Here is a 57,671-nt window from a genome sequence, read left to right on the forward strand (position 1 = left end):
AGGGAGGGTGGCTAGCGGGTAAAATGGCAAGGAATAAATCCTGTACCATTTTTCATACCACTCAGCGGGTGTACGAGGGTGTATGCGGGGAGTTACCTAACGCTGGAATCCCCTCTGCGGAGCATGAGCCATACTCCAGCTATACCGCACATAGTTCCTTACCGGTTGCTCCGTTGGGGTGGGGAGGTATTGCTCCACAGGGAAACGACAAGCATTTGTGGGGATAAGTTGCATTTTTCCGCCCGAATGACTCAAGGCAACAGGCTATTACGGGGACTGGGTACCGTTTTCAGGCCTTAGTGAAATTAATCTGCTGGTAAGGGTTGAAAGCCACCGGCAAGACCTTATATTGGTAATGTATCGTTATAATGTAACGAAGCGGCTCGATGTAGAGTCCAACCGAGTATCCAGGAGGTACCATGAAACCAAATATTCATCCTAACTATCGGCCAGTGCTTTTCCATGACACCACGGCAGATCATTACTTCCTGATCGGCTCTACAGCACAGACTGATCGTACCCAGGAATTTGAAGGCAAGACCTATCCCTATGTGGCATTGGACGTGTCCAGTGCTTCGCATCCAATCTATACCGGTGAGCAGCGCCAGTTGAAAAGCGAGGGTCGCGTCTCTAGCTTCAACAAGCGTTTCGCAGGGTTTCCGGGCGGAAGCAAGTCTTCCTAGTAATCCGGCCTCTAAAAAAAGCCCTCATGATTTTGAGGGCTTTTTTATGTCTGAATGAAGGAATGGCTGGCGGTAAGCGGGGTCCTCTTTTAATCAGCTTGAAAAAGCAAAAGGGGATACCTGATGAAAGCACGCAATCTAGATAGCGCCATTGTGGTCATTACTGGCGCTTCCAGCGGAATTGGTCGGGCCACCGCTCAGGCGTTTGCACAACAGGGGGCTTGCCTGGTATTGGCTGCTCGAGATAAGGCGGCATTAGACGATACGGTTTCCGAGTGTCTTCTCCTGGGAGGCCGGGCGATTGGTGTGCCTACGGATGTCACGTTGATGGAGTCAGTCTCGCAATTGGCCGAGCGTGCGCTGGAATTTGGACGCGGACGGATTGATATCTGGGTCAACAATGCGGGTATCGGTGCGGTAGGCAAGTTTGATGAGACGCCTTTTGAGGCGCATGAACGCGTCGTGCAGACCGACCTTCTAGGCTATCTGCGTGGCGCCTACGCCGTTGTGCCGGTTTTCAAACGGCAAGGGTCAGGGGTTTTGATCAATACCTTATCGGTAGGCAGCTGGGTACCGCTTCCCTATGCAGTGGCCTATTCGGCTGCCAAGTCAGGCCTGAGAGGGTTTACCGAAGCCTTGAGAGGCGAGCTTACGCGCTGGTCCGATATTCATGTCTGCGATGTTTACCCTGCGTTCATCGATACGCCAGGGCTGCGAGACGGCGGTAATTACAGTGGAAGGACAATAAAGCCTACGCCACCTGTTTATGATGCTCGAAAGGTCGCCAGAGCCATCCTCTCCATGGCGCGTTATCCACGCAAGTCTACGACAGTAGGGCAGGCCGCCACGGTACTTCGTGCAGCCCATGCGCTGGTGCCTGGTTATGCTCGGCTGTCCCGGATCTTTATGGATCGCGCCTTGAGTCGAATGGAGCCGGTAGAGCACTCCTCGGGCAATCTGTTCAGCCCTCCCAGTGGCAATCGCAGTGTCGATGGAGGATGGCGTCGTCCTGATGAGCGCATGGTCGTGGCAGCAACCAGTGCTGCGGCGCTAGTGTTTGGGGCGTACCTGTACCGGCGACTGACGGAGCGGTCAGATTGATCCCTAACGTGCCGCACTGACGCCTTCAAGCGTAGCGAAGGATGTGTCCTTGGCTGTTAGTAAAAAGTCCTGCATGAAGGGAGCTTCCAGCATGTCCTCTCGAATACCGGCATACAGTGTGGCATACAAGCCTTTCTCACCCAGACGCTTCGCGGTCACATAGCCACGCGAGCTGTACTCATGGAGCGCCCAGTTAGGAAGACAACATACGCCCCGGCCGGATGCTACCAACTGCAGCATCATGACCGTCAGCTCTGCCGTACGTATGCCAGCAGGCTCGACGCCGGCCGGGTCGAGAAATTGCCTGAAGATATCCAGACGCTCACGGTCGACCGGATAGGTGATCTGCGTTTCTTCAGCCAGATCCTCAGGCACGATGTAAGGCTTGCCAGCTAAGGGATGCTGGTTGGCCATGGCTAGCTGCGCTTCATAAGTAAAAAGCGGAATGTAAGTGATGCCGGTGAGATCAATCGGGTCTGACGTGACGACAAGGTCAAGATCGCCACGTGCCAGGGCTGGTAGCGGGGCGAATGAAAAGCCCGAGGCGAGATCCATCTCCACTTCAGCCCAGGAATCACGAAACTGATCAATGGTAGGCATCAGCCACTGAAAGCAGCTATGGCATTCAATGGCAATGTTGAGGCGCCCGGCAGTGCCGCCAGCAAAGCGTGACAGGTCACGTTCCGCACTGCGAAGCTGAGGTAATACCGCATCGGCCAATTGCAGGAGGCGCAGGCCGGCACTGGTAAAGCGCACTGGCTTGGTCTTGCGGACGAACAGGCTCAGACCAAGGCGCTCTTCAAGCTCTTTGAACTGATGAGACAGTGCAGATTGGGTCAGATGAAGACGTTCGGCAGCTTCGACAAGGCTGTCAGCCTCACGCAGTGCGTGTAACGTTTTCAAGTGACGAAGTTCGAGCATGGCCTGGATCCTGATGAGTGCAGCAGGTATCCATTATGAATGATTTCCAAGCCAAGGAGGGCATGAATGAAACTGGCTCATGATTCGGCCAGTTTCATTCACGTATCCATTACGCTGCTGCGTGACTGGCCTTGCGGATATCCAGACTGCCTAGATAGGTTTCCAGCTTGGTCTTGTCACCAGGGGTAAACTCAAGGCCCAGCTTGGTCCGGCGCCAGAGTATGTCGTCTGCCGCGTTGGCCCATTCGTAAGCATGGAGATAATCCACTTCACGCGCATACAGGTCCGCCCCCAGGCATTCGCCTAGGTCGGCCATTTGCGTAACGCCTTCCAATAGCTTGCGCGTGCGGTTGCCATAGGTGGTTGACCAGCGCTGGGCAAGTGCTGCTGGCAAATCCTTGACCTGTGCCTGTAACTGTTTGGCCAGTGCTTCAGGCGTCGTCATGTCTTCTCCGCCCGGTAGCGTAGCCTTGGCTGTCCAAGGCTGTCCCATCGTCTTGAAGAACGGCTGCAACTGCTGCATGGCCGACTCGGCCAGCTTGCGGTACGTGGTCAGTTTTCCACCAAAGACCGACAGCAAAGGCGCATCGTTTTCAGGAGCCGACAGTGACAGGGTGTAGTCACGAGTAATGGCTGAAGGATTGTCTGACTCGTCATCACACAGGGGACGTACGCCCGAGAACGTATGCAGGACGTCACTGCGGGTCAGCTTGTGGCGGAAGTGTGCGTTTGCCACACCCAGGATGTAGTCAGTTTCCTGCTCGGTAATCTGTACGTTGGCTGGATCACCTTTGTACTCACGATCCGTGGTACCAATCATGGTGTAACGACCCAGGTACGGAATCGCAAAGACAATCCGACGATCTTCGTTCTGCATGATGTAGGCATGATCGCCTTCATATAGCTTGGGCACGACGATGTGGCTGCCTTGAATCAGTCGAATACCATAGGGCGAGCGCTCTTTGATGTTTTCGCGAACGATCTGGGCAACCCATGGACCTGCCGCATTGACCAGGGCTTTTGCCTTAATCGAGAAGGTACTGCCGTCTTCACGCTGAAGGGTCAGGTGCCACAGTTTGTTGGCGCGATGGGCGCTTGTGCAGGTGGTGCGGGTATGAATATGGGCGCCACGCTCGCGGGCAGCCATGGCGTTGAGTACAACGAGGCGTGCATCGTCTACCCAGCAGTCCGAATACTCGAAACCCTGGTTGATATCACTGACCAGAGGGCTATCGGAACCGAACCGAAGACCACGGGAGGCGGGGAGCTTTTCACGCTTGCCCAGGTGGTCATAAAGGAAGAGACCTGCGCGAATCATCCAGGCCGGACGCAGATGTGGCCGGTGCGGCAGGACGAAGCGCATGGGCTTGACGATATGCGGAGCCTTGGCCAGCAGTACCTCGCGTTCGGCCAACGCTTCGCGTACCAGTCGAAATTCATAATGTTCGAGATAACGCAGGCCACCATGAATCAGCTTGCTGCTGGCCGAGGAGGTATGTCTCGCCAGGTCGTCACGTTCGCAGAGAAAGACGGACAAGTTACGGCCTGCGGCATCGGCTGCAATACCAACACCATTGATACCACCGCCGATCACGGCGATGTCGTAGATCTCGGAAAGGGGCGGCGTCCCGAGCAAAGTGGACTGAGGCATGGGCGTCTCCTGTTATAAACGAACATCAATGTTCGTATTCGAACAATCGTAGACAAAAGAGTTGCCTTGCGCCAGTCGTAAACCGATAAAAAAACTCTAAAAGGAAAATAAACGAACTTAAATGAATTAAATGTGAAAGGCCTGACACTCTGGTCAGGCGATTTCAAGACGGACTTTGAATTGAGAGAGCAGCCGGGTAAAGGCTTCGTCTGGTTGAGACTCGGTAAAGAGCACATCGATCTGCTCAAGCGAGCCCAGGCGAATCATGGCGCTGCGTCCGAATTTACTGGAGTCGGCTGCCAGAAAGACCTTGCGCGCGTTTTCGAAAATGGCCTGTGAAACGCGAACCTCCTGATAATTGAAATCCAGCAGAGTGCCGTCTTCATCGATGCCGCTGATGCCAACCAGCGCGTAGTCCACTTTGAATTGCTTGATGAAGTCAGCCGTCGCCTGGCCTACCACGCCGCCGTCACTGCGCACGCTGCCACCTGCAATCAGGACTTCGAAGTCCTCTTTCGCGCTAAGGATGTTCGCAACATGGAGGTTGTTCGTAATGATCTTCAGGCTACGGTGATTGAGCAGCGCGTGAGCGATCGCTTCGGTCGTCGTACCGATGTTAATGAACAATGAGGCATGATCCGGGACCTGTGCTGCAACGGCCTCCGCGATACGACGCTTCTCATCACGCATTTGTCCAGCGCGCATGGTGTAAGCCGTGTTTTCCACGCTGGAGTCATGGGCGGCACCACCGTGATAACGACGCAGCAAACCGCTTTCGGCCAGCTGGTTGATGTCTCGACGAATCGTCTGGGGGGTTACGGTGAAATGCTGGGCAAGCTCCTCGATGCTGACATAGCCACGCTCGCGGACAAGGTCCAGGATGTTCTGCTGACGGGGCGCCAGGCTCATGCAATCTTCCTTCAACGGTGGTTTGACAGGAAGAATGCCGTAGCGAGGCGCCGGGCGCCAGTTCAGTGCATCAACTTCATCGTCCTGATGTGAAAAGGGCGACTTCCCAGTCGCCCCGTCCAATGACATCAGTCCTGCGCCCAGCCGCGAGTACGCTCGACAGCTTTCTTCCAGCCCTTGTAAAGCTCCTCTCGATGGTCGCCATCACAGGTGGGCTCGAACACGCGCTCGATGGTGCTCTTGTTGCGTAGTTCGTCCAGGCTGCTCCAGAAGCCGGTGGCCAAGCCAGCCAGATACGCTGCACCAAGGGCAGTAGTTTCCTTCATTTCGGGGCGCTCTACGCAGGTGCCCAGAAGGTCGGCCTGGAACTGCATGAGGAAGTTGTTTGCGACGGCACCGCCATCCACACGTAGCGAGCGTAGACGCTCGCCGGCATCCTGCTGCATGGCATCCAGTACGCCGCGAGTCTGATAGGCAATCGACTCCAGGGCTGCACGAATCAGATGCTCAACCTTGACGCCGCGGGTCAGGCCAAACATGGCTCCGCGGGCATAGGGATCCCAGTAGGGAGCGCCCAGGCCTGTAAAGGCCGGTACCAGATAGATACCATTGCTGTCCTTCACCTTGGTGGCGAAGTACTCGGAATCCAAGGATTCGTTAATGACCTTGAGCTCATCGCGCAGCCACTGAACGGTAGAGCCACCATTAAAGATGGCACCTTCCAGTGCATAATTCACCTCCCCGCGTGGACCGCAGGCAATAGTGGTTAGCAAGCCATGCTGGGACTGCACCGCTTTCTCACCAGTGTTCATCAGCAGGAAGCAGCCGGTGCCATAGGTATTCTTGGCTTGGCCCGGCTCTACACACATCTGGCCAAACAGGGCGGCTTGCTGGTCACCTGCAATCCCTGCGATCGGAATGCCGGTTTCCTGGCTGCTGCCCAGAGTGGCATAGCCGTAGACTTCGGAGGAGGAGCGAACCTCCGGCAGCATTTCGCGGGGGATATCCAGTGCTTCAAGCATCACGGGATCCCAGTCACGCTTATGGATATCGAAAATCAGGGTGCGTGAGGCATTGGTGTAGTCGGTGACATGGACCTTGCCCTGGGTCATCTTCCAGATCAGCCACGTATCGACAGTACCGAACAGCAGCTCGCCACGGCGGGCGCGCTCACGGCTGCCCTCCACGTGGTCCAGGATCCACTTAATCTTGGTACCGGAAAAGTAGGGGTCGATGACCAGTCCGGTCGTGCGGCGGATATGTTCTTCCATGCCGTCACGCTTGAGCTGATTGCAGATCTCTGTGCTTTGGCGGCTCTGCCATACGATGGCATTGTAAATCGGGCGGCCTGTGGTCTTGTCCCAGACGATGGCGGTTTCGCGCTGGTTGGTAATACCGATGGCGGCTACATCGTCATGGCTAATGCCTGCATGAGCCAGGGCCTCCACAAAGGTAGCGCTCTGGGTGGCCCAGATTTCCATCGGGTCATGCTCGACCCAGCCGGCTTGCGGATAGATCTGTGCGAATTCACGCTGAGCAATGCTCACCACATTGGCGTTACGATCCAGCACGATGGCGCGGGAGCTGGTGGTGCCCTGGTCCAGGGCCACGATGTAATGCTTGTTATTAGACATGATGGAAATCCTTATTATTGAGCCTGTGACGCGCTGATCTTGGGCTGAGCGGCGGCGTCTTTCTTATTCGTTTCAACTGAGGTTTCTTTGACTGGAATGTCGCACGCTGCTGAGCCAAGACTGGGCAGGTGACGGCAGATGAGTGCCTTGTAAGCAGCGGCACCCAGGCAGGCACCCAGGATGGGCGCGAAGATCGGTACCAGGAAGTAGGGTATATCGCGGCCACCGGTCAGGGCTACATCACCCCAGCCAGCCAGGAAGGTCATAAGTTTAGGACCCAGGTCACGAGCCGGGTTCATGGCGAAGCCTGTCAGCGGGCCCATGGATCCACCGATCACAGCAACAAGCAAACCAATTAGAAGCGGGGCCAGTGGGCCGCGTGGAAGACCATTGCCATCGTCGGTCAAGGCCATGATCACGGCCAGCAGGATGGCGGTAATGACCATCTCGACCAGGAACGCCTGACCAACAGACAGGGCTGCGTTCGGATAGGTGGAGAACACACCCGCAAGCTCAAGGCTGGCTACGCTACCGCGTACCATATTGTGAGCCTGTTCGTATTCGAAAAAGAGGCTGTTATACAGGCCGTATACCAGCGCGGCGCCACAAAAAGCGCCTGCGATCTGCGAAATGATGTAGAGCGGGACTTTTCTACGCTCGAAGCCGCCAAACAGCCAAAGCGCAATGGTAACGGCAGGGCTCAGATGTGCACCCGACACGCCAGCGCTCAAGTAAACCCCCATGCTGACCGCAATGCCCCATATGATGCTGATTTCCCAGAGCCCTAGAGTGGCTCCGCCAACCTTCATGGCAGCGACGCAACCGGTTCCGAAGAAAATGAATAATCCTGTTCCCAAAAACTCGGCAATGCATTGCCCACGTAGGGTGGGCATTAGTGGAGTACTCATACGAGGAGCCTCTTGATTGTTGTATTTATTGCGGTAGTAGAAAAAAAGTGAAACTACATCCTTTCGGAAACGAAAAGTTAGTTTCAAAATCGAACGTTGTCAAAGGTTCTTCTTTCATCCCCATAGAAAATTGTGATGAGCGAAGCAGGATATTTTATGACAGGCAAAACACTTGTTTGAAAGGGAACTTTATAAGGCGTGTTTCAGGTCACGCTTGCGGGACGCCCCAAGTAAGGCATTACCAGGCTTTACACGCTACAAAGGCAGAGACAAACTGAATCATAAAGCCACAAGGATAATGGCATGACACCAGCGATAAACCTGCTTAAAAAGTACAAGATAGAGCATCGCGTGCTCAGTTATGTACACGATCCCAAAGCCGCTTCGTATGGACTTGAGGCGGCAGACAAGCTTGGACTTGAACCCGTCCGGGTGTTCAAAACATTGTTGGCTGCTACCGAGAAGGAAGAGTTGCTGGTGGCTATCGTTCCGGTAGGTGGCAGTCTTGACCTGAAAGCCTTGGCTCATGCGGCGTCTGTCAAAAAGGCAGACATGGCGAATCCTCAGGTAGCCCAACGTGCTACCGGCTACCTGGTAGGCGGAATCAGCCCGTTGGGGCAGAAGAAACGCTTGAGAACGTTCATTGACAGCAGTGCCGAGCGGTTTCCTACCATTTATGTCAGTGCAGGCAGACGTGGCCTTGAAGTGGAGCTGTCTGCCCAGGCGCTGGCTAGCCTGACCGCAGGGCAGTTTGCCGAGATTGCACGGGAGTAATGTGCAGGTTCTCTGCTCGTACGGGTAGCGGGCAAATGAAGTCCTTTCAACTGAGTTGACCAATCGATTCACTGCGCTATGGTCAATTATTGCCGCTCTGGTGTTTTCCCTTGATCGCTATCTGGCTGCTCGCTATTACAGCGGGCTTTGAGTGTGCCCGTAGCGGTTGGTGACAAGAGTGCCGATGATCCGAGAGATCCTACGCAGAGCGAGTTGCCGGACCAGTTTAACTGTCATAGCTGGTGAACTGTACATTGTGACGTAGGCACGTTTCGCTCATGCTGTACGAAGAACTCAAAAGAAAAGATGGAGCAAACCATGCAACTCGACTTTCACCAAATCGATGCCTTCGCTGATCGTCCGTTCGCGGGTAATCCAGCGATGGTCTACCGTCTCGATGCATGGTTGCCGGACGATCTGATGCAGAAGATTGCCGCTGAGCATAATCTGGCGGAAACGGCCTTTATCCGTCGGGAGGGTGATGTCTGGCGCATTCGGTGGTTTACCCCAAAGGTTGAAATACCGTTGTGTGGCCATGCGACGCTGGCAGCGGCTCATGTACTGTTTACTGTTTATGAGGAAGCGGGAGAAAAGATCGAATTCATTTCCCGCTCCGGCACCTTGCGTGCCTATAAGGAAGAGGATGGGCTTCTGGCGCTGGATTTTCCCGCACAAATTCCAAGTGAGATCGGTTCCACACCAGAGCTGGAGCGTGCATTAGGCGTTAGTCCGGTCGATGTACTGGGCGCAGATAAGCTACTGGTTCTCTTGGAGTCGGAGGAGGCGGTGCACAACTGCAAGCCTGACTTTGCGGCTCTGGCGCGCCTGCGTTGGCCGGGTGTTATTATCACCGCTCGAGGTGAGCGGTATGATTTCGTGTCCCGTTTCTTTGCGCCTGGTATTGGCATCAATGAGGACCCGGTGACTGGCTCGGCTCATTGTAGCCTTATTCCCTATTGGTCTCGTCGCCTGGCGAAGCGGATGCTGCGGGCCTACCAGTGCTCGGAGCGGGGCGGGGAACTCTGGTGCCGTCTGGATGGCGAGCGCGTGAGCATCGCGGGTCACGCTCGTCGCGTCGCCAGTGGTCGTCTATTGCTGGATTGACGTTATGTGGCGCTGAAGGTTGTCAGCGCCGTTCTCTTGAGCGCAATTCCGATCTGTTCACCGATGCTGTGCTCAATAAAACCTGGGAAGGACGCTTCGAGGCGTGCTCCTGACGCAAGCGCTAGTTGATAGCGGGTGCTTGCACCTAGAAATACCTGGTTGACCACCTGCGCAGTCAACGTGCTCGCGGGGCTATAGAGGATGTCGTCAGGCCGAAGGAGAACGCGAAGCTCATCGCCTTCCTCGAACGCTTTGTTCCTGGCCCTGACAACCCCAAGTTCCGTTCTGATCGATTCTGAGTCGACGGCACGACCCGGAATGAAAAATCCCTGGCCTACAAACGTTGCCACAAAGGGCGTGGCAGGGGTCTGATAGAGGTGCCCAGGTGTATCCCATTGCTCAAGATGGCCATGCTGAAAAACCCCCACCTTGTCACTTACCGCAAACGCTTCTTCCTGGTCATGAGTCACCAGGATGGCGCTGGTGCCTCGAGCTTTTAGAATATCCCGGACTTCGCTGCTGAGCGATCGACGAAGCTCTACGTCCAGGTTGGAAAAAGGTTCATCCATCAATAACAGGCGAGGCGACGGTGCCAAGGCGCGAGCCAAGGCAACACGCTGCTGTTGACCACCTGACAGCTCATGAGGATAGCGTTTAGCCAGCTGCTCCAGTTTGACCAGGGCCATCAGCTCACCCACGATGCGCTCGCGCTCGGGATGCTTGCGAATACCAAAGGCGATGTTGTCACCTACGTTCAGGTGAGGAAAAAGAGCATAGTCCTGAAAGACCATGCCGATCTCGCGCCGCTCTGGCGCCAGGGTAAACCCCGCTCGGGAAATGACCCGATCGGCGAGACGGATTTCGCCCTGCATGACAGGCTCGAATCCGGCGATGGCGCGCAGCGTCGTGGTTTTCCCGCATCCCGATGGACCAAGCAGACAGCCAATCTCTCCTGACTCAAGAGACAGGCTCAGGTCGCTTACGATCGTACTGCCACCGTAGCCGCAGGCCAGATGGCTGAGCGTGAGAATGCTCATGCGTTGCGTGTATGTGGGATCAGAAACTCCATCAATGCCTTTTGCGCATGCAGGCGGTTTTCTGCTTCATCCCATACGACCGAGCGTGGATCTTCCAGCAGGTCGTGACTGATCTCTTCTCCGCGGTGGGCTGGAAGGCAGTGCATGAAAACGACGTCCCGGCTGGCTTTGTCCAAGAGCTCACGCGAGACCTGATACGCCTTGAACGTTTCCAGACGGATTTTCGATTCCTCTTCCTGGCCCATGGATGTCCAAACGTCAGTGCTGACCAGATGAGCGCCTTCTACGGCCTCCGTTGGATCACGAACAATCTGAATGCGGGCACCGGCGCGCTCAACGAAGCGGGCGTTTGGCTCAAAGCCTTCAGGGCAGGCCACGCGCAAGGTGAAGTCCAGTTGTTCGGCAGCTTCTATATAGCTGTTGCACATGTTGTTCCCGTCGCCGATCCAGGCCACAACCTTGCCCTGAATGCTGCCGCGGTGTTCGAAGAATGTCTGCATATCAGCCAGCAGCTGACAGGGATGAAGGTCATCAGACAGTCCATTGATAACCGGAACGTTGGAGTTTGCCGCAAAGGTCGTCAGGGTGCTGTGGGCATAGGTACGGATCATGACACCATCGAGCATACGGGACATGACGCGGGCACAGTCATCTACCGGCTCACCGCGGCCTAACTGAGTGTCGCGCGGGGACAGGAAAATGGCTTGGCCACCTAGCTGGATCATGCCTGCCTCGAAGGACAGACGCGTACGGGTCGAGGCCTTTTCGAAAATCATGCCAAGAACACGATTTTTCAACGGTTCGTGGCTGACGCCTCGACTACGCAGTTCTTTCAGCTCGATGCCACGGCGGATCAGCTGCAACAGCTCATCGGGTGTGCAATCCATGAACGAAAGAAAATGCCGAGCGCTCATCATCAATACCTATGAATACAGGCCAGGGGTGCCGGCCGGCTTCAGGAAAAACAGGCTACACCCAAAGCTACTGCCGCACCTATGCGGAGGAAAGGGAAGGGCCGGATCTTATAAGTAATTTATATATTTGCGCAAATCCCTGGCGAGGCTGCAGAAAAGATGAGATTGCAACCGGTTATTACGCAAAAGGTAAAACTTCACAAAGATTGGAAAATTGTTCCGCTACGGTTGTTACATTTTTGTTAAATGACTACTATGCCGCCCGCCTTTCGAGGCGACGTTATTACCCCGCAACGGGGTTATTGGAAAATTGTATGCAAAGGAGTATTGCATGAAACGCGTAGTGTATGCCGCTGCCTTCTCTACTTTGGCCCTGCTCACTGGCTGTGCCAGCCAGAACGTAAGTCAGCCAGCTCTACCTCTGGGTGGCGCGGTTGATACCGGTTTGAAAGCGGATGTCAAAGTAGGTGAAACCATCACAGGTCAGTCTTCCGTAAACGTTCTGTTCGGTATGCTGAAGCTGGGTGGTGATAGCAAGTTTGCAGACGGCGTTACCTATGGTGGTGGCGAAGGTGGTTTTGCTCTGGGACTGGATCCAGTCTCCTCGGCCAAAGCTGCTGCAGCTTACAAGGCTGTCAAGGCTTCGGGTGCTGACGTAATCGTTGCTCCGCGTTATGAAGTCGATGTTCAGGACTACCTGGTGTACAAGGCCGTCAACGTCAAAGTGACTGGCCAGAAAGGCACCATCAGCTCTATCCATTAAGGATGAGCTCGAACCGGCGGACATGGAGTTCGCCGGTTCGAAGAGAAACGACTGCCGCGTTCTTTCTTCCTCCCGCCAATTTCTCCTCCTGCGTCAAGTCACGCCGTTATCAGGCTTGTAAATTGTTCCTGTTGTCCTTATCTGTATGGACGGGTGGCCAGAGGCAAAACCGAGCGTTTCACTGGGTTTTCCGTTACACTGGTCAGCACTGAAATTCAGCGAGGTGCACCGTGGATATCATCGAAACGATCAAAGAACAGATCGCCAATAACCCTGTTCTTCTTTACATGAAAGGCTCCCCCAATGCTCCGCAGTGCGGTTTCTCTGCCCGTGCCTCGCAAGCGTTGATGGCGTGTGGTGAGAAGTTCGCCTATGTGGACATCCTGCAAAATCCTGAGATCCGGGCCAATCTGCCTAAGTATGCCAATTGGCCAACGTTCCCCCAGTTGTGGGTAAACGGTGAGCTGGTAGGCGGTAGCGATATCCTGCTGGAGCTGCACGAAAAAGGTGAGCTTCAGCAGCTGGTCAAAGGCGCTGCGGGTAAAACCGAGGCCTGATCGGATGGCCAGATGAACTTCTGGTAACCGCTTCGGCTCTGACTGCCTGGGTTGTCCGGTAGTCAACCGGATTCAACAAAGCCCCGCTTCGGCGGGGCTTTGTTTTGCTGGAGTGGTTATGTCTGAGAAGACATTGACAGGCTCTGCGCGTTGGGCTTGCGCTTATTTCTTTGCTATCAATGGACTGGTGCACGGCAGTCTGATGGCGCGGATACCGGCTTTGAAAATGCAGGCCGGACTTGACGAAGGTACGCTTGGACAGGCGTTGCTGTGCCTGGGGCTGGGTAGCCGCCGGATTGTAATTGGTGGAGGGCTATTGCTCCTGCTTGCCTTTCCCTTAGTCGGGCTGGCCCATCAATGGATCAGCTTTGCCTTGGCGATGTACCTCATTGGTTTGGCCAGTGGCGCAATGGATGTTGCGGTCAACACGCAGTCTGTAGAAGTCGAACGAGCCCTTCGGCGTCCGACGCTTTCGCTTCTTCACGGGATGTACAGTCTTGGCGGCCTGGTCGGTGCGCTAGGGGCGGCTGCGCTGGTGGCATTGTCACCCGTCTGGCATTTCCTCTTACTGGCAGTGATTGCTCTTATCTTTCTGCTGCCTGGCGGTAAACGGCTTTTGCCTGATGAGCACATGCCTGCGCGCACCCATAAAGGTTCGGGGCTGCGTTTGCCGCCCATGGCAGTCGTAGGGCTGGGTCTCATGGCGTTGTGTTCGTTTGTGTCCGAAGGCGCTATCGCTGACTGGAGCGTCTTGCTTCTGCATGATGTGAAAAGTGCCAGCGAAGGGTTATCCGCCTTGGGATATGCCGCTTTTTCCGCCACGATGGTATTTGGCCGACTCTTTGGCGATCGCCTGCGTGTTCGCTTTCAGGATTACTCACTGGTTCGTGCGCTTGGAGGGTTGGCAACACTGGGAATGGTTGTAGCGCTGCTGGCGCCTCATGCGATCATTTCGATCATTGGGTTTGCTCTGGCCGGTCTGGGACTGTCGATCATTGTGCCGATCCTTTTCAGTGCTGCAGGCAATCGCCCGGGCATTGATCCGGGCGTTGGCGTCGCCGCTGTTGCCACTCTGGGATATGGCGGGCTGCTCATGGGGCCTCCGCTGATCGGTCTGTTGGCCCAGGCAGTAGGACTCAAGCTGGCCTTGCTGTCCATTGTGATGTTATGTGCCGCGCTGTGTCTGCGCGCGGGCATCGTTCGAAGGGCATAGCGAGCCAGCTGCCTGATATTGTCCAAGTGGATGCAAGGAACTTCCTGACGCCTTCGTGAGCCTATCGGTCATCACTCGACGATAATAAGCACGTGCGTATTCCCTGGCAGGTCTTCCTTGCGCCGAGCCCGTTGGCGCTCAAGTTTGCGGTCAAGACGCTTTTTGCGGCGTGTCTGGCCCTATGGCTTGCGTTTCGATTCGATCTTGAACAGCCCACATGGTCGATGATGACGGTCTTTATAGTCTCGCAGCCGTTGTCCGGCATGGTGGTAGCCAAGGGTCTGTTTCGTCTGATCGGGACCGTAGCTGGGACGATCATGTCTGTGGTGTTGATTGGCCTGTTTGCACAGACGCCCTGGGCTTTTCTTCTGGCCATGGCGCTCTGGCTCGGGTTGTGCACCGCTGCGTCGACCTTGCTGCGCAATCATGTGTCCTATGCCTTCGTTCTGGCCGGCTACACCGTAGCGATCATCGGCCTGCCAGCCATTGCTCAGCCGCTCGGCGTCTTTGATCAGGCAGTCGCTCGCTGTACGGAAATCTGTATGGGCATCATTGTGGCGTCTATCGTCAGCTCGGTGATCTGGCCGCAACGTGTAGAGCAGAACCTGAGTCAACAGGCCAGCAAGGTGTGGCAGGCGGGTCTGCAGGCAGCACGCGCTGAGGTGGCTGAAGATGAAACCGCTGCGACCGGACTGCTTGGGGTGTTTGGCCAGATCGTGGCTGTCGATGCGCAGCGCGACCACACATGGTTCGAGGGCCATCGAGGACGTCAGCGTGCCCGTGCGTTGCGACTGTTCTGTCGAGATCTGCTGAGCCTGTTGCGTACCTCGCGGGGCGTGGTTCGCCAGTGGCGTAACCTTGAAGCAGGTGAACGAGAGGCGGTCGCGCCCTGGCGTGAGGAGGTTATCCAACATCTGGACCCGTTCGAGCCAGCGGCCATTGATGCATTGCTCAACCGGCTCCGTGACGAGCTCAATGACCCACGTTACAACAATGACCAGCGCTACTTTCTAGCTCGCCTGGGCATTCTGCTCGGCAAGGCGCTAACGGCTGAACAGGCCGAACGGGCGGTTGCCCGTGGCGTGGCTGATGACAGTGCTCCTTCGGCACTGTCCTGGCACCGTGACATCCAGACGGCGCTGTTGTATGGAATGCGCAGCGCGTTGGCATTGCTCGGACTTGCGATCTTCTGGTTGAACACCGCTTGGCCTGCCGCAACCGGTGCCATGCTGTTGGGTGCTGTTTTATGCAGCCTGTTCGCCAACCGCGATAACGCCGTTCAGATCGGCCTAAGTTTTCTTCGTGGTATTGCCTACGCCATCGTGGTGGCTATTGTTGTCAGCCAGGCCGTATTGCCGTCATGGTCCGGCTTCCCGTTATTGTGCCTGGGTATGGGGGTTCCGCTGTTTTTTGCCGCGCTTGGAATGGCGGGGCCGCCAGCGGTGGTAGGTACGGCTACTGCGTTTGCGTTGCACTTCATTGTGCTGGTTTCGCCAAACAACCATACCCGCATGGACATGGCTAACCTGCTCAATCAGGCCCAGGCGCTGGTCATTGGAGTTGGCTTTGCCGTCGTGATCTTTCGTTTGATTACGCTGCGTCACCCGCGGCGGCTGATCCGAAGAGTTCTTTCAGCCACGACCTATGACCTGCAGCGTCTGACAGAGCGCCCTCTTGGTATTGCTGAAACCTGGTTTGGAGGGCGGATGGCCGATCGATTGCTGCAACTGGCACGCAATATCAACCTCATGCCGCTTCATGAACGTCGTCGCTGGCACGATGGCCTGCTGGCATTGGATCTGGGTAACGAGCTGTTGCACCTGCGCGCCTGCCTTGACGGGGCGACCGGCTCACTGGCGGCGGAGCGCGATCGTTTCCTACAGGCGTTTTCGGCAGCCCTGGCAAATGGTCTGGAGCACGTACGGCCGGAGCAGCTGGATGAACCCGCGAACCGATTACGCTCTGTATTAGAAGCCGTACCAGAGCCGGATGAGCCCAAGCGCCTGGCTCATGGAGCGGTTCGCCAGTTGCAGCGAACCTGGACGATGTGGTGCCAATCGCTTGAGGATCACCATGGACCTGCATGAATGGGCTATCGGCGGCGTTTACCTGAGCCCGCTGTTTCTTTATGCGGTAGCGGCTTTATTACTGACAGGTGTGATTCGGCTGGTCATGCATAAATTTCATGCGAGTCGCTGGATCTGGCATGAGGCGCTATTTGGGTGCGCACTGTTTCTGCTGCTGCTCGCAGCCATTACCTGGGTTGCCGCAACGTGACGTGGTCAAGGTGAATATGAACGCTTGGATGAGGAGGGCATGATGCGCAAGGTGGCCCGTGTAGCGATTACAGTGGTCGTGGTGATAGTGGCCGTGCTGGCTGGCCTATGGCTGTGGCGGTTTTACATGCTCTCGCCCTGGACGCGTGATGCACGTGTTCGAGCCGATGTCGTAGTCGTCTCGCCCGATGTGGCCGGTTGGGTGACTCGCTTGCCTGTCAAGGATAATCAGCTGGTCAAGAAAGGTGATCTGATCATGCAGATCGACCGGGAGCGATACCAGGCTACGCTCAACCACGCCCGTGCCGTTGCCGATACACGCAAACAGCAGCTGCGCCTGCGTGAGAGCGAGGCTGAGCGCCGTAATCGTCTGGGTGTCAGCGCCATTAGTGCCGAAGACAGGGAAAATGCGCAGATTAACGCTGCCGTGGCACGGAGTCAGTATCAGGAAGCGCTGACGGATATCCGGCTGGCGGAGCTTAACCTGGCGCGTAGCCAAGTGCTGGCGCCTCGCGAAGGGCGCATCACGAACCTGCGATTTGCCGAAGGTAACTACGTACGTACCGGTGAAGCTGTCATGGCGCTGGTTGATACGCGCTCTTTCTACGTCATGGCCTATTTCGAGGAAACCAAGATCCCGCATATTGCAGTAGGGGATGCCGTCAATATCCGCCTGATGAGCCACAAGGGGATTCTCAAGGGGCGTGTGGCCAGCATCAGTAGCGGAATCACCGACCGCAACGCAAGCCCGGACGAGCAGCTATTGGCGGAAGTTCAGCCCACGTTCAATTGGGTACGACTGGCGCAACGTATTCCGGTCCGCGTAGAGCTCTTGGATGTGCCGCCGGAGGTGCAATTGAGTGCCGGAATGACCGCTAGCGTCTCGGTGCTCGATGCCGAAGGGCATCATCCGCTGGAGGGGTGGCGCAGTCTGTGGGATTACTAGCGGGCCCGCCGACAACTCTCGAGACACATGCCGTCACACAAATAGCTATGGTTGATCAGGTCGGATAGCCCACGTTGCTGTTGCCGCCGTAAGCGTATTCGGCATCCGAGCCATATGCCGACCGCTCCAGTCCCGCCGCGTCAGCGGGGCTGTAGGGTCGCACTTTTAAGCCTCTACCCTTTATCTCGCGAAACAGTCCCTTTATCCCGGTTACGACTAAAGTCGTCTGGCTGTCAGGTGCCGGTAGCCTAGAGTACAAATCGACGATCCCCGTCACGCTGTGAGGACAACAATAATGAACGACAGCATCTACCGGCGGATAGAACAAAATCCGCAATTCAAAGAACTGGTTGCCAAGCGTGAGCGTTTTGCCTGGCTGCTTTCCCTAATCATGTTAGGACTCTACGTCGCCTTCATCCTGCTTATCGCCTTTGCGCCACATGTATTAGGTGCTCGGATCAACCCGGATAGTCCGATTACCTGGGGAATTCCGATCGGTGTCGGTCTGATTCTTTCCGCTTTTATCCTGACAGGTGTCTATGTTCGCCGTGCCAATGGTGAATTCGACCAGCTTAACCGTGCCATTTTGAAGGAGGTTCAATAATGAAAGCGCCTCTCTCTGCAGTAATGGGACTGGCTCTGTTCGCTCCGGCTGCCTGGGCTGCCGATGCGTTGACCGGTGCCGTTCAACGGCAACCTTTGAACGTGGCCGCTATCGTAATGTTCGTTGCTTTCGTGGCGGGGACATTGGGGATCACTTATTGGGCTTCCAAACGCAACCGTTCAGCGGCAGATTACTACGCTGCTGGCGGTCGCATCACGGGCTTTCAGAATGGTTTGGCAATCGCAGGCGACTATATGTCTGCCGCCTCCTTTCTGGGTATTTCCGCGCTGGTATTTACGTCGGGTTATGACGGCCTGATCTACTCCATCGGCTTTCTGGTCGGATGGCCGATCATTCTGTTCCTGATTGCCGAGCGCTTGCGTAACCTGGGCAAATACACCTTTGCCGACGTTGCCTCCTACCGTCTCAAGCAGAAGGAAATCCGTACCCTGTCTGCCTGTGGTTCGTTGGTGGTGGTGGCGTTGTACCTGATCGCTCAGATGGTGGGTGCGGGCAAGCTGATTCAGCTGCTATTCGGCCTTGACTACCACGTGGCGGTGATCCTGGTCGGCATCCTCATGGTGATGTACGTATTGTTTGGTGGCATGCTAGCAACCACCTGGGTACAGATCATCAAGGCGGTGCTGCTGCTTTCGGGCGCAAGCTTCATGGCCGTCATGGTAATGAAGTCCGTCAACTTCGACTTCAGTGCGCTGTTCTCCCAGGCTATCGCGGTCCATCCGAAAGGCGAGGCCATCATGAGTCCTGGTGGTCAGGTAAAAGACCCGATCTCAGCCTTTTCTCTGGGTCTGGCGTTGATGTTTGGTACAGCAGGTCTGCCGCACATTCTTATGCGCTTCTTCACGGTGAGTGATGCCAAGGAAGCCCGCAAGAGCGTGTTCTACGCTACCGGTTTCATCGGTTATTTCTACATCCTGACCTTTATCATCGGTTTCGGCGCGATCCTGCTCGTCAGCACCAATCCTGCGTTCAAGGATGCTGCCGGTGGCCTGATTGGTGGCAACAACATGGCGGCGGTGCATTTGGCCAACGCGGTGGGTGGCAGCATCTTCCTGGGGTTCATCTCGGCGGTAGCGTTTGCAACCATCCTGGCGGTGGTAGCAGGTCTGACCCTGGCGGGTGCCTCGGCGGTGTCCCATGACCTCTATGCCAGCGTGATCAAGAAAGGCAATGCCAACGAAAAGGATGAGCTGCGTGTCTCCAAGATCACCACTGTGACGCTGGGCGTGGTTGCGATCGGCTTGGGTATTCTGTTCGAGAAACAGAACATTGCCTTCATGGTGGGTCTGGCTTTCTCGATCGCGGCCAGCTGTAACTTCCCGGTACTGCTGCTCTCCATGTACTGGAAGAAACTGACCACGCGAGGTGCCATGATTGGTGGCTGGTTGGGGCTGATCACAGCGGTAGCTCTGATGATTCTGGGCCCGACCATCTGGGTCACTATCCTGGGTCATGAAAAGGCGATCTACCCTTATGAGTATCCAGCACTGTTCTCCATGCTCGTAGCGTTCATCGGGATCTGGTTCTTCTCGATTACGGACAAATCTACCGCAGCCGATGAAGAGCGTGCTCGATTCTTCCCGCAGTTCGTTCGCTCTCAGACGGGTCTTGGCGCTTCCGGCGCAGTGGCTCACTAAGTCGTACTGAATCGGCAGGCTCGTCAGGGCCTGCCGTTTTCATTTCAGGCGAATTCGCGTCATGCCGGATAATTTCAACTTCGAGGCAGCCCCGTTCGATACACTCAGTGAGTATGAACGTAACCTGCTTCGCTCGGCGCTATCGGTCGGATACTACGTGCCTGGCGAGATACTGATCGAGCCGGGTAGCGTCACGCTTGCACTCTATATCGTGCTGAAGGGTGTCATTGAGGAGCGTGGCAAGGACGACCAGCTATTTGCACACTATGGGCCGGACGATCTCTTTGATGTGCGGGGGCTTTTTGATGGACAGACCCGGCATGCCTATCGAGCTGTTGAGGAAAGCATCGTCTACGAACTCAACGCCAAGATGTTTCATGAACTGTGCGAGCGAAATACCTCGTTTGCTTCTTATTTCCAGGCAAGCCTTGCCACCAAGCGGCAACTGGCACGCCGGGACGGGCAGAATCTGGCGGAATTCATTCTGACTCGCATTGCCCGTGAGCATCTGATGCCTGCGGTGGAAGTCGGTGCCGATCTGTCATTGGGCGAGGCCGCCCGTACGCAGCTAAAGGTCGGCGCCGATGCGTTGCTGGTCCGGCTGGAAGACGGCTTTGAAGGGCTGGGTATTGTGACCAGAACGGACCTGATGGTTGCCCATTTTCAACAGGGGCTGGGTGACGAGACACCTGTCGGGACGCTGGCGCATCAGCCGTTGGCTTCTGTAGAGCTGGGCGACTTTCTATTCGATGCCATGATTCTTATGACCCGCCAACGCATCGAGCGGGTCGTGGTCAGGCAAGGTAATCAGGCAGTCGGCCTACTGCATCTGACCCAAGTGCTGAGTCTCTTTTCCACCCACTCTCATGTTCTGGCGCTGCGGATCGCTCGCGCCGAAACGCTAGATGAGTTGCAGCGAGCCGCCGAAACCCTGGATATACTGATTGCTACTCTGGAGGGTAACGGCATTCGGCTGCGCTTTATCATGCAACTTGTTAGCGCACTGAATGAGCAGTTGCTGGCGCGCGTCTTCGAGCAGTGTGTTCCTGTAGCGTATCGCTCCCGTTGTTGCCTGGTGGTCATGGGAAGTGAGGGGCGAGGAGAGCAACTGCTCAAGACCGATCAGGATAATGCGCTGATTCATGCGGACGACATTGCAAACGAGGAAGCTCTGGCCTGGATGGCCCGCTTCAACGAGGCACTCATGGGGTTTGGTTATCCTCAATGCCCAGGAAGGGTAATGGCCTCGAATGCGGTGTGGTGCAAGCCTGTTAGCGAGTGGCGGCATGAGCTTCTGAAGGCCGCCCGCGAGGGGCATCCTGAGCAGCTGCTGCGTCTGTCCATTCTGATGGATGCCCACCCTGTAGCCGGAAATGAGCATTGGTTTATGGCTGTGCAGGCTCAGCTGAGCGTGTGGTCTAGCCCGGGGGAGCGCTGGCTGAGCGATATGGCGCTGGCTGCCTTACAGTTCGATACGCCATTGACCTTGTTTGGTGGGCTCAAAACATCTGGCGAACGCCTGGACATCAAGCGTGGAGGTCTTTTCCCGATCGTTCATGGGACCCGAATACTCGCTCTGCGAGACGGTTTGATGGTGCGTGGCACCTTGGGCAGACTGCAGATGCTAGGCGAGCGAGGCATTCTGGATCGAAACATGGCCGATAACCTCGCTGAGGCTTTCGAGCTGTTCATGCAGCTACGGCTGTCACAGCAGTTGGCAGGCGACAGGAGTGGATTAACGCAAGGTATCGATGTGTCGATCCTGAGCCGGGCCGAGCGAGACCTGCTGCGCTTCAGCCTCCATGTAGTTAAAAAATTCAAGCAAACCCTGGGACGTCTGTTTCATCTGGATACGCGTTGATGGCTGCCTACATCTCAAGACCTGATTTGCATTGGCCCCTTTGGCGGCAACGCCTGCATTGGTGGTGGCATGACCCGATGGACGCCGATGAGATCGTTTCGCTGGATTTGGAAACGACCAGCCTTGATCCGCGTCGGGCCGATATTCTCAGTGTGGGTGCCATACTCATTCGACAGGGGAAGATGCAGGTAGGGGAACGTCTTGAGCTGTACGTCGAGCCGCCACCCAGTCTGGACGCCGAATCGATCCGCATTCACAAGCTACGTCGGATGGATCTGGAGGGGCAGCTCAATATCCGGGATGCCCTGAGACAACTGCAAGACTTCATCGGAAATCGCCCGCTGCTGGGTTATTACGTATCCTTTGATATCGCAGTGCTCAGTCGTCATTTCCGCCGTTACGGGATGCCCAGGCTGACGAATCCCCGGATCGAAGTGTCGGCCCTCTATCATCGCAAGGTCAGCCGCTTGTTTCCCGATGTGCACCTGGATTTGCGCTTTGACACCTTGTCGCGGGCATTGGACATACCGGTGACGGGGCGGCATACCGCGCTTGGAGATGCACAAACGGTTTCGCTGATGTTTCTTAAATTATTGAAGGGGCCTGTGCCCAAGCCGTACTAAACAGAAAACAGTGTGCTTCTCGTCAACAAGCGAAGCGGTTGCAGGACTTTTCCGCAGGGGTAGCAGTCCGATAGTACAGGTACGCTTTTTTCTTATTCCCCGAGCTTTTCCGGTCTCGGTGATGGGAAGTGACCTGTGCCGTGGATTCCCGTAGCGGTTATAAGGAGATGCATCATGTCGCTGACTACCATATTGGTTCTGGTCCTGCTTGTTCTGTTGATTGGTGGATTGCCCGTGTTTCCGCACTCGCGCAGCTGGGGATATGGCCCGTCCGGAATCGTGGGCGTGTTGCTGGTCGTACTGCTCGTGCTGGTGTTGCTGGGAATGATCTAGCATCGACGACTTAAAGATTAAAAGTCTTTTATAATCAATTGCTTAAGAATCGATTGAGACAGGCTATTCCCTGCTTTTTGCCCCTGTTTGGTGCGTAGGAGAAAATTCTTGCCCAAAGAGGTGCAAGAGAGTAGGGTTCTCTTCACCGGCCTGCCTTGCCGATGTCAGTTGTGAGACAAAACCAGAGCCAAGCGTTGCTTGCTCTGGTTTTGTCTTTTCTGCGCTACCTCTTCTTATTTCACTCGTCTCAGTGCCTTGCATCACGGAGCGATCATTCAGGTGTTGCGCGGCGTTTAATCGGCCAGGCGGCTGTGATAAAAGCCCAAGGAGTAGCAAAGAGGGAGTGTTCCGTGGATTCGGAATCCATAGTGTATGGCTGCATCAAGGATTGGCCGACGAGCGACTCCATGGAGCGCCGGATGCGCCGGGCTTTGAATCGTCGTGTCCTGGCCAATCTCCCTCATGATTCCTGGGCATTTCTGGGGCGGGAGATGTTCAGCCAGTGCGAGCAGGCCGGCGCAGGTCTTTATAAAACCCAGGTCATTCACTTTGGCGCCAGTTATGAAGGCGTCGAGTATGAGTGGAAATTATGGGTCGAAGAGTTCGAGGCCCTGCTCAAACGCCTCTATTGGGCTAGCGCCGTGGTGCATCTGGAAACCGGCTTGAGCGGTACTCATACGTTCCGTTGGGAATCTGAGAAAGGCTTCCATAGCCCACAGGAAGATGACTTACGGGCACGGTGTGCCTGGGAGCGGGAGGGCTGAAGCCCTCCCGTAGCCGCTGTTCTCAGCGAGCAGCAGTGCTGTCCTGCTTGGTACGGTTGTACAGATCCACCATAACCTGATCCAGTACGCTGGACGCACCCCAGGGACGGCTGCTGTTCAGAATCGCAACCACCGCCCACGTCCTGCCATTGGCATCCCGGCTGAAGCCGGCCAGAGCGCGTACGTTATTGAGCGTTCCCGTCTTCATGTGGGCCTGTCCGAGCAGGGGTGTATTCTTCAGGCGCTTGCGCAGCGTGCCATCCATGCCTGCAATGGGCAGGGAAGAGATGTATTCGTAGGCATAGGGGCTTCGCCAGGCTGCCTGAAGAATCAGGCCCATTTCCCGCGCGCTGATGCGCTCATCGCGGGACAGTCCCGAGCCGTTTTCCATGACCAGGTGCGTGGCGGTGATACCTTTGCGGGCCAGCCACTGACGAATCACACGCTGCGCCGCTACGCCATCATTCGCGTCCGCGCTGGTGCGGTATTGGGCACCAATGGACAGGAACAGCTGTCGCGCCATGGTGTTGTTACTGTATTTGTTGATATCGCGAATGATCTCGACCAGATCAGGCGAAAAGGAGCGAGCCAGCAGCTCTGCGCTCTTGGGTACCGTACCCTCCCGGTCCTTGCCCATGATGGTGCCGCCCAGTTCCTTCCAGATGGCGCGTACGGCACCTGCGGTATAGCTTGGGTGATCCAGCAGTGACAGGTAGCTCTGAGCGCTACAACCGCTAGGCAGGTTGCCCGTCACGATAAGGGCAGTGCCGTCCGCTTCCGTGACTGGGTTGAACCGTATTTCAGGCCACGCCGGGCATTTGCCCTTGCCTACGGCCTTGACCTGATTTTCGATCCGCACGTTGGTCAAGGGTGGGTCCATCGAGACGCTGGCCTTGCCGTCATCGGCACGAATGACCATGCGGACCGACTTCAGATTGACCATCAAGGCATCCGGGCCAACCAGGAACGGCTTGTTCTCATCGTTGCCGTCATCGTTGAAAACAGGAAGTTCAGGTTTGATGAAGCGGCCGCGATCCAGAACCAGATCCCCGTTGACCTGGGTGACGCCATTGGCGCGCAGATCACGCATCATCAGCCACAGTTTTTCCATGTTCAGCTTTGGATCGCCACCGCCTTTGAGATAAAGGTTGCCGTTGAGCACTCCGTTGTGGAGCTGGCCATCGGTGTAGAACTCCGTTTTCCACTGATAGGTAGGACCTAGCAGTTCCAACGCCGCAAATGTCGTAATGAGCTTCATGGTAGAAGCAGGGTTTACGGAAACATCGGCATTGTAAAAGTCAGCGCTTCCGGCAGCATCCAGCGGAATCATGACCAGGGACAACTCGTCATTGGCCAGTTTGTTCTTTTGCATGAGCTGCTGCACTTTAGGTGGCAGCACGGTAGTGTCGGCGTAGGTCAGAGCGGGTAAGCCCAGAGGCAGAAGGCCTAGCGCAAGTGAAACGGAGCGGAAGAATTTCAGCATTAACAAACCCCAAAAGAAGGCTGGGCCGAGATGAAAAGGTGATAGCCGAGCGATCTGTTACAAGAAACAGACATTATGCAGCAAACCGGTTTATAGCCAATACAGCCTGTGAAATGACTAGCACGCGTTGTCAGCTTTCCGCCTGGAGGAATTAAACAGCCATTTATCTGGCGGATCTCCATAATGTGACAAATATCGCAAAAGATAATGATCGATTGTGCATTAGGTATTAAAATGATAGCAAATTGCCATACAGACGATTGCTATCATGAGCGAGCGGGACATCCGGGACTACATTAACAGCCTTAATGAAGAAAACCTGAACCGGCAGTCTGGGGCATCGGCTCAAGCAGGGGATACGCTGGGGTGGGCACTTCTCGATGCCATTGCCTCGCCTGTTGATCAGCCATTACCTGTTATCCACTCTTCTTCTGCGGTCTCTACCGAGGCCATTCCAGCGGTGACGAGCAATCCCTTACAAGAGGCGCGTGAGCCCTCGTCAGGCATCGTTCCTCCGGTGGGTGTCCAGGCCAAGCCTGTCTCAGCCGCTCATACGTTTGGCAATATCTTCAAGATTAAACCGGCAGTGGACGAGGTAGACCTTCAACCTCAGGACTCTCTGAAAGCGCTGCTTAAGAGTATTGCCACATGCCGTTAATCTGTGTTGCCTCTCCCAAGGGTGGTGTAGGCAAGACGACCGTGACGGCCAGCCTGGGGTATGCACTTCAGCGTCTGGGGCGACCAGTAGTGTTGGTTGACTTCGACGTGCAGAACGCTTTGCGCCTGCATTTTGGGTTGCCGCTCGGGCTGAGTCAGGGATTTGTTGAAAGCGCTCTGGCGGGCGCAGACTGGCGGCAGCTAAAGATAACCTCTCCAAGCAATATTCAGGTGCTGCCATACGGACGGGTTAGCGCAACGACGCGTCTGGTGTTCGAGCACCGCCTGCTCAATGATCCTTCTTTTCTGAAGGAAGGGCTGGCAGATCTGCTCACGATTCCCAATATGATTGTATTGGCAGATACGCCGCCTGGCCCAAGCGCTGCTCTGAGCGCACTTATCCATCAGGCGGATCTCTGCATAGCGGTACTGTTGGCCGATGCAGGCTCGGTTGCATTGCTGCCGGACATCGAATCCGGTGAGTTCTTTGGCAGTGCTGGAACGGAAACCGTGCGCTATGTAGTCAATCAGGTGGATCGGCGGCGGCGCCTCAATCGAGACGTCTCGGTGTTTCTGCAGGCGCGCTGCGGTGGCGCATTGCTGGGCATGATCCATCGTGACGAGTCACTGCCTGAGGCGCTGGCAAGTCAGCAATCGGTTTTCGCATTCGATTCGGCATCGGCCGCCGCCCATGACCTCGATATGCTTGCGCAGCGATTGCTGGCCGCGCTTGAGCAGCAGACCACACCTGTATCTGATACGCGTCAACGGCAGTATTCCTGAGGAATCAAGGATGAATTCTGGAGTCGGAAAGCTCGCAGCCAGCGGGCTTGTTGTTCTGGCGTTGCCCATCCTTGCACTGATCATCATGGTGCCGATGAGTATCGAGATGCAGCTGCTGCTGAGCGTGGCTGCCATCCTGTTTACGATGGTGCTCAAGCGCAACCCTTCTTCCCGAATCACTTTGACGCTGGTGGTCATTTCGATCACGCTTTCGACACGCTATCTCTACTGGCGTACCACTGAGACGCTGCATTTCAGCAATGGCGTGGAGTGGGTTCTGGGCATCGGTCTGTACCTGGCCGAGGTCTATGCCTGGATCATCCTGCTGTTGGGCTATTTCCAGAGTGCCTGGCCGCTTGAGCGCAGGCCCAGCCGTCTGCCAGCCGATACCTCGGTGTGGCCAAGCGTGGATGTCTACATTCCGACCTATAACGAGAGCCTGAGCGTAGTACAGGATACGATCCTGGCTGCCCAGAATCTGAATTACCCGGGCGACAAGCTCAGGATCTATGTGCTCGATGATGGTCGTCGACCCGAATTTGGTGCATATGCCGCTGCCGCAGGCGTGGGGTATATCGTTCGGCCGGACAACAATCATGCGAAGGCCGGTAATCTCAACCATGCGATGACCAAGACCCACGGCGACCTGATCTGCATCTTCGACTGCGATCACGTCACGACCCGGGTTTTCCTGCAGGCCACGGTCGGGCAGTTCCTCGATGACCCCAAACTCGCCTTGGTGCAGACGCCACATCACTTCTATTCGCCAGACCCGTTTGCCCGAAACCTCAGTACCCAGGGCAAGGTTCCCAGTGAGGATGAGCTGTTCTATGGCCCGATCCAGAAGGGCAACGACCTGTGGAATGCCACGTTCTTTTGCGGTTCTTGCGCTATCATCCGCCGCAAGGCCTTAGAAGATACGAACGGATTTGCCGTCGAGACCGTAACCGAAGATGCGCATACGGCGCTCAAGCTGCAGCGCAAGGGATGGAACACAGCCTTTATCAGCGTCCCCATGGCGGCAGGCCTTTCAACAGAGCGCCTGGCCTTGCATGTCGGTCAGCGTATGCGCTGGGCGCGAGGCATGACGCAGATCTTCCGGCTGGATAACCCGCTGCTCGGGCGGGGCCTGGCATTGCCTCAGCGGCTCTGCTATCTGAACGCCATGCTGCATTTCCAGTTTGCCCTGCCGCGCTTTGTCTTCCTGACATCGCCACTGGCCTTCCTGCTGCTGGGACAGAACATCATCGCTGCCTCGGCGCAGACCATTTTTGCCTATGCCTTGCCGCATCTGGTGCTGTCGATCCTGACGAATGCCCGTATCCAGGGTAAACACCGCCATTCCTTCTGGGGGGAAATCTACGAGACGGTGCTGGCCTTTCACCTGATCAAGCCCACGCTCTATACGCTGTTCAACCCCAGGAAGGGCAAGTTCAACGTGACGGACAAGGGCGATCTGCTGGACCGGGGCTTCTTCGATTTTCCTGTGGTGAAGCCGCACCTGATTACGGTGGGCTTTTTGTGTGCCGGCATCCTGTTTGGTATTGCCAAGTATTTCTGGATCGAAGCAATTCGGCCGGATCTGTTTACGCTGATGCTCAACATTGGCTGGACAGTCTTCAACATGTTGATCCTGTTGGCGGCCATTGCGGCGGCACTCGAAACCCGGCAGGTACGTCAGACCGTGCGGCTCGCTGTCAATCTGCCGATTCTCATGTACCTGGCCGATGGCCGTGTGGTGCGCAGCGAGTCGGTGGATATTTCCATGGGTGGTGCGCGGCTTCGTTATAAGGGCGGTGAGTTGTCCGCGCCAGTCGAGGAGATCGAGATCCAGTATGGCGAGTCGCCTCTGATCCTGGGCACAGACATGGTCAATGCCCGCGATGGTTATGTGCAGTTGCGTTACAAGCCCCTCTCGATTGCCCAACGCCGCGATTTGGTGGCTATCGTCATGGGGCGGCCAGATGCCTGGCTCAAGACGCACCCGACACAGGAAGATAACCCGCTGCGCTCATTGTGGAATGTGATCCGATCGGGCGCGCTACTGGTCAGGCGGCCGACCAGACGCTCGCCTGGCAACGCAACCAATGCTCGCAAGCCACGGGGATTTGCCAGGGCGCTGATGCCTGCCGCCGCCCTGGTGGTCGTTGCTGTGCTATGCATTATTTCCTTGCCGTCCAAGGCTGATGAGCAGCCCCTTCCGCCGCTTCCGGCCTTGCCGCCACCCGTCAATACAATAACCTCTGCTGGCATGCCTGCTATGCCCGGCAGGGTTGAATCGATCAGCCTTAGCCGGTTGGGCGTGTCCGACGCACTGATGCTGAAGGGGCGGCGAGGGGAGGCGGGCGTAGCTTTTTCCATCAACCGCCAGCAGGTGGTTACAGGCGCGACGCTGCACCTGCGCCTCAGCTATTCCGACAAGCTTTTAACCGGGAGCAGCGTCCTGCAGGTATCGGTCAACGATGAGCTGATTCAGAACATTCCATTGGTACCTGCTACCGCCTCGGGACTGGACGTCGATCTGCCCATCAATCCGCTACTCCTGCTGCCTTATAACCGGTTGAACCTGCGCCTCGATGCGCATTATTCACAGCAATGTGAGAACCCGTTACATCCTGCGCTGTGGGCTAGAATAGACCCTGCCTCCACGTTGGAGCTGGCTCTGGAGCGGCTGCCTATTACGCGCGATCTGGCGCTGCTGCCGGCACCATTTTTCGATGAAGCGGATATGAGCCGCCTGCGCCTGCCTGTAGTACTGCCCGATCAACCTGAAGCGGGTGAGATAGAAGGCGCTGCGATGGTCGCCTCCTGGTTTGGTATGCAGTCCCGCTTTCGTGGCGCTGAATTTCCGGTCAGCTTCAATGAGCTGCCGATGGGGAATGCCGTTCTCATTGGCACGGCACGCGAATCCTTTACAGGTTTGACCCTGCCAGCGATTGAGGGTCCTATGCTGGCCGTGGTCGATAACCCCCGTGATTCCCTGGGCAAGCTCCTGCTGGTGCTGGGGCGTGATGCATCGGAAGTCCGCGTCGCCGCTCAGAATCTGGTACTAAGGTCGGATCGTCTGAAAGGGGAAGCTGCTAATTTAGCGCCGTTTTCGATCCCGGCCCGCCGGCCGTACGATGCGCCGCGCTGGATCTCCAATCAGGTTACCCGCTTCGCTGATCTGGCAAAGCCTGAGGCGCTGACCAGCGACAATCTCTTTCCAGGCGTCATCAAGGTAGGTTTTCGCGCTGCACCCGATAACTTTCTCTGGGAAGGCGACAATGTGCCGATGCGCATACGGTTTCGCTTCCCCGAAGGGGATTGGTACGACGCCGCACGCTCCCGACTGGATGTCTCACTTAACGGGCAATACCTGAGTTCAGTATCGGTGCTCAAGCCGGGCCTGTATGAAAAGGTAAAGTCACTGCTGGGCTACCCCAGCCGCCAGGAAGATGCGGTGATCGAAGTGCCACCGTATCTGATCTATGGCGATAACCAGCTAGGGTTCTACTACAACCAGCAGGTCACCAGCACCGAAGACTGCAACCTTGTGCTGCCGGAGTCAGCGCATAGCTACATCGACGGTGACTCAGTGATTGACCTGAGTGGAGCCAAGCACTTTTCACAGCTGCCCAACCTGTCTTTCTTCGTTGGCGCCGGCTTTCCCTTTACACGTATGGCCGATCTTTCCCAGACGGCGCTCATTCTGCCTCATTCACCCCGCGCCAGTGAGATTGAGGCCTTATTGACGCTGATGGGGCGTTTCGGTGATGCCACGGGCTATCCTGCCCTTAACGCAACCGTGCTCTTGGGAACCACACGTCTGCCTGAAGTCGCGGACCGCGACTGGCTGGTGGTCGGCCAGATCAGTGATCGGCTGGATTTCAAGACGCTGTTCCAGGGCTCGTCCTTCACACTCACCCAGAACCGGCTTCGTATCGAGCCGCTCACGCCAACCGGCATGCTTGAAACAGTATTGCTGGGCGACTGGGATCGCCAGATGGATGCAGCCGACCACACGCTGGCGGGCTATAGGGATTTTCAGGGGTTTGTCAGCCGCCAGTCACCCCTCAACAGCAAGCGCGTCGTTGTGATGGCATTGGCTAGCCAGCCAGAGCGCCTGCCTAATGTAATTACCTATTTGAACAGCCCGGAACACAGCGCCGAGATCAGAGGCGATATCGCCTTATTTGGCCGTGATGGTCAGGTGGAGAGCTTTCGTACCGGGCTGCGCTTTACCTATGGCGAGTTGCCTTGGTTCATGTATGTGCGCTGGCTGTTCAGTGAGCGGCCCCTGGTCCTGATGGGGTTGTTGTTGCTTGCCGCAGTGCTGACGGCATTTGGGCTTCACACATTGCTCAGGCTCCAGGCCCACAAGCGACTGGGCAAAAGGAATTGATCATGCCGAAGTATGCGCTGAAAACCTTATCGGTCGCGGTGCTGTGCGCGCTCAGCGGAATGACCTATGCCAATCTGCCTGATACGGCGATTGCAAATCAGGGGATAGACGTTTTGCTACAGCAAGCCAGCTTTTGGCAGAGCCGCAACCGGCCGGACATGGCTCGTCAGGCGCTCGACCGTGCTCTACAGGTTGACCCGGTATCCGAGGAGGTCCTGTACCGGCAGGCTCAGCTTGCCCTGGGTACTGACAGGGTGGCCTACGAAGGCTGGTTGCAGAAACTCAAACAACTGCACCCGGACAGCGCCCGCATCGAGACCCTGCAAAACCAGGCGCAGGCCAAGACGCTTGATCGCAGCGAGTTGCCGCAAATACGTCAGCTGGCAAGCCAAGGTAAAGCTGACGAGGCTGCCCTGCGCTACAGAACGCTCTTCAACGGCAATCCTCCGCCAGATGACTTGGCGCTTGAGTACTACCAGACGCTTGCAGGCACAAAAAACGGTTGGGTGCAGGGACGCGATGGGTTGGAGCAGCAGGTTCGCCGCAATCCAGCCGACCTCAAGGCGCGTCTGGCGCTTGCCGAGGCGCTGACCTACCGGGACGAGACGCGGCGGGAAGGAATCCATCAGCTGGCCGAACTGTCAGGCTCGGTGCCTGAGGCGCGGCAATCCTGGCGACAGGCGCTGCTGTGGTTGGGTGCGGAATCTTCTGATCAGGCGCTGTATGAGCGCTACGCCCAGATCAATCCGAATGATGCCGAGGTCGTTCAGCACTTCATGACGGTGGTCAACGCTCAGGCCGAGAACGCCCAAGGGCAGGCAAGGGCAGCAGCCTTCAAGGATTTGAACGCAGGTCGGCTCGATGTGGCCGCCCGTAAATTCCAGCAGGCGCTTCAGGAAGATCCACAGGATGCCGAGGCCTGGGGCGGCCTGGGGATCATCCAATTGCGCGCCCAGGATTACGAAGCGGCCAAGCGCAGCCTTGAGCGGGCCAGTCAGCTTGATCCGACGCAACGTGCTCGTTGGGCGGAGGCCATAGGTAATGCCGATTTTTACGGCCAACTCACCGCCGTGCGCGCTTTACGTGACCGGGGCCGCCTGATGGAGGCCGAGCAGCAGGCCCGGGCGCTGGCGCAGGCAACAGGTGAGCAGGGGCGCTCGGGCAAGCTGCTTTATGGCGATATTCTGCTGCGTAATAGCAAAGCAGCCGAGGCGGAAGCCGTTTATAAACCTCTATTGAGCGCGCGCCCGGATGACACTGCCGCGGGGTTGGGGCTGTACAACAGCTATCTCATGCAACAACGCAGTGCCGAGGCGTTGGCGTTACTCAAGGCGCACCCTGCCATGGCCAAACAGGCAGCAGGCAGCCTTGAGCAGGTAGAAGCGCAGGCCTTGAGCGAGCGTGCCCGCAAGGCATCCGTGGCCGGTAATAATGAACAAGCGCTGAAACTCTATGCGCAGGCCCTGGCCATTGCGCCAAACAGTCCCTGGATCCGCCTGGCCTATGCACGGCTGTTGCACGGTTCCGACCCGGTACAGGCCCAGGCGCTTATGGAGCCGGATACGCGCCGCAACGATCCGGAAGCCTTGCACGCCGCCGCCGTATTCGCCATTGAGCAGGTGCGCTGGGAGGATGCCCAGCGCTATATCGAGCGTGTCCCTTTGCCGGCTCGTACCCCGGACATGCTTCAGTTGATCGCGCGCACCGAAATAAACAGCCGTATCGCCCGTGCGCGTCGGATCGTTGCGGGTGGTAATGCAGTCCAGGCGCGCCAGGCGCTGCGTGAACTTTATGATAATGCGCCTTCGGACCTTGGCGGGCGCGGCGCTGTGGCCCAGGCGCTGGTCGATATGGGGCAAACGGCCTGGGCATTGTCGCTGGTCAGGGAATTCCAGCGTGACGATGGCCAGCAGCCTGTTACCCATTATGTGCCTGTCGTTTCAGTGTTGAGTCAGGCCGGTCAAACGACCGAAGCCGATCTGCTGCTGCACCAGCTGGAGCGTCGCGGACGGTTATCGGCAGTGGATGAGGCCAGCCTGGTCGGCTTGCGCCGGGGAATTGCTGTCAATCAGGCGGACTGGATGCGCAAGCGCGGCGACAACGCCGGAGCGTATGACCTGTTAATGGCTGCATTGGCACAGTCGCCGCGGGACCCGGACCTGCTGTTGGCGATGGGACGGCTCTATGATGGCGGACACATGCCCAAGGAGGCGCTGGGTGTGTACGAATACGTACTGGCGCAGACCCCTGCCAACGAAGATGCCGTAAAGGGGGGCGTCAGTGCCGCCCTGGCATTGAACGATCCGGCACGCGCATCGGCCATTCTCAAGAAAGCCGGGCGTACCGACGATGCCACCTCGCTTTACCTCTCAGCCCGGATCGCTCAGGCTCAGGGTAAGACAGACACCGCCATCGAACTTCTGAAAGCGGCTCAGCGCAAGCAACACGGCGTGGTGCCTCAGGCGTCTGGTTCGTCTGCCGAGTTGGCCACCTTGGGGCAAGGCAATCCATTCCGCAAGGAGTATGCGGTGGCTGGCTCGCCTTTGATACTGGCCGATGCAGGCGCTGATTCTGCTGTTCCAGGCTATCTGCACACGCAGCGAGCCTCTTCAGGTCTACCAGCCGATCCATTGATGACCGATATTCAGCGAACCCTGGCGGATCTTCAACAGGCGCGGATGCCCTTCATCCAAGGGGGCATGAACATTCGTGCACGGGATGGCGATACCGGCCTGAGCAGGCTGACTGAGGTCAATGCGCCGTTGACGGTCTCACTGGTGCCGTTCGGTAATACCCGGCTGGAGCTTACCGCCACGCCTGTTTCCATCAGCGCAGGGTCGGTGGAGGGCGACAGCGCCAACCGGTTTGGCTCCGGTAGTCTCTATCGGCAGATGGCGTTCAACTTCGAGCAGAAGGTTACGACGCATTTTCTGGAAAGCGTCAATTACAGCCGAACCAATATGACGGCGGCTGATCGACAGGCCGCTGCGCAAAGTGTGCGTAACGAACTGTTGAGTGCGGACACCGGCAATGCGTTGGGTGGAAAAGGCCGCGCCCTGCTCGAAAGTCTTGTCAATAACCGCGCCAGCGCCGTGATGGCACCTTACGAGCCGGGTTCGCAGTCCGACTCCGGGGTAGCGCTTAGCGCCGCAATCAGGCATGAACAATTCCAGGCAGATGTCGGCACGACCCCGCTCGGGTTTGAGAAGCAAAACCTGGTGGGAGGGTTTAAATGGACGCCCAAGATCGGGGATAACGGCAAGTTGTCCCTGGCCGTCGAACGGCGCGCAGTAACAGACAGCGTCTTGTCCTATGCAGGAGCCAAGGACCCGCTGACGGGCAAGCGCTGGGGTGGCGTCACCAAGACCGGTATAGCGGCTGAGTACAGTTACGACGATGGCGATGTGGGGGCTTACTATGGTGGCGACTACTTTATCTATCGTGGAGAAGGCGTTGCCGATAACCAGGCCCTGGGAGTCCATGCCGGTGCCTACGTTCGCCCCATCCATGAGGCTGACCGTGAGCTCAAGACAGGGATTCACCTCGGCTGGAACAGCTTTGACAAGAATCTGAGCGGCTATACCGTCGGGCATGGCGGGTATTTCAGCCCACAAAATTACGTAGGCGTCTCGTTCCCGATCGAATACACCGCCAAGTACAACGACAAATGGGACATGAAATTCAACGTGGCGCCCGGCTTTCAGGCGTTCAATCAGAAGAGTGAAGACTACTTCCCGACCGACAAGGCCTTGCAGTCGAGCATGGAGTTCCTTGCAGGGCAGGGCTATGTCAGCAGCGCCCGATACAAGGGCAGCAGTGACAGCGGGCTTGCGCTCAATGCGGGCGCTAAACTCGAATATAGCCTGGGCAAGCAGACCAAGGTAGGCGGCGCGCTGAGTTACGATACCTTTGGTGATTACTCCGAAACCACAGGACAACTCTACTTGAAACACAACCTGGAGAACCTGCCGTAATGCAGTCCAAGGATATTGAACAGGCGACGCTTGCCTATTTGTCCACGCGAGAAGAGCGGGGGCGGTGGGGCAGCCTTATTCTGACGCTGATCAACCAGATGTATGAGTCGGCTGGCAGTGCCGATGCGCTGGGTTTTCTGCGACTGGTAGGGGCTCGCCTGGGCGAATCCATGGCGTTAAGCGAGCAGCCTACACTTGAGGCATTGGAGAGGGTTGTCAACGAGCGCTGGAAGGCCATGGATTGGGGCTGGGTACGCTTTGGCGTGCAGGGCAAGGCCATCGAGATCGTGCACGGTGGCTATCCAATACTTGAGTCTTCCGAGCGCTGGACCCGGAGCCTGGCTGCCGTATTGGAGGGTCTGTATGAGTACATATTCCAGGCGCAGGGAGAGGAGCATCGGCTGCAGGTTCGTCTGCTGGAATCGCCCGAAGGCGCGCTGGTGTTTCGCTGTGCAGGTTAGAACATGGCGATGTGCGCTCCTGGCTGTGCTTTGTCTGGCCTCGGCCCTTGCGTCAGGTGAGCCCTTGAGCTGCCAGCAGGGTTGGGACATCTATCAGCAGCGGTTCGTGACGGCGCAAGGACGTGTTACCGATACGGGTAACCAGGGCATCAGCCATTCCGAGGGCCAGGGCTACGCGATGCTGATTGCGGAGGCCAATGGTGATCGCAGGGCGTTTGACCGTCTTTGGAGCTGGACGAAGCAGACCCTGCAGCGTGAGGACCGATTGTTCTCGTGGAGGTACGACCCAAAGGCAAATCCTGCCGTCACCGATCGCAATAATGCATCCGATGGGGACCTGCTTATTGCCTGGGCCTTGCAGCAAGCAGGTGAGCGTTGGCAGAACCCTGCCTATGCAAAGGCTTCGAAACAGATTCGTGACGCCATTGCAGCGCATCTGATCCAGCGCGAGCAGGGCTATACGCTGCTGTTGCCAGGTCTGGAAGGGTTCAAGCGTCCAGACGGAACCGTTATCAACCTGTCGTACTGGATCTTTCCTGCCTTGCAAGCCTTTGCGCGGATCGAACCGGAAGGTCCCTGGACGGCGCTTTTCCAGAGCGGCACGCAATTGCTTCAAGCCGCGCAGTTTGGTGAGGCCAAATTACCATCTGACTGGATCGCCCTGGGAGCTGACGGCACCCTGAAGCCTGCCGAAGGCTGGCCGTCACGCTTTGGATTCGATGCCGTCCGCGTGCCGCTGTATGGCGCCTGGGCAGGACTTGGCAAGCGCGGTGAGTGGCGCGCAGTCAGTACGTTCTGGCACAGCAAGGATCCGGCTTCACCGCCTGCCTGGATCGATCTGGTCTCTGGTGAGGTTGCACCCTATGCGGCCTCCTGGGGAGTGCTGGGTATTCGCGCGCTGCTCGATGGTCAGCCGCAATCCTTGCAGGCGGAAGTGTTGAAGCAGGAGGATTATTATTCCTCGTCCCTGCTGATGCTCAGCCAGATAGCGCAGGGTAACTGCGGCAAGGCTCGCTGAACTCTTCAGCCGCTCGTTTTCATGATCGGCTGAAGAGCATGGTCAAACAGGGCTTGAGCGTCCTGTCATCTCGCGAGCCATTTCGGTGGCGTAGCTGTCCGTCATGCCGGCGATAAAGTCGATTACCCTCATGAACGAGCGGTGCAGCGGCCAGTTCGGGTCCGGCGCGCTGTTGCCTAACAGGTCCAGAATGCGCCGGTGCTTGAAGGATGGCTCACGGCCGCGATGCTGTTCAAGCGCTGCGCCACAAAACGCATTGAGCAGAATTTCAAGCGTGGTATAGGCACCGATTTCATGCAGTGTCTTGCGCTTGTCCTGGAAGATCTTTTCCCGGGCCATGGCTTTGGCGCGCTGCACGCACAGCTTGGCGGGACCATCCATGTGTTCGACCAGATCGTCCTTCAGGGTACCGGCCAGCAGGGCGTCCTGTTGTTCGACAAAGGCGCGTGCCGTGGCATTGGTCAGGTGTTCGATGGCCTTGCCACGCAAGATGGCCAGCTTGCGCCGACGCGAGTCCTGTGGGCCGAGCTGGCGATAGGTTTCGGGCAGATCATCGCCTACGAGGCCCAGCAGCAGGGCTTCCACTTCGGCATAGGTAAGCAGATCCATTTCCAACCCATCTTCCAGGTCGATCAGCGCATAGCAAATGTCATCGGCCGCTTCCATCAGATAGACCAGCGGATGCCGCGCCCAACGCTCCTCGCCAAGCAGAGGAATACCCAATTTGCTGGCAATCTGTTCAAGCAGCGGCAGCTCGCTCTGGTAGCAGCCAAACTTGTGTTTCTTGTAGCCGGGTGCCTCGGCATAGCGGGACGTCCAGGGGTACTTCAAGTAAGTCCCCAATGTGGCATACGTGAGACGTGTACCTCCATCGAACTGGTGGTACTCCAGCTGTGTCAGGACACGAAAGCCTTGGGCATTGCCTTCGAAGTGCAGGAAATCGTCGCGCTCGATGTCGCTCATGTCATCCAGCCAGCCACGGCCGGCCGCTTGGGCGAACCAGTGGCGAATCGCATCTTCCCCCGAGTGTCCGAAAGGAGGATTGCCGATGTCGTGCGCCAGGCACGCTGACTGCACGATTACCCCCAGATCGCTGGGTTCGCACCAGTCCGGCAACTGATGACGCAGGCTTTCGCCTACGCGCATACCGAGCGAGCGGCCTACACAGGCGACTTCAAGACTGTGGGTCAGTCGGGTATGGATATGGTCGTTGCTGCTGACCGGATGCACCTGCGTCTTGCGTCCCAGGCGGCGAAAGGCGCCTGAGAAAATGATACGGTCGTGATCTTTGTGAAACGGGCTGCGGCCCAGTTCGGCGGTGCTGTGCACAGCCTTGCCGAGGCGCTCGCGGGTTAGAAGTGTTTGCCAGTCCAAGGCCTACCTCGCAACAACGGTTTTCGTGTGGCGTACCCTAGCAGGCTTGTGCCTGTAGGCGATACTGGGGCATTGCTTACACGATAGACCGTTCTCGATCAGGCAGGTTTTCAGATCTGAGGCTCCGTCAAAAGCGAGGCGTCAATGTCGATCAGCAGAAGCCGCTGCCCCTGGGCAATGAACTGGCCTGCCGTCATGCAGTACCGGTTAGTGGTAGCGTCCCGGTAGGTGGTGGAGAGATTCAGGCGGCGCTCATCCACGCCCTCGGCAAGCAGGCTGTAGAAGTACGGGCGCCATGACCAGTTGTGGTTCAGGTAGCGACGATTTTCCTGCCAGAACATGCCGTTCCATTCCAGATTCGGGCTTATCTGGGTGCCATGTCGATCGCACTGATACAGGCGCAGCAGCCAGGGCAGGTCGTGGGGAAGGGGAAGTGCGCTGATCATTGACCTGTTTTCTGCCCAGGGACGCACCTCCTGGATAAAACGGGCCAGTTGGTGGCGCAACATCATGAGCCTTGTACGCTCTCGTAGCTTGCGCTGCACATAACGTGTTCGCAAGGCTGCAAAGCGCTCGACATGGGTCCCGGTTGGTTGAAACTGCTCAGCCGCTTGCGCAAAAAGAAAGCCTTGTATGTAGCGAGCGCCACATTCCAGTGCGAAATCAAGCTCTTCGTCCGTCTCAACCCCTTCGGCAATGATCCAGCAGCCAATCTTCTCAGCCATCAGGGCCATGGCTCTGACGACTTCACCACTGGGTCCACCCCTGGCCGCGGCTTGGAACAGGCGCATGTCGAGCTTGAGAATATCCGGTGCCAGGTCCATGACGCGATCCAGCTGTGAATAGCCTGCACCAAAGTCATCAATGGCGATTCTGGCACCGGCGGTACGGTAGCGATGAACCACGTCCAGTAAGCGTTGTTGATTACCTGCCAACTCGGTGATCTCAAACACGATACGCCGAGGGTCAATCCCCTGGCGTTCGACCTGCTTCAGGCTCGGCAATGGGTGATCCGCACGGGCGTGGCTGATCCAGCGGGGGGAAATATTCAAGCTCAGAAACCAGTCTGGTGGCGCGTCGCGGAAGCGGCTCAGGGCATTATCACGGATGTCTCGATCCAACTGGCGCAGGTCTATGGGTGAAACTGTACGGGACGCGAACAGTGGGCCTACCGACTGACAGCTACCGTCTGCCTGACGCAGGCGGCCCAAGGCTTCTACGCCGGCGATCTGTCCGGTTGCGGTATCGATGAAGGGTTGGAAAAAGGCGAGAGGGTATCCTGTGAGCACGGGGTCCTTCCTGCGGATTAGGTCTGCCGTGAGCTGACCTGAGGTTGAAAAGAGGGTCTCTTTTCTCTCGCAAGAATGCGGCCAATATTCGCTAGGATAGAGCAGGCATATGGCGCATCCGTGCGCCAGTATTCCTAAGGGTAAGGGTGATGAGTACCCTGTTGCGCCGCGTGCTGCGCGTGCTGATTATGACGCACGGTCTGGTAACGCTTGACGAAGGGATACACGGCAAGACCTATTCGCGCCAGGCGTCCAATGGGTCCCAGGCGCTTACCAAACAACGATAGAAGCAGCGTCGCACCAATCACCAACGGCCCCTTGGACTGAGTGACCACGTCCTTGGGACGAACCATCTCCTTCAAGGTCCCGAGCGGATTGTGCAAGGGCTCGGCGTTGTAAACGATCTGCTGACGGTACAGCTCCATGCGCAGCCGTACCATTTCCTTACGCTTCTGACGGCCAACAGCCGCCGTTAGAGGTTGGTTCATGGCAGTAGGCGCTCCCGATTACGGGCCAGCTCTTCAAGCGTGGCATGGAACGGAGGATTTCCCTTTATCAAGCTCATGGCCTTCCAGACACACAGCGCCATCGCGACGGCGTAAGCGGCGGAAAGCAGAAGGGTTGCCAGCAAACGGTGAGTATCCCAGAACGCAATGATGACGGCCGCCGATAGCCCCACCAGGACTAGCAAACCGAAAATCAGGCTCAGGCCGGTCAGCAGGAACAGCTTGAAGGTGCGAACCTTCTCTTCCTGAACCTCGATACCCAGCAGCTCGAGGTGACTCTGGACCAGACCGACTGCCGCACCTGCCATCCGCTTCAGGGACGGCTTGGGTACTTCGTCTGGTATTTCATGGGGATTCGGCGGTGTCATGTCCATTCATCCCACTCCTTTATCAGCGACGGGTGAATAACAGGCCTACTACAAAGCCGATACCGGCTGCGATGCCTACGGACTTCAGCGGGTGCTCGATAACGTATTCTTCAGTGGTCTGAACGGCCGCACGGCTTTGATCGTACACGGAAGCCTGCTGGGCTTTCAGGGTTTCGCGGGCGCGGGCCAGGGTATCAGTCAGGCGGCTGCGGGCTTCATCCATCTGCTCGCCCGAAGACGATGTCGAACCTTTGAGCAGGCGCTCGGCATCTGCAATCAGTGCAGAAAACTCGGCAGTAATCGCATTCTGAACATTACGCAGGTTTTCACGGTGAGTCTGCTTTTGAGTGCTGGAATCGGTCTGGTCTTCCTGCGAGGGTGGAAGAACGCTTTCCATCGTCATATCGATACTCCTTGCAAAGATCGTGAAAGATTGAATTTCATTTGCTTCAGCGGGTTCGAACCTGTCTGGGTCGCAAAGGTTCCGTTTGTCGCTCTTTCATGACATACCGGCCAACAAGCGGGCCTCGGCCTGCTCCAACGCCGCGACCGGCCCTTTGAGCAGCACGGTGTCATGGGCTTTAAGAAGTAGCTCCGGCGTGATGATCAGCTCCGCGTCATTACGGCGGATGGTTTCCAGACTAAGTCCCAGCGACTCCAGCTCCAGAGAGTCCAGGGACCGCCCGACCGCATGGGCATTATCGGGAAGATAGATGGCATGCAGCATGATGCGGCTGTTGCGGTGAGCATCCAGCACATCGGCTTGTGCGCCTTGGTAATAACCTTGCAGCAGGCTGTAGCGCTCCCGGCGGATAGTGTCGATACGCTCCTGGACGTGGCGCTCCGATAACCCCAGGAGAAGTAGCGCCTGAGATCCCAGCATCAGGCTTGACTCAAGCAGTTCGGGAACAACGGCACTGGCACCTGCAGCGCGCAGGTTGGCGTTGAGGCTGCTGTCTCGTGTGCGCACCAGGATAGGTAGATCCGCCCGTTGCTGACGTGCCAGGCGAACGATAGCCAGCGCCCGGGACGGGTCGTCTACCGCAACAACCAATAGGCGGGCATGGGCAATGCCTACGGCCTCCAGGAGCTCGGTACGACTGGAGTCTCCATAATGAACGCTTGCCTCGATAGCCACGGCTTCCTGGACTCGAACAGGATCGTTATCCAGCGCTGTGAACGGTATTTTCTCCAGGCTCAGCAGGCGGGCGATCGACTGCCCGACCCGGCCGAAGCCGCAGATGATGACATGCCCGGCGAGACCCTTGCTGGCACTGGCAATGTCCGAGACGGGTGTTGGGCTGACCAGCCCCAATGATCGGGCCAGCCGCGAAGCATTTCGCAGCAGCACAGGCGCAATGGCCATGGAAATGAAAACTGCCGTCAACAGCGCACCGGAGAACATTTCTTCCACCAGTCCTTCCTGCCTGGCCTGCGCTACCAGTGCAAAGCAGAACTCGCTGCCCTGGGCCAGCGCCACGCCCGTGCGCCAGCCGGTGGCGTTATCGCCAAAGCGGTTTCGAACGACCAGTGCCACGATGATTGCCTTCAGGACGACCAGTGCCAGGACCAGGAGCAGTACGAAACCAGGTTGGCGTATGACGACCTGTATATCGATCAGCATGCCGACACTGATAAAGAACAGGCCTAGAAGCACATCTCGGAAAGGCCGCAAATCCGCTTCGACTTGATGCCGATAATGGCTCTCGCCCAGCAGCATCCCCGCCAGAAATGCGCCAAAGCCCATGGAAAGGCCCATCAGGTGCGTGAGCCAGGCGGTGAGCAGGACGATCAGCAATGCCAGCAGCAGAAACAGCTCGGCGGAGCGGGAGCTGCCGATTTCACGAAACAGGGGAGGCAAGAGCCAGCGGCTGGCCGCCAATAGGGTGATGAACAGGACGGCCGTCTTGCCCAAAGTAAGGGGAAGGGCCCAATACCACACGGTATCGGCATGTCCGCTGAATACCGGAATCAGGGTCAAAAGCAGTACCGCGATCACATCCTGAAAAAGCAGGACGCCTATGGTGTTCTGACCATGGGGCGTCAGCACTTCGCCCAAGGTGGAAAGCTCTCGCGTCACGATGGCGGTTGAAGACAGTGACAGTCCAACCCCTAACAACGCTGCAGTTCCGGGCGAGGCGCCCAGCAGATTCAGAAGCAGTGCCAGCGGAATGCTGCATAGCAGAACTTGGAAACTGCCCAACCCGAAGACAACCCGACGCAACGCCAGCATGCGAGGCAGGGAAAATTCCAGGCCTAGCATGAAAAGCAAAAACACGACGCCCATCTCGGCAATCAGGGGAAGAGACTGATCCGGCTGAACCCAGCCCAAGGCATTGGGGCCCAGGACCAGACCTACGAACAGATAGCCCAGCAAGGGCGGCAGTCCGACTCGGCGTATTAGCGAGATGACCACCAGGGACGCCGCCAACAGCAAGAGAAGATCAATGAACACGTAGGCCTCACAGTCCGGTTACATCACTAAGTCGACCACGCAATGAGGGGTTATCTCCCCCCTCGAATACGCCAAGCCTCCGCGGTAATGAGCAAAAGTCTAAACGAGCCAGCGTAAACTCCATTGAGGTATATCAATGCCTGGCTTGCTCAATCCGTACCATACTGAAAGATGTTGCACGTTTAGGAGGTGGCCATGAGCCCGCATTGTCAGTTGTTGGTTACCGCAGCCTGCTACCTCTGTCATGACGCTGAAAGGGTACTGATGCCCTTCGTCGAGCATGGTCTGCTGGTCGAAGCCGTTGACATCGTGGAATTGGATGGAGGCGTGGAGCGGTACGGCATGCGAATTCCGGTACTGCGTCACCTGGAAAGTGGACGAGAGCTGGATTGGCCGTTCAATTGCGAACAGATCGCTACCTTTTTAATGCAGGATTAGGTCAGTGTTATCACTGCTGATAGAGATAGGAAGGGGGGTTATATGGCTCTGCTTCGTCTTTAAATCGCCTATTTTGCCAGTAGATGGCGCATTGATAGTAGCAGGATCGCGACTTCTATTGCATTTTTTCGTGAATTTCAAGTTTTTGTTGTGAACTCTGGCTTCCAAGTCACTGTCTTTCTCATCGCATTCATAAAACGTAAAACTATTTAATGAATGGGGGAATGATGAATAGCGCAACTGAAAAACTGATGACTGCCTTTCCAACTTACGAATGCTCGGTAACTGAGCCTCGTCCTGACGGAAGCGTTGTGTTCTGCGTACAGGATTTGGGCAGCGATGCGCGAGTCACACGTGTGATTTCCGCTCGCCAGCTAAGCGATGACCGCGCGCTGCAAATCGTGATCGACGATATGCGCAAAGACGTCTCGCTTCGCGCGGGGGCGTTGGCACCGCAATCGTTGGCTACCTTGCGAGCCACGGGCGCTACCGTAATGCGTTACGCTGATTGAGGCATAGGCGTCTGTCTATGACAGCGTGTTATTGCGCTTGCTCAATCGACATCCAGCAGGCTTTGCCTGTTGGATGTCATGCGTGTTGATTTAGAACAAAAAACCCGCCACTGGCGGGTGTTGCTGTTGCGCTAAAAAGTAGGGCTGGCCATTGACGCTAGTACTTACACCCCATCAAGCGACAGCCCTTGCAAGGCAGATCTGCAGGGGCTGTCGTTTCCTCCGGACAGGTGTCCGGTTTTTCAAGACCTGTATCCCAGACTGGAAAACCCAGGCCCTGCGCAGTCAACGCGCGTCGTGCTGCCGAGACAGTACCTTTCAGCGAACCGGGTTCGCTGTATTGCACCTGACGAATGCGTGTTGAGCGGTAGGCAACGCGTCCGTAGAGATCAAGCACGCTAAAGGAAAATGTTCCCTGCAGGTCAGTCAGTGTTGGCCACACTTTGAGCGGGGCCAACGCGTCTGCCAGCTCATCACATGCCAACGCATAGCGTGTCGCCATGATCGCGTCGGTAACGACCGTATTTTCTTTGGACGACAGGTTCGCCGCGTCAGCTAGCGGAATTACCGTATTAAAAGAGGAGGGCGCGCCGATCGACTCAGCTTGATCATAAGTCATCGAGACGCCACCAAGGCCGTTGGGTGAAGACATGCAGCTACTACTTACTCAGCGGGAGATCGAATACGTCTTGTAGGGCGACAGGGAGGCCAACAGCTCCGGTACACCACAGCCACTGTCGATCGCCATGCCCAGGCGAATGCCATCGATGACGCGGTCCAGCTTTTTCGGCGTGTGCAGTTGCTCTTTGGTAATCAGACGACGAGCCTTGGTGCCGGTATCGTCCGAAAGGGTCAGCGTGACGCTTCCATCCATGCGCTCAATACGGAAATTGACGCGGTAATCAGCTTCGAAAGCCGCAGCGATAACTTGAAAAGGATTATCCATATGCCTCACCTGATAGCCACACCAACGTTACGGTTTCATTGACATAGGTCAGGTCCGCAAAGTTCTACGTTTTTTTTCTGTCTGCGACAGATGCGCATGGGTATACAGTTTGGCTGTGATCTCTGCCTGCCGTGGAGGCCGCGGCATTAGTCACTGATGGGCTCAGGAATCAGTAACATACAGAAACATCTATTCAGGCTGACTCTAGGGTCAGTATCTGTTCGACGACTGCCGTCAGGTCAGAACCCTGAACTGTAGGTGGCGCCAATGGGCTGGGTACCTGTTGAGCAGTGCGTGAAACCAGAGCGGTCTTGAAGCCTGCGCGTTGGGCGCCGGCGATGTCCCAAGCATGCACGGCAATCAGCCACAGCCGTTTTGGGTCTGTATTCAGGGTTTTGGCAGCCTGGAGATACGCAGGCGCATCCGGCTTCAGGGTCTGAGCATCTTCTGCCGAAAGCACTTCATCAAAATAGCCACGCAGTCCAGCGGCGGATAATTGGGCATCAACCAGCTCGCGTGCATTATTGGACAGGGCGACTATTCGAGCCCCTGACTTGCGCAACTGCTCAAGCGCTGGCTCGACATCGGGGTGCGCTGGCAGCATACGCATGGCGGTTTTAACGTGGTGGCGATCGGCTTCTGACAGCTGAACCTGTTCAAGCTGCGCCAGCATGGTCAGCGCAGCCTGCCCAGCTTCCTCGAATGAAATGCTAGGGCCGGTAATCGTAGCGGTCATGGCGTTCTGCAGCGTCTGGGCAAACCAGGCACTACGCGCTGTGGATGAGCCAAAGGTCTGGAAGAAGACCGAATCCAACCCTGCCAGATCCAGCAGTGTTTCATTGATATCGAACAGGCAACAGGTCATGGGTGTTCCTTACGTATGGGTCTAAGGTGGACAGCCTGTTGTTACACCTGGTTGCGCAATCGATCGGTAAAAACGAGCTTTCAGCGAACCTGAACAATCGGGGCGAGTCCTCCTTAGAGCTCTTTTTCTCATGGGAGAAACGCCTTGACTCGCTCTACATTGCTATCCCTGGGCAGCATTAATGCAGACTTTCAAATGCGGCTCGATGAGGAGCCAGGTAGTACCGAAACCTTGCTCGCCCATGACCACGTGCGCCTTTCGGGAGGCAAAGCGGCCAACGTAGCCTACTTGGGTGCGGTATTCGGATGTACGTCTCGGCTGCTGGGCTGCGTGGGAGACGATGATCTGGCAAGACAAGCCCTGTCGCCTCTGCAGGCTGCAGGGGTCGATATAGGTTCGGTTTGCACGGCGCGCGGAGCGACTACCGGGGTTTCCATCATCATGGTCCCGCCCCAAGGCAAGAAACAGATCGTTTTGGCAACCAACGCCAACGATCAATGGGATGAGGCATCTGCCCAGGCCATGGTTGAGGCGATCAGGCAGACCGCTCCGCCGGCGTTGCTGACAGTGGACTATGAGATACCTGCCTGGGTAGTGCGTAAGGCTGTCGAGGCGGCAGACCAGCGTACCGTTCCTGTCGTAATGGACTTGTCCTTTCCCGACCGCGTTGAAAAGGCATTGCTGAGCAAGGTTCTGGCGGTATCGCCCAATGCCTCCGAAGCCGAGGGAGTCACCGGCATCACGATCGATTCTCCCGAATCGGCCTTGGAAGCGGCTCGAACGCTTCATAAGTGGGGCGTCTCGATTGTGTGCATCAAGCTGGAAGATGGCGGTTGTGTGCTGGCAACCGAGGAGGGCGCAGCGCTTATCCCGGCAGGAGAGGCTGATGTAGTGGACAGCACGGGGGCCGGTGATGCGTTCACAGGCGTTCTGTCGATTGCCCTGCTGGAAGGCCTCGCACCGCTGGAAGCCGCTTTGCGAGGCGTTGCTGCTGCCAACCTGGCGGTAAGAGGATACGGCTCGCAACCTGCCTATCCTTCGCGCGAGGAGGTGGAGCAGCAGGCGGACCGGCTGAGAGCAGGGGTACGCAATCTCCATGAATGATGCGTTCAACACAACTCGCACCGAGATCATATTCAATGAGTACAAGCCCTCGGACGAACGTCGCCGTGAAGCACTTCTGGCACTGGGCAATGGTGTGCTCAGTATGCGGGCCAGTGCACCGGAACTTAGCGCAAGCCGTCTGAGCCAGGGGGACGACCAGCACTACCCTGGTTTTTATCGTGCGGGTTGGTATGACGATGCGCCACGCAGGGTGAATGGGAAGCGCATCGCCATGTCGGCCTTGGTCAACCTGCCTGATCCGTTCGGACTCACGTTCGCGCTGGATGATGACCTGTGGTTCAACCTAGCCTCTGTCAGGCTTCAGCGTTATCGCCAGGTACTTTCACTGGACCGTGGCACGCTGCGGCGCGACATGACTTTCATGATGGGGCCGACGCGTGAAGTGCGGTTGAGCGAGACGCGTCTGGTCAGCATGGCCGACCCTGATCTGTGTGTACTGCGCTGGGAGGTGTACGTACCCGAGGGAGGCTGCATCCGGGTGCGCTCGACGCTCAACGCCGGGGTCAGAAATGCCGGGGTCAAGCGTGATGCAGCCTATGAGGGGCGACGCCTGCAAACCATTGGATTCCATAGCGAAGCTGACGGTGGCGCCGCTGTGTTGGCATCCCTGCATGACCGGTCCCGCGAGGTAGCAGTTGCGGCACATACCCGGCTAAGTATGCCGGCTGGTCCCTGGCAACAGGCCGTGATGGGCGACTGCCTGTGCCTTGAGGCTACCTGTGATCTGCCTGAAGGCAGAACGCTGATCATCGAGAAATATGTAACGGTCAGGGTCGAGGGTGAAATCCCGCGTCATGAGGACAGTGGGAGAACGCTTTCGATTATGCTCGACCAACTCCGTCGGCGCTCCGATTTTGATAGCGTCCTGCAGCGGCACGCCGCCCATTGGCACGGGTTATGGGGCCGCATGGCCATGCAGATGACCGAGCATCATCTCGCCTTGCCCCTGCGCCTGCATCGTTTCCATGTGCTTCAGGCGCTTTCGCCCAACAGTCTTGGTCAGGACATGGGGTGGCCTGCCAGAGGTTGGCAGGAAGGATATTTTGGGCAGATCTTCTGGGATGAGATTTTTGCCATGCCCTTTCTAGCCACTCACTTTCCAGAGCTTGCTCATACGGTAGTGAACTACCGCTATGCCCGCCTCGACATGGCACGGGCGTTGGCGCGCAAGAGCGGGTATCGCGGAGCGATGTTCCCCTGGAGAAGCGGGCGAACCGGAGGGGAGGAAACCCCTCCTTATCAGTGTAATCCATTGTCCCATCACTGGGTGCCCGACCATACCTATCTGCAACGGCACGTGGGTTCAGCCATTGCCTATGATGTCTGGCAGTTGTATCTCGCCACAGGAGATCGCTCCCTGTTGAGCCACAACGGCGGCGAGCTGATTCTGGAAATTGCTCGCTTCTGGGCCAGCATGGTGCGTTTTGATCCAGGACGTGGGCGCTATGTAATCGAAGGCGTTATTGGTCCCGACGAGTATCACAACGCGTATCCCAATACCGATGTGCCGGGGCTCAATAACAATGCCTATACCAATGTCATGGCGTCCTGGGTGTTGGCCCTGGCTCTGGAATTACTTGATCTACTACCTGACGAGGAAGCCGATGCACTTCAACAGCGGCTTGGTGTTACGCCACAGGAGCGAGTGGATTGGGATCGGATCAGCCGTACGCTGTATATCCCTGTGCAGGGAGATGGCGTGATTAGCCAGTTTGAAGGCTTTGACCGGCTGGAATCACCGCCCCCAAAATTTCGTCAAGATGGGCGGCCGCGCCTGGACTGGATGCTGGAGGCTCAAGGTGACAAGACCGATAATTATCAGCTGACCAAGCAAGCCGATGTGCTGATGCTGCTTTACTTGTTTCCGCCCCAGGAATTGGAGCGGCTTTTTGCGCGCTTGGGCTATATCGAGCATTTGGCTGAGATTCGGCGAACGGCTGACTACTACCTGGCACGTATCACGCATGAATCCAGTCTGTCGAAAGTGGTTTGTGCGGGTGCGTTGGCTCGTCTGGATGCGGAGCGCTCCTGGGACTACTTCAGGCAGAGCTTGCGTACCGATCTGGATGCACCTTCTGATAGCGGCATTCAGGAAGGGATTCATTTGGGCGCTATGGCCGGGTCGCTGGATGTCCTGCAGCGGCATTACCTGGGGATAGTGCCCAGTGTGGCCTGTTTACAGGTGATGCCTGCGCCTCCTGCTGCGCTGGACAATGTTTCGTTGGATATCGAGTACAAAGGGGTGCGGCTGATTGTCGCGTTGAAAGACCGGATATTGTCCTTATCTTCTGATCCACGAAACAGCCACGACGCTTGTATCGAGTACTGGGACAACCGGTTCTCCCTGAAACCCGGCCAAGTCATCCATTTGACATGCCGCTAGGTCAAGAATAAGTCGCTACGAGTATCAAGAAGTAGTCTTTTAAACCGATACCTAACGACAAGAATTAACGGTTGCAGTCATTTGACTGGTTGATAACCGCTCGTCAGGTATTTTGCCCCTATTAGTTAGCTTGCTGCCTTTTGATGTGACCGCTGGATATTAAGCTTGCGTCTTCAGGCAGCTGAATCGATTTTTTAATATCTTGTGTGGAGGTAACGTGAGAACTAAAGAAGGTGCATCGAAACGTCGTCGAGAGGGCGTATCGATCATGGAATGGCTGGTTATTGGCGTCCTCTCGGTTTATATCGTATTCAGTCTCACCGTTTTCGCACAGAAGCAGTGGAATTCACTGACCGAAGTGCAAAAAGAGCAGATCATCGAAGATATCAGCCGTGCTGCCCAAGAAACGCCGCTGCTGACCTGATCACGCTTCTTTCGAGCCCTGTGGCTTTTACCGCATAAGAATAAAAGCAAAACTACTTCATAGGATCCTGTTTAGCGGATCAGAGGTATTTATTTGCCTTTGAAAGAGTATTGAACCGTTATTTTAAATGGATTCAATATTTCCATGCGGTTTGCTCAACAATAAAGTATTTCTGAAACCCTCAAGATAGAGCCTGTCTTGAGGGTTTTATTTATACCAATGTACTTATGTCAATTAAGTTTGATAGTTTGCTCGCGGCTTGCAACATTAATAATGACGCTGGCAAGTTGGCTCAAAGTAAACGGCTTGCTCAATACTGTAAGATTGCCCGCAGAGAGCGCAGCTGAGTCCGCATATCCCGTCATCAGCACAATCCTGAGTTCCGGTTTGATGGCCAGACTTTGCTTGCACAGCTCCATGCCTGTCATGCCGGGCATGGCATAGTCGGTCAGAAGCAGGTCTATCCCGTCTCCATCATGTAACTGCTGTATCGCTTCCTGCCCATTTGCCGCCTCGATGTGTTCATAGCCTAGCTCTGATAGCATGGCAGACGTTGAGTGACGTACCTGCGCGTCGTCATCCACCAGCAGAATCCTTAGCGGGATTGGAGAGGAAAGGTCTACGTTGACCGGCTCGCTCATCGCCTGTACCGGCTCTGAAGTACGGGGCAGGTAAAGAGAGATACACGTGCCGTGACCTGGCTGGCTTTGTATTTCAACGTCTCCCCCAAACTGACGAACCGTGCCATAGACCTGGGCCAGGCCCAATCCTGTCCCCTTGCCCTGTGCTTTGGTGGTGAAAAAGGGCTCGAACACGTGGCTGAGCACCTCCTGAGACATGCCCTCAACGGTGTCGGTAAGGCTGATACGTATGAACTCGCCTCGTCCCAGGGAGGCCGGGCGACTATCCGAGGCGCCTATGTTATGTGTCTGAATGGTCAGGCTTCCGCCGCTGGGCATGGCGTCCCGCGCATTCACCGCCAGGTTTACGATAGCCAATTCAAACTGGTCAGAATCGCTTTGCGCGGGCCAGAGGCCTGCTTGAAGGTTCATCACCAGTTCTACGGTGCCGCCAAGGGTGGCGTGCAACAGGGCCTGCATACCTTGTAGGATCGAGTTGAGGTCAACGGGGCGGGCATTGAGTCGCTGCTTACGCGAGAAGGCAAGCAGCTGCGCGGTCAGCCTGGCGCCTCGATTGGCGGCCTGCTGGGCATTTTTCAGCAAGCGACTCGTATGCTCGTCGTGAGTACGCCGCTCCAGCAAATCCAGCGAGGCGATTACGACGGCAAGCAGGTTGTTGAAGTCGTGAGCCACGCCCGCCGTCAGCTGACCGATCGCATCCATCTTTCGCGACTGGGCCAGCTGCTCCTCGGCTTCCTGGCGCAGGTGTGCCAGCTCAAGGGTAGATTGAACCCTGGCCTTGAGCTCCCGGGCGGAAAAGGGTTTGACAAGGTAGTCATCTGCACCGGCTGCCAGCCCATCCACACTGGCCTCTTCACCGGCACGTGCCGAGAGCATAATGATGGGCAGGGTGTTAAGCAGCGGATCTTCCCGTAGCTTGCGTACCAGGCCGAATCCATCCAGTTGGGGCATCATCACGTCGGTCAGTAACAGGTCTGCCCCGTACTGCTGCAGAACCTCAAGCGCGACGGCTCCGTCTGCGACCGCAACAACGTCATGATCAGGCTCAAGCAGGCGCTGAATGTAGGCGCGCATATCCGCGTTGTCATCGGCTAGCACAATACGGGCACGCCGCTTCATGGGATCCCTTGCTGCGACCATCACCGCTCCAGCCGCCTGGGTTTCCAGCCGCGGAGTCACGGGGTCATCAACCAGCCAGCGCAAGGCCTCCTCTACAAACGGTGCCGCTCCAGGGCTTTCGCTCGCACCGGATGCAGCATCCTGAAGCAATTCGTCCGGGAGATGACGGCTGCCAAAGGGAATTCTCAAGGTGAACGTGGTGCCGTGGTTCAGCTCGCTGTTCACGGATACCGAGCCACCATGCAGTGCAACCAGCTCATTCACCAGGGCCAGGCCAATACCTGAACCTTCATAGGAACGGCTCTTGGTGTCCTCGATTCGGTGGAAGCGCTCAAAAAGACGGGGAAGGTGCTCTGCAGCAATGCCGACCCCGGTGTCAGCTACGGTCAGCTGAGCATGGGTATCGGTCGAGCTCAGTTCCAGTCGGATCTGGCCGCTGAACGTAAACTTGAACGCATTGGATAATAGATTGAGGACCACCTTTTCCCACATCTCCCGGTCGACAAAGACGGGCTCGGGGAGGGTGGGGCAGAAGACATCGAAACGAAGACCCGCCCGCTCGATAGCCGAGCGAAAACTGCTCGCCAGATCCGCTGTAAAAGATGCCAGATCCGTAGGCACAAACCGGGCTTGCGAGCGGCCTGCTTCGACACGGGAGAAGTCCAGCAATGTATTGACCAGCCGCAGTAGGCGCAGGGCATTGCGGTGCGCTATGGTCAGCTCACCCCGAACCTCGGGCGTCAGGGTTTGTGTTCCAAGTAGATCCTCAAGCGGACCCAGCATGAGTGTCAGGGGGGTTCTGAACTCATGGGATACGTTGGAGAAGAACTGAGTCTTGGCACGGTCCAGCTCAGCCAGCATCTCGGCTCTCTGCTGTGCCTGTTCATACGCACGGGCATTGCGCAGAGCCGTCGAAACCTGCCCTGCGACCAGTGTGATGAATGTGGCATAGGCATCGTCCAGCGCACGGCTTGGACTGATCCCCACGATCAGGACCCCTAGCGGCTCGGCGTCACTTTCGCCAGCAATCGGCATGATATGCGCCGAATCGACAGGGTCCTGCCAGAGGCCACCATGAAGCCCCAGCGCATCTGAAAGCCCGGTAATGGTTTGGGCTTGCCCAGCCAAGACCTGTTTGAAGGGCCACAGCGGCTCAGTCGCGGTGCTGCCTACAGACACGGTAGAGGGCACATGAGCCCCCGGGTCTATGGGCGTCGCGGCAACCAGATTCAGCGTCTCTTCAGGACCTTTTAGATAAAGCAGTGCAAAAGGCAGATCCAGCGGATCACTGGCCAATGCGGCTCCTATGTCCCTGCCGGTGGTTTCGACACTTCGAATTTCACCGGCCTGTGTGGAGAGATCGCTCAGCAGCTTCAATCGGCGCTCGCCTACAACCTGTAGAGTGACTTCGCTACACACGGCCAGCATGCCGACAATGCTTCCCTCGTCATTTTCGGCTGGTGCATGGGAGACGCTGAAATAGGCTTCTTCGCGGTAGCCTGCGCGGTCCATCAGCAGAGGAAGGGCTGCGGTCCAGTTCGCCTGTCCACTTTCCATGACCCGTTCGATCATAGGACCAAGGGTATCCCAGTTTTCCGCCATGGTAATGCGGATATCCTCGCCCAGCGCTCGGGGATGTTTATCGCCGATCAGCTTGGCGTAGGCATCATTGTAGATCTGCGTAAATGCAGTACCCCAGGTAAGGATCATGGGGTACTGGGACGAAAGAAGGGTACGGACCGTTGAGCGAAGGCTCTGTGGCCAGGTAGATACGGTGCCTAGTGGTGTTTTCGACCAATCAAGATCCCTTGCCAGGGCGCGTATCTCACCAGGGCCGCGAAATAGGGTTAGAGCAGAAGCGTTTTGTGAGGTCATGTGACAGGATAACAGGCGGCTCCCGGATTATCCGGGACACAAAGTGTATTAAGTCCATGCTTCGCCGATGAACTCAACTGTCCGTTGTTAGGAATCGGTCATTGATCAACAGGTATCCAGCCCAGGCGCTGCTCGATCGCGGTGCGATAAGGCGTTCTGATTTCAAGCGGAAGCTGCCTGACATAGTTGCAGGCATGGTCTCGAATACCCCCTTCAAGCCCATCGAGATAAGCAATGGCTTCATCAACGGAAGGCATACGGCCCTCTTCGTCCCTTGACTTGGGAGGTAACGCCGTCCAGACCACGGCATCCAGCTCCCTGTGGTCAGCCCAGGCTCGAATGCGTTCACCATACGGACCTTCGTATTCGCCTGGAATACTGCCTACGTATTCAGGACGTTCACGGTTGATCTGCTCGCGATCACGTAACAATTCACGGGCGATATCAATGTCCTGAACATTCAACAGTGCCCAGAACGTGGGGCTATCCGGTGCGCTTGAAGACAAGGCAACCGCTAATTCTCCACCGTCACAGGTGCGGCAGAGCTCTACCGGCAACCTTGGACCATCGTTCATCCAGGCAGAAGCCAATGGAAGCGGGCCGGGCTTCCAGATCAGGGAGCCCCAGGCAAGACAAGCAATACGCATGCTGAATACTCGCGGTTGGAATCGGAATGGGATTGGGTTGCGAAGGCAATATACAGATTTGAAGGTAAGAAACCGTTTCGGTTCAGCACAACCGACCGGGGGCAGTCAGGCGAACGATCCGATAGAATAGGTGCGCCTAGAAACTAGCCGAGTAATCGAATGAACGACTCCAAATCCAAAGTACGCCCATTGACCTGGATCGGCCTGGTGCTGTTCGTAGGCGGAGTAGTGGGGCTGATAACGGCTCTGGTGCCGCTGATCGGTCCTGAAAGAGCGCCTCGTGACGCGGGTCACCTGACGCCCCTGGTCCTGTCGGCAGTTGTCCAGTTCATCGGTTATGTACTGCTCAATCGCAACCGTTTCCGTGGACGTAAGCAGCCAGGAAAGCGCTGATTTCCTTGAGCTTATGTAGCCATCTCATCTGTTTCTTGACCTCCATCCTGTCTGAGCCTCCAACCGCTGCGAACGAAATCACAGAAAGCGAGTCGGAAGGAATCGTTACGACTGGGTTGAAGTCCTTTAAGGATGACCGGGCCTTGAGCGTAGCGATGTCAATCAGGGTTCGGCATGGCGTGCAGCCGTGAGTGCTGCCGGGCCGGAAAAGGATGAAGATTCATGCGCAAGACAATCGTGATGCTTTCCCTGGCGCTCCTGGCAGCGTGTACCCATGGGAACAAGAATGACCAGACCGCTCAGGATGTTCAGATTGAGCGGTACATGACCGAGCAGCAACTCGTAGGCTCGATGGGTAAACCGGATCATGTACAGAAGGAAGGGTCGCTGACCGTCCTTGTTTACAGGGACCGGTTGCTCAGCATGTCAGCCGATCGCTCGGATTATTCCTTTATCTTTGACGGGGGCCACCTCGTCGAATACACCCCTGGAAGGGTCAAGGTGCAGACCCAGAACGGCACGCCAAAGATTACAGTGGAGCCTGCTTGACTGTAGGGAGTAGGGCAGCGGAAAGGGAGGTTTCTTTCCGCTGCCTAACTATCAGGCTTCCTTGGCCTGACAGGCCGCTGCCGTAAAGATCACGTCGGTGGAAGAGTTCAGGGCGGTTTCTGCCGAGTCCTGAACCACACCGATAATGAAGCCTACCGCTACCACTTGCATGGCGATTTCACTGGGAATCCCGAACAGGCTGCAGGCCAGTGGGATCAGCAGCAGCGAACCGCCCGCGACGCCTGACGCACCGCAGGCACAAACCGCGGCCACTATGCTGAGCAGAAGAGCCGTCGGAATATCAACGGAAATACCCAGTGTTTCGACTGCAGCCAGTGTTAGCACAGTAATGGTAATGGCTGCGCCAGCCATATTAATCGTGGCGCCTAGCGGAATCGAAACCGAATAGGTGTCCTCATGCAGGCCCAGCCGTTCGCACAAGCCCAGGTTGACCGGTACGTTTGCAGCCGAGCTACGGGTGAAGAACGCTGTGATACCACTCTCACGCAGGCAGGTCAGGACAAGGGGGTAGGGGTTGCGTCGTGTTTTCCAGTACACGATGAGCGGGTTAACCACAAAGGCCACCAGCAGCATGCAACCAATCAATACGACCAAAAGATGCAGGTAACCCGCCAGGGCATCAAACCCGGACGTTGCCAGGGTCGAGGATACAAGACCGAAAATACCGAGCGGCGCAAAGCGAATCACGAAGCGGACAATACTCGAAACGCCATCCGCCAGATCAGTGAACACGGTACGGGTCGTCTCGCTGGCATGACGGAAGGCAATGCCCAGGCCAATGGCCCAGGCCAGAATGCCCATGAAATTAGCATTGATAAGCGCGTTGACCGGGTTATCGACGATGCTCAGCAGCAATGTTTGCAATACGCTGCTGATCCCTTCCGGCGGGCTGATATCGCTGGTATGGGCGACCAGCGTCAAGGTCGATGGGAAGAGAAAGCTGGCTAGTACAGCAATTATCGATGCAGACAGCGTCCCGATTACATATAACCACAGGATGGGTTTGATATGGGTAGGTTGTCCCTGCTTGTGATTGGCAATGGAGGACGCTACCAGAACAAATACCAGGATCGGCGCAACCGCTTTCAGGGCTGTGACGAACACGGAGCCGATGAAACCTGTGGCCTGGGCCGCAGAGGGCGCAACGAGCGCAAGCACGATGCCGGCGATCAGTCCGATGAGAATCTGCATCACCAGACTGGAGCGCATCAGCCAGTTCAGAAAGGGGTTTGTAGCTTGGGTCATGGCAAGATCAACTTATAAGGAAGCGGGGCGATGTTGGCAAAGACGGGGTTCGTGCGTTCCCTTCACGCGAGTTGAATACACGCCGTACAGGATCAGTCTGTCCCGCTAAAGGTTCGTTTTTCACGTACGGCCATTGAGCGAAGCGACGGATTTTAAAGGTATTTGCCTGCTTTTGGACACTAAAAGCGCAAAAGCCGATCGCCAGCAAGGCGTAATGGCCTATTGATACAGGGTCGTTGAATGCGTTTGTGGAGCACAACCCTGACAATCTTGCCTTATACGGGCTTATTCAGGCGCCTCGTGATATGAGTCATGCCCTTCGGGAGAGGGGCATGATTCTTAGTCTCTTGACGCGCATCAATCTTGAGCCTTGATCATCTCTTGAATCTTGCTGGCCAAGGCATCCACATTGAACGGCTTGGTAATGATCTCCATGTTTTCGCCCAGGTAGCCTTCGACCTGGGCGCCTTCGGCATAGCCTGTCGCAAAGAGGATCTTCAGCTCCGGTCGCAGGGTTCTGGCTACATCGGCCAGCTGGCGGCCGTTCATTCCCGGCAGCCCCACGTCGGAGATCATCAGATCGATCTGTTGACCATTTTGTAGCAGAGGAATCGCCTGCTGCGCATCGACCGCCTCAAGCGAGCTATAGCCCAGCTCATCGAGCACTTCGACGATCAGCGAGCGGACAATGGTTTCGTCCTCCACCACCAATACAGTCTCTCCGGAGCCTTTAAGCAATTGTCTTTCGGTATTGATCGCGTGCTCATCCAGCGCGCCACGGTATCGAGGTAGATATAGCCTGACGCTTGTACCTTTGCCCTGTGTGGAGAAGATACGGACCTGTCCCTTGGATTGTTTGGCGTAGCCATAAATCATGGACAAGCCAAGGCCGGTACCCTGACCGATGGGTTTGGTGGTGAAAAACGGATCAAAGGCGCGCTCGATAACCTCTGGACTCATGCCCGTCCCGGTATCGTTTACACACAGCACGACATAGTCACCTGGCGCCAATGTCAGGTGTGGATCGTCAGTGTGCTCATCAAAGTGCGCCGAGGAGGTGGCAATAGTGATCGTTCCGCCCTCCGGCATGGCATCACGGGCATTGATCACAAGATTAAGCAGCGCGCTTTCCAGCTGATTCGTATCGGTAAGCGCCGGCCATAATCCTGCTGCAAGCGTTGTATCGAGGGCTATCTTTTCACCAATGGTGCGTCTGAGCAGCTCCTCCATCGACGCAACCAGGGTGTTCAGGTTGACCGGTTTGAGATCCAAGGCCTGGCGCCGCGAAAAAGCCAGAAGGCGTTGGGTGAGGGCGGCTGCACGCTGCGCCGACGTGACGGCAGCGCTCATATAGCGTTCCAGATCTTGGGCGCGCCCCGACTCATAACGGCGCTGCATCAGGTCCAGCGAGCCGATAATGCCCGTCAGCAGATTGTTGAAGTCATGGGCGATACCGCCGGTGAGCTGGCCGACAGCTTCCATTTTCTGGGATTGACGAAGTTGATCCTCAAGCTGGCGCTGCTCGGTAATATCCCGACCAACCGAATAGATCAATCCTTCCTCGGGTACGGCTGTCCAGGAGGTCAACCTGTAGTTGCCATTCTGATGGAGCAGGCGTACCTCGTAGGAACGGGCCCGCCGTTCCTGATCGATGATGCTGAGCCCATGCGTGACGCGTTCAACATCATCAGGATGAATGAATTCAAGATAGTTTCTGCCAAGCAGATCGTTTTCCGACCAGCCTAGCGTCTCGTACCAGGCCTCGTTCACCGAAGTGAGTCGGCCATCCAGTTGGCAGACCTTCATCAGGTCGTTACTTAAACGCCAGATTCGATCACGCTCGCGCGTGCGTAGCTCAATCTGCTTTTCAAGCTCCTCCCGTGAACGGGAAAGGACCTCGCGAGCATCGATGATGTCCTGAATATCGGTCGATGTACCAAACCAGCCCTCGACCGCACCACGCTCATTACGTACCGGCTGAGCCCGCCCGAGCACCCAGCGGTATTGGCCGGAGCGATGGCGAAGCCGAAACTCTGTACGGTAGGGCTCACCACTTGTGAGGCATTGCTGCCAAGACGCCCAAGTGGTCTCCCGATCATCGGGGTGAACCATCTCAATCCACTTGTCACCATCGGTATGTTCTGGCACCGATCCGGTGAATTCGTACCAGCGCTCGTTGAAGTAGTAATGATGACCATCCGGGCGACTGGCCCAGACCATCTGGTCAATGGAGTTCGTGATGGCCTTGAAGCGTGCTTCGCTTTCCGACAAGGCGGCTTCAGCTTGCTTGCGTGCGGTGACATCCAGAAAGAGCACAACAAAGCGGGTAGGGTCCAGACGCCTTAACCAGGACTCGAACCAACGACCTTCCAACGCCTGCAGCTGCAGTTCAAAATGTACGGGATCGTTATGACGTATGAAGCGTGCATAACTCTCTATCAGCGTGTCATCGATATGAGGTAGTGCTTCGCGGAGGGTCCGGCCTTGCACCTGCTCGGGCGG

The 57,671-nt window shown here is 56.7% G+C and carries 50 protein-coding genes (1 of these 50 running past the window's edge); 29 read left to right on the forward strand and 21 right to left on the reverse strand.

Annotated elements, in window-relative coordinates:
- The first annotated feature begins 419 nt into the window (after positions 1-419).
- Together PLU01S_RS20635 and PLU01S_RS20640 are read left to right on the forward strand one after the other, a co-directional pair.
- Entirely contained in the window at positions 420-683 is a 264-nt protein-coding gene (locus tag PLU01S_RS20635) for a type B 50S ribosomal protein L31 (protein ID WP_074823544.1), read from the forward strand.
- Positions 684-806: 123 nt separating this feature from the next.
- The gene (locus PLU01S_RS20640; RefSeq protein WP_074823549.1) at positions 807-1,784 is read left to right on the forward strand and encodes an SDR family oxidoreductase; all 978 of its coding nucleotides are present in this window, start codon (positions 807-809) and stop codon (positions 1,782-1,784) included.
- Positions 1,785-1,787: 3 nt separating this feature from the next.
- Here the strand turns inward: PLU01S_RS20640 and metR are convergent, their stop codons facing one another.
- From metR to PLU01S_RS20665, 5 genes are all read right to left on the reverse strand, one after another.
- Positions 1,788-2,705 (reverse strand): transcriptional regulator MetR, encoded by a 918-nt coding sequence (metR, locus tag PLU01S_RS20645; protein ID WP_010795096.1) that lies wholly within the window; start codon positions 2,703-2,705, stop codon positions 1,788-1,790.
- A gap of 109 nt (positions 2,706-2,814) precedes the next feature.
- A complete protein-coding gene (gene glpD / locus PLU01S_RS20650; protein ID WP_010795095.1) occupies positions 2,815-4,356 on the reverse strand; it encodes a glycerol-3-phosphate dehydrogenase in 1,542 nt (513 codons plus the stop codon).
- Between the two features lie 153 nt (positions 4,357-4,509).
- Complete coding sequence (locus PLU01S_RS20655; protein WP_010795094.1) at positions 4,510-5,265, reverse strand: DeoR/GlpR family transcriptional regulator; 756 nt, start codon at positions 5,263-5,265, stop codon at positions 4,510-4,512.
- A gap of 128 nt (positions 5,266-5,393) precedes the next feature.
- Positions 5,394-6,899 carry a glycerol kinase GlpK gene (glpK, locus tag PLU01S_RS20660; RefSeq protein WP_074823553.1) on the reverse strand — a complete coding sequence of 502 codons (1,506 nt, stop codon included), beginning with the start codon at positions 6,897-6,899 and terminating at the stop codon, positions 5,394-5,396.
- A 14-nt stretch (positions 6,900-6,913) separates the two neighbouring features.
- The gene (locus tag PLU01S_RS20665) at positions 6,914-7,807 is read right to left on the reverse strand and encodes an MIP/aquaporin family protein (protein ID WP_010795092.1); all 894 of its coding nucleotides are present in this window, start codon (positions 7,805-7,807) and stop codon (positions 6,914-6,916) included.
- A 303-nt stretch (positions 7,808-8,110) separates the two neighbouring features.
- Here PLU01S_RS20665 and ybaK point away from each other — a divergent pair, with 303 nt between their 5' ends.
- Together ybaK and PLU01S_RS20675 are read left to right on the forward strand one after the other, a co-directional pair.
- Entirely contained in the window at positions 8,111-8,581 is a 471-nt protein-coding gene (gene ybaK / locus PLU01S_RS20670) for a Cys-tRNA(Pro) deacylase (RefSeq protein ID WP_010795091.1), read from the forward strand.
- A 318-nt stretch (positions 8,582-8,899) separates the two neighbouring features.
- On the forward strand, positions 8,900-9,685 hold the full coding sequence (locus tag PLU01S_RS20675) for a PhzF family phenazine biosynthesis protein (protein ID WP_074823559.1): 786 nt from the start codon (positions 8,900-8,902) through the stop codon (positions 9,683-9,685).
- 2 nt (positions 9,686-9,687) lie between these two features.
- Here the strand turns inward: PLU01S_RS20675 and PLU01S_RS20680 are convergent, their stop codons facing one another.
- Together PLU01S_RS20680 and argF are read right to left on the reverse strand one after the other, a co-directional pair.
- On the reverse strand, positions 9,688-10,722 hold the full coding sequence (locus tag PLU01S_RS20680; RefSeq protein WP_074823565.1) for an ABC transporter ATP-binding protein: 1,035 nt from the start codon (positions 10,720-10,722) through the stop codon (positions 9,688-9,690).
- Complete coding sequence (argF, locus tag PLU01S_RS20685) at positions 10,719-11,636, reverse strand: ornithine carbamoyltransferase (protein WP_010795088.1); 918 nt, start codon at positions 11,634-11,636, stop codon at positions 10,719-10,721. The genes PLU01S_RS20680 and argF overlap by 4 nt, the downstream gene beginning before the upstream one ends.
- A 331-nt stretch (positions 11,637-11,967) precedes the next feature.
- Here argF and PLU01S_RS20690 point away from each other — a divergent pair, with 331 nt between their 5' ends.
- The 12 genes from PLU01S_RS20690 (at position 11,968) to PLU01S_RS20745 (ending at position 23,234) form a co-directional block, all read left to right on the forward strand.
- Entirely contained in the window at positions 11,968-12,399 is a 432-nt protein-coding gene (locus PLU01S_RS20690) for a hypothetical protein (protein ID WP_010795087.1), read from the forward strand.
- A 230-nt stretch (positions 12,400-12,629) separates the two neighbouring features.
- Positions 12,630-12,956, forward strand: a complete 327-nt coding sequence (gene grxD / locus PLU01S_RS20695; RefSeq protein ID WP_010795086.1) for a Grx4 family monothiol glutaredoxin — start codon at positions 12,630-12,632, stop codon at positions 12,954-12,956.
- Between the two features lie 118 nt (positions 12,957-13,074).
- Positions 13,075-14,169: an MFS transporter gene (locus PLU01S_RS20700; protein ID WP_074823568.1), complete on the forward strand. Its 1,095-nt coding sequence runs from the start codon at positions 13,075-13,077 to the stop codon at positions 14,167-14,169.
- 92 nt (positions 14,170-14,261) lie between these two features.
- The gene (locus tag PLU01S_RS20705) at positions 14,262-16,256 is read left to right on the forward strand and encodes an FUSC family protein (RefSeq protein WP_074823574.1); all 1,995 of its coding nucleotides are present in this window, start codon (positions 14,262-14,264) and stop codon (positions 16,254-16,256) included.
- Complete coding sequence (locus tag PLU01S_RS20710) at positions 16,243-16,446, forward strand: DUF1656 domain-containing protein (RefSeq protein ID WP_010795083.1); 204 nt, start codon at positions 16,243-16,245, stop codon at positions 16,444-16,446. The genes PLU01S_RS20705 and PLU01S_RS20710 overlap by 14 nt, the downstream gene beginning before the upstream one ends.
- A 42-nt stretch (positions 16,447-16,488) precedes the next feature.
- On the forward strand, positions 16,489-17,391 hold the full coding sequence (locus PLU01S_RS20715; protein ID WP_019365826.1) for an efflux RND transporter periplasmic adaptor subunit: 903 nt from the start codon (positions 16,489-16,491) through the stop codon (positions 17,389-17,391).
- A 295-nt stretch (positions 17,392-17,686) separates the two neighbouring features.
- Complete coding sequence (locus PLU01S_RS20720) at positions 17,687-17,995, forward strand: DUF485 domain-containing protein (RefSeq protein ID WP_010795081.1); 309 nt, start codon at positions 17,687-17,689, stop codon at positions 17,993-17,995.
- The gene (locus PLU01S_RS20725) at positions 17,995-19,653 is read left to right on the forward strand and encodes a cation acetate symporter (protein ID WP_074823580.1); all 1,659 of its coding nucleotides are present in this window, start codon (positions 17,995-17,997) and stop codon (positions 19,651-19,653) included. The genes PLU01S_RS20720 and PLU01S_RS20725 overlap by 1 nt, the downstream gene beginning before the upstream one ends.
- Before the next feature lie 61 nt (positions 19,654-19,714).
- Entirely contained in the window at positions 19,715-21,514 is a 1,800-nt protein-coding gene (locus PLU01S_RS20730) for a DUF294 nucleotidyltransferase-like domain-containing protein (RefSeq protein WP_074823583.1), read from the forward strand.
- Complete coding sequence (locus PLU01S_RS20735) at positions 21,514-22,137, forward strand: 3'-5' exonuclease (RefSeq protein WP_074823586.1); 624 nt, start codon at positions 21,514-21,516, stop codon at positions 22,135-22,137. Before PLU01S_RS20730 ends, PLU01S_RS20735 begins: the two co-directional genes overlap by 1 nt.
- A gap of 174 nt (positions 22,138-22,311) precedes the next feature.
- The gene (locus tag PLU01S_RS20740; RefSeq protein ID WP_010795077.1) at positions 22,312-22,470 is read left to right on the forward strand and encodes a DUF3309 family protein; all 159 of its coding nucleotides are present in this window, start codon (positions 22,312-22,314) and stop codon (positions 22,468-22,470) included.
- Positions 22,471-22,820: 350 nt separating this feature from the next.
- Positions 22,821-23,234 carry a hypothetical protein gene (locus tag PLU01S_RS20745; protein ID WP_074823589.1) on the forward strand — a complete coding sequence of 138 codons (414 nt, stop codon included), beginning with the start codon at positions 22,821-22,823 and terminating at the stop codon, positions 23,232-23,234.
- Between the two features lie 22 nt (positions 23,235-23,256).
- Here PLU01S_RS20745 and dacB read toward each other — a convergent pair whose 3' ends face one another.
- Positions 23,257-24,717, reverse strand: coding sequence for a D-alanyl-D-alanine carboxypeptidase/D-alanyl-D-alanine endopeptidase (gene dacB, locus PLU01S_RS20750; RefSeq protein ID WP_074823591.1), 1,461 nt, complete (start codon positions 24,715-24,717; stop codon positions 23,257-23,259).
- A 268-nt stretch (positions 24,718-24,985) separates the two neighbouring features.
- On the opposite strand from dacB, the gene PLU01S_RS20755 reads away from it, so the two are divergent.
- The 6 genes from PLU01S_RS20755 to PLU01S_RS20780 are packed head-to-tail and all read left to right on the forward strand — an operon-like array spanning position 24,986 to position 35,994.
- Entirely contained in the window at positions 24,986-25,375 is a 390-nt protein-coding gene (locus PLU01S_RS20755) for a hypothetical protein (RefSeq protein WP_074823594.1), read from the forward strand.
- A complete protein-coding gene (gene bcsQ / locus PLU01S_RS20760) occupies positions 25,366-26,157 on the forward strand; it encodes a cellulose biosynthesis protein BcsQ (protein ID WP_074823596.1) in 792 nt (263 codons plus the stop codon). Before PLU01S_RS20755 ends, bcsQ begins: the two co-directional genes overlap by 10 nt.
- A gap of 10 nt (positions 26,158-26,167) precedes the next feature.
- Positions 26,168-30,541, forward strand: a complete 4,374-nt coding sequence (gene bcsA / locus PLU01S_RS20765; protein WP_074823599.1) for a UDP-forming cellulose synthase catalytic subunit — start codon at positions 26,168-26,170, stop codon at positions 30,539-30,541.
- A gap of 2 nt (positions 30,542-30,543) precedes the next feature.
- On the forward strand, positions 30,544-34,515 hold the full coding sequence (locus tag PLU01S_RS20770; RefSeq protein WP_074823600.1) for a cellulose biosynthesis protein BcsC: 3,972 nt from the start codon (positions 30,544-30,546) through the stop codon (positions 34,513-34,515).
- Entirely contained in the window at positions 34,515-34,976 is a 462-nt protein-coding gene (bcsD, locus tag PLU01S_RS20775) for a cellulose biosynthesis protein BcsD (RefSeq protein ID WP_074823602.1), read from the forward strand. The genes PLU01S_RS20770 and bcsD overlap by 1 nt, the downstream gene beginning before the upstream one ends.
- A complete protein-coding gene (locus tag PLU01S_RS20780; RefSeq protein WP_074823605.1) occupies positions 34,966-35,994 on the forward strand; it encodes a family 8 glycosyl hydrolase in 1,029 nt (342 codons plus the stop codon). Before bcsD ends, PLU01S_RS20780 begins: the two co-directional genes overlap by 11 nt.
- A 42-nt stretch (positions 35,995-36,036) precedes the next feature.
- Here PLU01S_RS20780 and PLU01S_RS20785 read toward each other — a convergent pair whose 3' ends face one another.
- The 6 genes from PLU01S_RS20785 to PLU01S_RS20810 all read right to left on the reverse strand — a co-directional run bounded on the left by PLU01S_RS20785 (position 36,037) and on the right by PLU01S_RS20810 (position 41,986).
- Positions 36,037-37,368, reverse strand: coding sequence for a deoxyguanosinetriphosphate triphosphohydrolase (locus PLU01S_RS20785; RefSeq protein WP_010795068.1), 1,332 nt, complete (start codon positions 37,366-37,368; stop codon positions 36,037-36,039).
- A gap of 110 nt (positions 37,369-37,478) precedes the next feature.
- Positions 37,479-38,657: an EAL domain-containing protein gene (locus PLU01S_RS20790; protein WP_074823607.1), complete on the reverse strand. Its 1,179-nt coding sequence runs from the start codon at positions 38,655-38,657 to the stop codon at positions 37,479-37,481.
- Between the two features lie 134 nt (positions 38,658-38,791).
- A complete protein-coding gene (locus tag PLU01S_RS20795; RefSeq protein WP_010795066.1) occupies positions 38,792-39,145 on the reverse strand; it encodes a hypothetical protein in 354 nt (117 codons plus the stop codon).
- Positions 39,142-39,537 carry a phage holin family protein gene (locus tag PLU01S_RS20800; protein WP_010795065.1) on the reverse strand — a complete coding sequence of 132 codons (396 nt, stop codon included), beginning with the start codon at positions 39,535-39,537 and terminating at the stop codon, positions 39,142-39,144. The genes PLU01S_RS20795 and PLU01S_RS20800 overlap by 4 nt, the downstream gene beginning before the upstream one ends.
- Positions 39,538-39,553: 16 nt before the next feature.
- Positions 39,554-39,934: an ElaB/YgaM/YqjD family protein gene (locus tag PLU01S_RS20805; RefSeq protein ID WP_019365812.1), complete on the reverse strand. Its 381-nt coding sequence runs from the start codon at positions 39,932-39,934 to the stop codon at positions 39,554-39,556.
- A 96-nt stretch (positions 39,935-40,030) separates the two neighbouring features.
- Positions 40,031-41,986, reverse strand: coding sequence for a monovalent cation:proton antiporter family protein (locus PLU01S_RS20810; RefSeq protein WP_074823610.1), 1,956 nt, complete (start codon positions 41,984-41,986; stop codon positions 40,031-40,033).
- 195 nt (positions 41,987-42,181) lie between these two features.
- Here PLU01S_RS20810 and PLU01S_RS20815 point away from each other — a divergent pair, with 195 nt between their 5' ends.
- Both PLU01S_RS20815 and PLU01S_RS20820 read left to right on the forward strand, forming a co-directional pair.
- Positions 42,182-42,424, forward strand: coding sequence for a glutaredoxin family protein (locus PLU01S_RS20815; protein WP_074823612.1), 243 nt, complete (start codon positions 42,182-42,184; stop codon positions 42,422-42,424).
- 251 nt (positions 42,425-42,675) lie between these two features.
- Positions 42,676-42,936: a DUF3509 domain-containing protein gene (locus PLU01S_RS20820; RefSeq protein ID WP_169715110.1), complete on the forward strand. Its 261-nt coding sequence runs from the start codon at positions 42,676-42,678 to the stop codon at positions 42,934-42,936.
- A 157-nt stretch (positions 42,937-43,093) separates the two neighbouring features.
- On the opposite strand, the gene PLU01S_RS20825 is transcribed toward PLU01S_RS20820, so the two are convergent.
- From PLU01S_RS20825 to PLU01S_RS20835, 3 genes are all read right to left on the reverse strand, one after another.
- Complete coding sequence (locus tag PLU01S_RS20825) at positions 43,094-43,588, reverse strand: hypothetical protein (RefSeq protein WP_139208723.1); 495 nt, start codon at positions 43,586-43,588, stop codon at positions 43,094-43,096.
- A 15-nt stretch (positions 43,589-43,603) separates the two neighbouring features.
- The gene (locus PLU01S_RS20830; protein WP_010795059.1) at positions 43,604-43,882 is read right to left on the reverse strand and encodes a DUF3509 domain-containing protein; all 279 of its coding nucleotides are present in this window, start codon (positions 43,880-43,882) and stop codon (positions 43,604-43,606) included.
- A 193-nt stretch (positions 43,883-44,075) separates the two neighbouring features.
- The gene (locus PLU01S_RS20835; RefSeq protein ID WP_074823618.1) at positions 44,076-44,747 is read right to left on the reverse strand and encodes a haloacid dehalogenase type II; all 672 of its coding nucleotides are present in this window, start codon (positions 44,745-44,747) and stop codon (positions 44,076-44,078) included.
- A 144-nt stretch (positions 44,748-44,891) separates the two neighbouring features.
- On the opposite strand from PLU01S_RS20835, the gene PLU01S_RS20840 reads away from it, so the two are divergent.
- The 3 genes from PLU01S_RS20840 (at position 44,892) to PLU01S_RS25465 (ending at position 48,679) form a co-directional block, all read left to right on the forward strand.
- Positions 44,892-45,851, forward strand: a complete 960-nt coding sequence (locus tag PLU01S_RS20840; RefSeq protein ID WP_074823621.1) for a PfkB family carbohydrate kinase — start codon at positions 44,892-44,894, stop codon at positions 45,849-45,851.
- Positions 45,844-48,255 (forward strand): glycoside hydrolase family 65 protein, encoded by a 2,412-nt coding sequence (locus PLU01S_RS20845; protein ID WP_074823624.1) that lies wholly within the window; start codon positions 45,844-45,846, stop codon positions 48,253-48,255. The genes PLU01S_RS20840 and PLU01S_RS20845 overlap by 8 nt, the downstream gene beginning before the upstream one ends.
- Positions 48,256-48,472: 217 nt before the next feature.
- Positions 48,473-48,679 carry a hypothetical protein gene (locus tag PLU01S_RS25465; protein ID WP_010795055.1) on the forward strand — a complete coding sequence of 69 codons (207 nt, stop codon included), beginning with the start codon at positions 48,473-48,475 and terminating at the stop codon, positions 48,677-48,679.
- A gap of 230 nt (positions 48,680-48,909) precedes the next feature.
- On the opposite strand, the gene PLU01S_RS20850 is transcribed toward PLU01S_RS25465, so the two are convergent.
- A complete protein-coding gene (locus PLU01S_RS20850; protein ID WP_074823627.1) occupies positions 48,910-52,149 on the reverse strand; it encodes an ATP-binding protein in 3,240 nt (1,079 codons plus the stop codon).
- 263 nt (positions 52,150-52,412) lie between these two features.
- Positions 52,413-52,961 (reverse strand): hypothetical protein, encoded by a 549-nt coding sequence (locus tag PLU01S_RS20855; RefSeq protein WP_019364248.1) that lies wholly within the window; start codon positions 52,959-52,961, stop codon positions 52,413-52,415.
- A gap of 159 nt (positions 52,962-53,120) precedes the next feature.
- Between PLU01S_RS20855 and PLU01S_RS20860 the strand changes: the two genes are divergently transcribed.
- Both PLU01S_RS20860 and PLU01S_RS20865 read left to right on the forward strand, forming a co-directional pair.
- Entirely contained in the window at positions 53,121-53,354 is a 234-nt protein-coding gene (locus PLU01S_RS20860) for a hypothetical protein (RefSeq protein ID WP_074823630.1), read from the forward strand.
- Positions 53,355-53,576: 222 nt separating this feature from the next.
- On the forward strand, positions 53,577-53,903 hold the full coding sequence (locus PLU01S_RS20865; RefSeq protein WP_010795050.1) for a hypothetical protein: 327 nt from the start codon (positions 53,577-53,579) through the stop codon (positions 53,901-53,903).
- Between the two features lie 51 nt (positions 53,904-53,954).
- On the opposite strand, the gene sstT is transcribed toward PLU01S_RS20865, so the two are convergent.
- Positions 53,955-55,169 carry a serine/threonine transporter SstT gene (sstT, locus tag PLU01S_RS20870; RefSeq protein ID WP_074823633.1) on the reverse strand — a complete coding sequence of 405 codons (1,215 nt, stop codon included), beginning with the start codon at positions 55,167-55,169 and terminating at the stop codon, positions 53,955-53,957.
- A 357-nt stretch (positions 55,170-55,526) separates the two neighbouring features.
- Positions 55,527-57,671, reverse strand: partial view of a PAS domain S-box protein gene (locus PLU01S_RS20875; RefSeq protein WP_074823637.1) — the 3' portion only. 918 nt of this gene lie beyond the right edge of the window; only the last 2,145 of its 3,063 coding nucleotides appear in the window; its start codon lies beyond the right edge, outside the window; the stop codon is at positions 55,527-55,529.

The organism is Pseudomonas luteola NBRC 103146 (assembly GCF_002091675.1).
Lineage (GTDB): Bacteria > Pseudomonadota > Gammaproteobacteria > Pseudomonadales > Pseudomonadaceae > Chryseomonas > Chryseomonas luteola.

Coding starts and splice junctions, on each gene's coding strand:
- PLU01S_RS20800 (WP_010795065.1), bottom strand. CDS start 39,537: ATGGACATGACACCGCCGAATCCCCATGAAATACCAGACGAAGTACCC.
- metR (WP_010795096.1), bottom strand. CDS start 2,705: ATGCTCGAACTTCGTCACTTGAAAACGTTACACGCACTGCGTGAGGCT.
- PLU01S_RS20665 (WP_010795092.1), bottom strand. CDS start 7,807: ATGAGTACTCCACTAATGCCCACCCTACGTGGGCAATGCATTGCCGAG.
- PLU01S_RS20700 (WP_074823568.1), top strand. CDS start 13,075: ATGTCTGAGAAGACATTGACAGGCTCTGCGCGTTGGGCTTGCGCTTAT.
- PLU01S_RS20855 (WP_019364248.1), bottom strand. CDS start 52,961: ATGCGTATTGCTTGTCTTGCCTGGGGCTCCCTGATCTGGAAGCCCGGC.
- PLU01S_RS20715 (WP_019365826.1), top strand. CDS start 16,489: ATGCGCAAGGTGGCCCGTGTAGCGATTACAGTGGTCGTGGTGATAGTG.
- PLU01S_RS20755 (WP_074823594.1), top strand. CDS start 24,986: ATGAGCGAGCGGGACATCCGGGACTACATTAACAGCCTTAATGAAGAA.
- PLU01S_RS20830 (WP_010795059.1), bottom strand. CDS start 43,882: ATGGATAATCCTTTTCAAGTTATCGCTGCGGCTTTCGAAGCTGATTAC.
- glpK (WP_074823553.1), bottom strand. CDS start 6,899: ATGTCTAATAACAAGCATTACATCGTGGCCCTGGACCAGGGCACCACC.
- PLU01S_RS20815 (WP_074823612.1), top strand. CDS start 42,182: ATGAGCCCGCATTGTCAGTTGTTGGTTACCGCAGCCTGCTACCTCTGT.
- PLU01S_RS20725 (WP_074823580.1), top strand. CDS start 17,995: ATGAAAGCGCCTCTCTCTGCAGTAATGGGACTGGCTCTGTTCGCTCCG.
- PLU01S_RS20805 (WP_019365812.1), bottom strand. CDS start 39,934: ATGACGATGGAAAGCGTTCTTCCACCCTCGCAGGAAGACCAGACCGAT.
- PLU01S_RS20655 (WP_010795094.1), bottom strand. CDS start 5,265: ATGAGCCTGGCGCCCCGTCAGCAGAACATCCTGGACCTTGTCCGCGAG.
- PLU01S_RS20690 (WP_010795087.1), top strand. CDS start 11,968: ATGAAACGCGTAGTGTATGCCGCTGCCTTCTCTACTTTGGCCCTGCTC.
- PLU01S_RS20820 (WP_169715110.1), top strand. CDS start 42,676: ATGACTGCCTTTCCAACTTACGAATGCTCGGTAACTGAGCCTCGTCCT.
- dacB (WP_074823591.1), bottom strand. CDS start 24,717: ATGCTGAAATTCTTCCGCTCCGTTTCACTTGCGCTAGGCCTTCTGCCT.
- sstT (WP_074823633.1), bottom strand. CDS start 55,169: ATGACCCAAGCTACAAACCCCTTTCTGAACTGGCTGATGCGCTCCAGT.
- PLU01S_RS20770 (WP_074823600.1), top strand. CDS start 30,544: ATGCCGAAGTATGCGCTGAAAACCTTATCGGTCGCGGTGCTGTGCGCG.
- PLU01S_RS20850 (WP_074823627.1), bottom strand. CDS start 52,149: ATGATCCTTACCTGGGGTACTGCATTTACGCAGATCTACAATGATGCC.
- PLU01S_RS20825 (WP_139208723.1), bottom strand. CDS start 43,588: ATGTCTTCACCCAACGGCCTTGGTGGCGTCTCGATGACTTATGATCAA.
- argF (WP_010795088.1), bottom strand. CDS start 11,636: ATGAGCGCTCGGCATTTTCTTTCGTTCATGGATTGCACACCCGATGAG.
- PLU01S_RS20680 (WP_074823565.1), bottom strand. CDS start 10,722: ATGAGCATTCTCACGCTCAGCCATCTGGCCTGCGGCTACGGTGGCAGT.
- glpD (WP_010795095.1), bottom strand. CDS start 4,356: ATGCCTCAGTCCACTTTGCTCGGGACGCCGCCCCTTTCCGAGATCTAC.
- PLU01S_RS20720 (WP_010795081.1), top strand. CDS start 17,687: ATGAACGACAGCATCTACCGGCGGATAGAACAAAATCCGCAATTCAAA.
- bcsA (WP_074823599.1), top strand. CDS start 26,168: ATGAATTCTGGAGTCGGAAAGCTCGCAGCCAGCGGGCTTGTTGTTCTG.
- PLU01S_RS20710 (WP_010795083.1), top strand. CDS start 16,243: ATGGACCTGCATGAATGGGCTATCGGCGGCGTTTACCTGAGCCCGCTG.
- bcsD (WP_074823602.1), top strand. CDS start 34,515: ATGCAGTCCAAGGATATTGAACAGGCGACGCTTGCCTATTTGTCCACG.
- PLU01S_RS20740 (WP_010795077.1), top strand. CDS start 22,312: ATGTCGCTGACTACCATATTGGTTCTGGTCCTGCTTGTTCTGTTGATT.
- ybaK (WP_010795091.1), top strand. CDS start 8,111: ATGACACCAGCGATAAACCTGCTTAAAAAGTACAAGATAGAGCATCGC.
- bcsQ (WP_074823596.1), top strand. CDS start 25,366: ATGCCGTTAATCTGTGTTGCCTCTCCCAAGGGTGGTGTAGGCAAGACG.
- PLU01S_RS20675 (WP_074823559.1), top strand. CDS start 8,900: ATGCAACTCGACTTTCACCAAATCGATGCCTTCGCTGATCGTCCGTTC.
- PLU01S_RS20865 (WP_010795050.1), top strand. CDS start 53,577: ATGCGCAAGACAATCGTGATGCTTTCCCTGGCGCTCCTGGCAGCGTGT.
- PLU01S_RS20640 (WP_074823549.1), top strand. CDS start 807: ATGAAAGCACGCAATCTAGATAGCGCCATTGTGGTCATTACTGGCGCT.
- PLU01S_RS20735 (WP_074823586.1), top strand. CDS start 21,514: ATGGCTGCCTACATCTCAAGACCTGATTTGCATTGGCCCCTTTGGCGG.
- PLU01S_RS20730 (WP_074823583.1), top strand. CDS start 19,715: ATGCCGGATAATTTCAACTTCGAGGCAGCCCCGTTCGATACACTCAGT.
- PLU01S_RS20795 (WP_010795066.1), bottom strand. CDS start 39,145: ATGAACCAACCTCTAACGGCGGCTGTTGGCCGTCAGAAGCGTAAGGAA.
- PLU01S_RS20635 (WP_074823544.1), top strand. CDS start 420: ATGAAACCAAATATTCATCCTAACTATCGGCCAGTGCTTTTCCATGAC.
- PLU01S_RS20860 (WP_074823630.1), top strand. CDS start 53,121: ATGAACGACTCCAAATCCAAAGTACGCCCATTGACCTGGATCGGCCTG.
- PLU01S_RS20835 (WP_074823618.1), bottom strand. CDS start 44,747: ATGACCTGTTGCCTGTTCGATATCAATGAAACACTGCTGGATCTGGCA.
- PLU01S_RS20845 (WP_074823624.1), top strand. CDS start 45,844: ATGAATGATGCGTTCAACACAACTCGCACCGAGATCATATTCAATGAG.